Annotated in this window: 58 protein-coding genes (2 of these 58 running past the window's edge); 38 read left to right on the forward strand and 20 right to left on the reverse strand. The window is 52.5% G+C overall.

All coding sequences use genetic code 11. From position 1 onward, the window contains the following. Positions 1-223, reverse strand: the 5' portion of a protein-coding gene (fliN, locus tag L4D19_RS23070; protein WP_428454422.1) for a flagellar motor switch protein FliN. 134 nt of this gene lie to the left of the window's left edge; only the first 223 of its 357 coding nucleotides appear in the window; it begins with the start codon at positions 221-223; its stop codon lies beyond the left edge, outside the window. 11 nt (positions 224-234) lie between these two features. Beyond that, positions 235-1,128, reverse strand: coding sequence for a flagellar motor switch protein FliM (locus L4D19_RS23075; RefSeq protein WP_160656237.1), 894 nt, complete (start codon positions 1,126-1,128; stop codon positions 235-237). Positions 1,129-1,878: 750 nt separating this feature from the next. Between L4D19_RS23075 and L4D19_RS23080 the strand changes: the two genes are divergently transcribed. From L4D19_RS23080 to L4D19_RS23115, 8 genes are read left to right on the forward strand one after another with little or no spacing between them, the layout of a single operon-like run. Further along, entirely contained in the window at positions 1,879-2,874 is a 996-nt protein-coding gene (locus tag L4D19_RS23080; protein ID WP_428454423.1) for an OmpA family protein, read from the forward strand. Then, positions 2,871-4,304 (forward strand): sigma-54-dependent transcriptional regulator, encoded by a 1,434-nt coding sequence (locus L4D19_RS23085; RefSeq protein WP_240153055.1) that lies wholly within the window; start codon positions 2,871-2,873, stop codon positions 4,302-4,304. The genes L4D19_RS23080 and L4D19_RS23085 overlap by 4 nt, the downstream gene beginning before the upstream one ends. Before the next feature lie 23 nt (positions 4,305-4,327). After that, positions 4,328-4,672, forward strand: a complete 345-nt coding sequence (gene fliE / locus L4D19_RS23090) for a flagellar hook-basal body complex protein FliE (RefSeq protein WP_160656240.1) — start codon at positions 4,328-4,330, stop codon at positions 4,670-4,672. Between the two features lie 13 nt (positions 4,673-4,685). Continuing rightward, positions 4,686-6,383, forward strand: coding sequence for a flagellar basal-body MS-ring/collar protein FliF (gene fliF / locus L4D19_RS23095; RefSeq protein ID WP_428454424.1), 1,698 nt, complete (start codon positions 4,686-4,688; stop codon positions 6,381-6,383). Then, the gene (fliG, locus tag L4D19_RS23100) at positions 6,373-7,377 is read left to right on the forward strand and encodes a flagellar motor switch protein FliG (protein WP_160656246.1); all 1,005 of its coding nucleotides are present in this window, start codon (positions 6,373-6,375) and stop codon (positions 7,375-7,377) included. Before fliF ends, fliG begins: the two co-directional genes overlap by 11 nt. Continuing rightward, entirely contained in the window at positions 7,377-8,081 is a 705-nt protein-coding gene (gene fliH / locus L4D19_RS23105) for a flagellar assembly protein FliH (protein ID WP_428454425.1), read from the forward strand. The genes fliG and fliH overlap by 1 nt, the downstream gene beginning before the upstream one ends. Next, a complete protein-coding gene (gene fliI, locus L4D19_RS23110; protein WP_428454426.1) occupies positions 8,074-9,414 on the forward strand; it encodes a flagellar protein export ATPase FliI in 1,341 nt (446 codons plus the stop codon). Before fliH ends, fliI begins: the two co-directional genes overlap by 8 nt. A gap of 3 nt (positions 9,415-9,417) precedes the next feature. Then, complete coding sequence (locus L4D19_RS23115) at positions 9,418-9,849, forward strand: flagellar export protein FliJ (RefSeq protein WP_428454427.1); 432 nt, start codon at positions 9,418-9,420, stop codon at positions 9,847-9,849. 24 nt (positions 9,850-9,873) lie between these two features. Here the strand turns inward: L4D19_RS23115 and flgN are convergent, their stop codons facing one another. The 3 genes from flgN to flgA all read right to left on the reverse strand — a co-directional run bounded on the left by flgN (position 9,874) and on the right by flgA (position 11,424). Beyond that, on the reverse strand, positions 9,874-10,308 hold the full coding sequence (gene flgN / locus L4D19_RS23120) for a flagellar protein FlgN (protein WP_160656256.1): 435 nt from the start codon (positions 10,306-10,308) through the stop codon (positions 9,874-9,876). Next, complete coding sequence (gene flgM / locus L4D19_RS23125) at positions 10,308-10,580, reverse strand: flagellar biosynthesis anti-sigma factor FlgM (protein WP_428454428.1); 273 nt, start codon at positions 10,578-10,580, stop codon at positions 10,308-10,310. The genes flgN and flgM overlap by 1 nt, the downstream gene beginning before the upstream one ends. A gap of 94 nt (positions 10,581-10,674) precedes the next feature. Continuing rightward, positions 10,675-11,424, reverse strand: a complete 750-nt coding sequence (flgA, locus tag L4D19_RS23130) for a flagellar basal body P-ring formation chaperone FlgA (protein WP_428454429.1) — start codon at positions 11,422-11,424, stop codon at positions 10,675-10,677. Positions 11,425-11,557: 133 nt separating this feature from the next. On the opposite strand from flgA, the gene flgB reads away from it, so the two are divergent. From flgB to L4D19_RS23245, 23 genes are all read left to right on the forward strand, one after another. Next, positions 11,558-11,929 carry a flagellar basal body rod protein FlgB gene (gene flgB, locus L4D19_RS23135; RefSeq protein ID WP_160656262.1) on the forward strand — a complete coding sequence of 124 codons (372 nt, stop codon included), beginning with the start codon at positions 11,558-11,560 and terminating at the stop codon, positions 11,927-11,929. Positions 11,930-11,934: 5 nt separating this feature from the next. Next, complete coding sequence (gene flgC / locus L4D19_RS23140; protein WP_160656265.1) at positions 11,935-12,354, forward strand: flagellar basal body rod protein FlgC; 420 nt, start codon at positions 11,935-11,937, stop codon at positions 12,352-12,354. A 9-nt stretch (positions 12,355-12,363) separates the two neighbouring features. Further along, a complete protein-coding gene (locus tag L4D19_RS23145) occupies positions 12,364-13,035 on the forward strand; it encodes a flagellar hook capping FlgD N-terminal domain-containing protein (RefSeq protein ID WP_160656268.1) in 672 nt (223 codons plus the stop codon). A gap of 32 nt (positions 13,036-13,067) precedes the next feature. Next, positions 13,068-14,273, forward strand: coding sequence for a flagellar hook protein FlgE (gene flgE / locus L4D19_RS23150; protein WP_428454430.1), 1,206 nt, complete (start codon positions 13,068-13,070; stop codon positions 14,271-14,273). Between the two features lie 12 nt (positions 14,274-14,285). Next, on the forward strand, positions 14,286-15,020 hold the full coding sequence (locus L4D19_RS23155; protein WP_160656274.1) for a flagellar basal body rod protein FlgF: 735 nt from the start codon (positions 14,286-14,288) through the stop codon (positions 15,018-15,020). A gap of 68 nt (positions 15,021-15,088) precedes the next feature. After that, entirely contained in the window at positions 15,089-15,874 is a 786-nt protein-coding gene (gene flgG / locus L4D19_RS23160; RefSeq protein ID WP_160656277.1) for a flagellar basal-body rod protein FlgG, read from the forward strand. Positions 15,875-15,884: 10 nt separating this feature from the next. After that, entirely contained in the window at positions 15,885-16,544 is a 660-nt protein-coding gene (gene flgH / locus L4D19_RS23165; RefSeq protein ID WP_428454431.1) for a flagellar basal body L-ring protein FlgH, read from the forward strand. A 5-nt stretch (positions 16,545-16,549) separates the two neighbouring features. Further along, positions 16,550-17,653 carry a flagellar basal body P-ring protein FlgI gene (locus L4D19_RS23170; RefSeq protein ID WP_160656283.1) on the forward strand — a complete coding sequence of 368 codons (1,104 nt, stop codon included), beginning with the start codon at positions 16,550-16,552 and terminating at the stop codon, positions 17,651-17,653. After that, a complete protein-coding gene (locus L4D19_RS23175; RefSeq protein WP_428454432.1) occupies positions 17,653-18,156 on the forward strand; it encodes a rod-binding protein in 504 nt (167 codons plus the stop codon). The genes L4D19_RS23170 and L4D19_RS23175 overlap by 1 nt, the downstream gene beginning before the upstream one ends. Then, positions 18,153-19,559, forward strand: coding sequence for a flagellar hook-associated protein FlgK (gene flgK / locus L4D19_RS23180; RefSeq protein ID WP_160656289.1), 1,407 nt, complete (start codon positions 18,153-18,155; stop codon positions 19,557-19,559). The genes L4D19_RS23175 and flgK overlap by 4 nt, the downstream gene beginning before the upstream one ends. Positions 19,560-19,584: 25 nt before the next feature. Continuing rightward, positions 19,585-20,499, forward strand: a complete 915-nt coding sequence (flgL, locus tag L4D19_RS23185) for a flagellar hook-associated protein FlgL (RefSeq protein ID WP_428454433.1) — start codon at positions 19,585-19,587, stop codon at positions 20,497-20,499. A 65-nt stretch (positions 20,500-20,564) separates the two neighbouring features. Next, on the forward strand, positions 20,565-21,650 hold the full coding sequence (locus tag L4D19_RS23190; protein WP_428454434.1) for a hypothetical protein: 1,086 nt from the start codon (positions 20,565-20,567) through the stop codon (positions 21,648-21,650). A gap of 296 nt (positions 21,651-21,946) precedes the next feature. Then, entirely contained in the window at positions 21,947-23,257 is a 1,311-nt protein-coding gene (locus tag L4D19_RS23195; protein ID WP_428454435.1) for a flagellin N-terminal helical domain-containing protein, read from the forward strand. Positions 23,258-23,476: 219 nt separating this feature from the next. Beyond that, complete coding sequence (gene fliD / locus L4D19_RS23200) at positions 23,477-25,027, forward strand: flagellar filament capping protein FliD (RefSeq protein WP_428454436.1); 1,551 nt, start codon at positions 23,477-23,479, stop codon at positions 25,025-25,027. 13 nt (positions 25,028-25,040) lie between these two features. Then, entirely contained in the window at positions 25,041-25,448 is a 408-nt protein-coding gene (gene fliS / locus L4D19_RS23205) for a flagellar export chaperone FliS (RefSeq protein ID WP_160656302.1), read from the forward strand. Beyond that, entirely contained in the window at positions 25,438-25,728 is a 291-nt protein-coding gene (locus tag L4D19_RS23210; protein WP_160656305.1) for a hypothetical protein, read from the forward strand. Before fliS ends, L4D19_RS23210 begins: the two co-directional genes overlap by 11 nt. 8 nt (positions 25,729-25,736) lie before the next feature. Beyond that, on the forward strand, positions 25,737-26,963 hold the full coding sequence (locus tag L4D19_RS23215) for a flagellar hook-length control protein FliK (protein ID WP_428454437.1): 1,227 nt from the start codon (positions 25,737-25,739) through the stop codon (positions 26,961-26,963). 31 nt (positions 26,964-26,994) lie between these two features. Further along, on the forward strand, positions 26,995-27,480 hold the full coding sequence (locus tag L4D19_RS23220; protein WP_428454438.1) for a flagellar basal body-associated FliL family protein: 486 nt from the start codon (positions 26,995-26,997) through the stop codon (positions 27,478-27,480). A gap of 25 nt (positions 27,481-27,505) precedes the next feature. Further along, positions 27,506-28,246, forward strand: a complete 741-nt coding sequence (locus tag L4D19_RS23225; RefSeq protein ID WP_428454439.1) for a FliA/WhiG family RNA polymerase sigma factor — start codon at positions 27,506-27,508, stop codon at positions 28,244-28,246. A 12-nt stretch (positions 28,247-28,258) separates the two neighbouring features. Beyond that, positions 28,259-29,110: a flagellar motor stator protein MotA gene (gene motA, locus L4D19_RS23230; protein ID WP_428454440.1), complete on the forward strand. Its 852-nt coding sequence runs from the start codon at positions 28,259-28,261 to the stop codon at positions 29,108-29,110. A gap of 3 nt (positions 29,111-29,113) precedes the next feature. After that, complete coding sequence (locus L4D19_RS23235; RefSeq protein ID WP_428454441.1) at positions 29,114-30,103, forward strand: flagellar motor protein MotB; 990 nt, start codon at positions 29,114-29,116, stop codon at positions 30,101-30,103. A 120-nt stretch (positions 30,104-30,223) separates the two neighbouring features. Continuing rightward, positions 30,224-31,270, forward strand: a complete 1,047-nt coding sequence (parM, locus tag L4D19_RS23240; RefSeq protein ID WP_160656322.1) for a plasmid segregation protein ParM domain-containing protein — start codon at positions 30,224-30,226, stop codon at positions 31,268-31,270. After that, positions 31,263-32,213, forward strand: a complete 951-nt coding sequence (locus tag L4D19_RS23245) for a hypothetical protein (protein ID WP_428454442.1) — start codon at positions 31,263-31,265, stop codon at positions 32,211-32,213. The genes parM and L4D19_RS23245 overlap by 8 nt, the downstream gene beginning before the upstream one ends. Before the next feature lie 100 nt (positions 32,214-32,313). Here the strand turns inward: L4D19_RS23245 and L4D19_RS23250 are convergent, their stop codons facing one another. The 3 genes from L4D19_RS23250 to L4D19_RS23260 all read right to left on the reverse strand — a co-directional run bounded on the left by L4D19_RS23250 (position 32,314) and on the right by L4D19_RS23260 (position 35,158). Further along, positions 32,314-34,017: a sodium:solute symporter family protein gene (locus tag L4D19_RS23250; protein ID WP_075768209.1), complete on the reverse strand. Its 1,704-nt coding sequence runs from the start codon at positions 34,015-34,017 to the stop codon at positions 32,314-32,316. A gap of 11 nt (positions 34,018-34,028) precedes the next feature. Then, complete coding sequence (locus L4D19_RS23255) at positions 34,029-34,295, reverse strand: DUF4212 domain-containing protein (protein WP_075768208.1); 267 nt, start codon at positions 34,293-34,295, stop codon at positions 34,029-34,031. A 227-nt stretch (positions 34,296-34,522) separates the two neighbouring features. Next, on the reverse strand, positions 34,523-35,158 hold the full coding sequence (locus L4D19_RS23260; RefSeq protein WP_428454443.1) for a response regulator transcription factor: 636 nt from the start codon (positions 35,156-35,158) through the stop codon (positions 34,523-34,525). Between the two features lie 188 nt (positions 35,159-35,346). Here L4D19_RS23260 and L4D19_RS23265 point away from each other — a divergent pair, with 188 nt between their 5' ends. Beyond that, positions 35,347-36,540: a GGDEF domain-containing protein gene (locus L4D19_RS23265; RefSeq protein ID WP_428454444.1), complete on the forward strand. Its 1,194-nt coding sequence runs from the start codon at positions 35,347-35,349 to the stop codon at positions 36,538-36,540. A gap of 46 nt (positions 36,541-36,586) precedes the next feature. Here the strand turns inward: L4D19_RS23265 and L4D19_RS23270 are convergent, their stop codons facing one another. The 4 genes from L4D19_RS23270 to aspA form a co-directional block, all read right to left on the reverse strand. Beyond that, positions 36,587-38,461: a protein-disulfide reductase DsbD gene (locus tag L4D19_RS23270; RefSeq protein WP_428454445.1), complete on the reverse strand. Its 1,875-nt coding sequence runs from the start codon at positions 38,459-38,461 to the stop codon at positions 36,587-36,589. 172 nt (positions 38,462-38,633) lie between these two features. Next, a complete protein-coding gene (locus L4D19_RS23275; protein ID WP_428454446.1) occupies positions 38,634-39,527 on the reverse strand; it encodes a LysR family transcriptional regulator in 894 nt (297 codons plus the stop codon). A gap of 308 nt (positions 39,528-39,835) precedes the next feature. Then, positions 39,836-41,137 (reverse strand): anaerobic C4-dicarboxylate transporter, encoded by a 1,302-nt coding sequence (locus L4D19_RS23280; RefSeq protein ID WP_075768205.1) that lies wholly within the window; start codon positions 41,135-41,137, stop codon positions 39,836-39,838. Positions 41,138-41,247: 110 nt separating this feature from the next. After that, positions 41,248-42,708: an aspartate ammonia-lyase gene (aspA, locus tag L4D19_RS23285; protein ID WP_083652199.1), complete on the reverse strand. Its 1,461-nt coding sequence runs from the start codon at positions 42,706-42,708 to the stop codon at positions 41,248-41,250. A gap of 456 nt (positions 42,709-43,164) precedes the next feature. Here aspA and L4D19_RS23290 point away from each other — a divergent pair, with 456 nt between their 5' ends. After that, a complete protein-coding gene (locus tag L4D19_RS23290; RefSeq protein WP_428454447.1) occupies positions 43,165-43,698 on the forward strand; it encodes an FxsA family protein in 534 nt (177 codons plus the stop codon). 107 nt (positions 43,699-43,805) lie between these two features. On the opposite strand, the gene L4D19_RS23295 is transcribed toward L4D19_RS23290, so the two are convergent. Next, positions 43,806-45,173, reverse strand: a complete 1,368-nt coding sequence (locus tag L4D19_RS23295) for an MATE family efflux transporter (protein WP_428454448.1) — start codon at positions 45,171-45,173, stop codon at positions 43,806-43,808. A gap of 209 nt (positions 45,174-45,382) precedes the next feature. Here L4D19_RS23295 and L4D19_RS23300 point away from each other — a divergent pair, with 209 nt between their 5' ends. Beyond that, positions 45,383-45,673: a co-chaperone GroES gene (locus L4D19_RS23300; RefSeq protein ID WP_075768202.1), complete on the forward strand. Its 291-nt coding sequence runs from the start codon at positions 45,383-45,385 to the stop codon at positions 45,671-45,673. Between the two features lie 41 nt (positions 45,674-45,714). Beyond that, a complete protein-coding gene (gene groL, locus L4D19_RS23305; RefSeq protein ID WP_075768201.1) occupies positions 45,715-47,361 on the forward strand; it encodes a chaperonin GroEL in 1,647 nt (548 codons plus the stop codon). Between the two features lie 724 nt (positions 47,362-48,085). Here the strand turns inward: groL and L4D19_RS23310 are convergent. Continuing rightward, positions 48,086-48,592 (reverse strand): MgtC/SapB family protein, encoded by a 507-nt coding sequence (locus tag L4D19_RS23310; protein WP_428454449.1) that lies wholly within the window; start codon positions 48,590-48,592, stop codon positions 48,086-48,088. A 16-nt stretch (positions 48,593-48,608) separates the two neighbouring features. Beyond that, positions 48,609-49,514 carry a 30S ribosomal protein S6--L-glutamate ligase gene (gene rimK / locus L4D19_RS23315; protein ID WP_428454450.1) on the reverse strand — a complete coding sequence of 302 codons (906 nt, stop codon included), beginning with the start codon at positions 49,512-49,514 and terminating at the stop codon, positions 48,609-48,611. An 81-nt stretch (positions 49,515-49,595) separates the two neighbouring features. Between rimK and L4D19_RS23320 the strand changes: the two genes are divergently transcribed. Next, entirely contained in the window at positions 49,596-49,718 is a 123-nt protein-coding gene (locus tag L4D19_RS23320) for a hypothetical protein (protein ID WP_428454451.1), read from the forward strand. A 216-nt stretch (positions 49,719-49,934) separates the two neighbouring features. Here the strand turns inward: L4D19_RS23320 and alr are convergent, their stop codons facing one another. The 3 genes from alr to epmB all read right to left on the reverse strand — a co-directional run bounded on the left by alr (position 49,935) and on the right by epmB (position 54,060). Beyond that, the gene (gene alr, locus L4D19_RS23325; RefSeq protein WP_428454452.1) at positions 49,935-51,149 is read right to left on the reverse strand and encodes an alanine racemase; all 1,215 of its coding nucleotides are present in this window, start codon (positions 51,147-51,149) and stop codon (positions 49,935-49,937) included. A gap of 40 nt (positions 51,150-51,189) precedes the next feature. Then, the gene (locus L4D19_RS23330; protein ID WP_428454453.1) at positions 51,190-52,806 is read right to left on the reverse strand and encodes a methyl-accepting chemotaxis protein; all 1,617 of its coding nucleotides are present in this window, start codon (positions 52,804-52,806) and stop codon (positions 51,190-51,192) included. A gap of 231 nt (positions 52,807-53,037) precedes the next feature. Next, positions 53,038-54,060 (reverse strand): EF-P beta-lysylation protein EpmB, encoded by a 1,023-nt coding sequence (gene epmB, locus L4D19_RS23335; RefSeq protein WP_428454454.1) that lies wholly within the window; start codon positions 54,058-54,060, stop codon positions 53,038-53,040. Between the two features lie 33 nt (positions 54,061-54,093). Here epmB and efp point away from each other — a divergent pair, with 33 nt between their 5' ends. Together efp and L4D19_RS23345 are read left to right on the forward strand one after the other, a co-directional pair. Further along, entirely contained in the window at positions 54,094-54,660 is a 567-nt protein-coding gene (gene efp / locus L4D19_RS23340; protein WP_075768197.1) for an elongation factor P, read from the forward strand. 176 nt (positions 54,661-54,836) lie between these two features. Beyond that, positions 54,837-56,234: an SPFH domain-containing protein gene (locus L4D19_RS23345; protein WP_428454455.1), complete on the forward strand. Its 1,398-nt coding sequence runs from the start codon at positions 54,837-54,839 to the stop codon at positions 56,232-56,234. A gap of 77 nt (positions 56,235-56,311) precedes the next feature. Here L4D19_RS23345 and frdD read toward each other — a convergent pair whose 3' ends face one another. Further along, positions 56,312-56,674: a fumarate reductase subunit FrdD gene (gene frdD / locus L4D19_RS23350; RefSeq protein ID WP_428454456.1), complete on the reverse strand. Its 363-nt coding sequence runs from the start codon at positions 56,672-56,674 to the stop codon at positions 56,312-56,314. Positions 56,675-56,684: 10 nt separating this feature from the next. Further along, positions 56,685-56,715: the end of a fumarate reductase subunit FrdC gene (gene frdC, locus L4D19_RS23355; protein WP_075768180.1), read on the reverse strand. The gene runs 353 nt beyond the window's last position; 31 of the gene's 384 nt are visible here — the last part of the coding sequence; the start codon falls outside the window, past its right edge; the stop codon is at positions 56,685-56,687.

The following is a 56,715-nucleotide window of genomic DNA, read 5'->3' on the forward strand; positions in this document are numbered from 1 at the left end:
CGCTGAGCTTGTCCAGCTCGATGACGGTGCCGAGTGAAACATTCATCAAATCGCCAACCATCAGTTCGGTACTGGCGACTTCAAGCGTCAGGTTGACCGGGATATTGCGGATAAACGACATATCCTTGGCAGCTGATGCTGTGCCGGGTATCGGATCCTGGCCCAGGCTACCCAAGTCCAGTTCATCAAGGTCAATATTCAGGTCATTGGTTTGTTCAGACATGGTCGTTCCTGTTACTGTTTAATAACATCTTGAACTTGAAGTACAAGACTGGCGTTGTTTTCTGCAATTCGGGCGGTAAATAGCGGCGTTTTGCCTGCTCGGACCGTCACCTCGCCCGGGAGCTCGACAGGGATAACATCGCCCTGTTTCAGATCCATAACATCACCCAGAGACAGGCGACGCTCGCACAGGGTGGTCATCAGACGCATCGGTGCTTGGCACAGCTTGGCCTGAATGCGGGCCTGGAGTTCGGGATCAGTTTCCACATCTGTCGGCTTGCACTGCTGCTCCCGGAGAAAATCCAGACCGGCAAAAGGCAAGGCAATGTCAAACCAGCCCTGATGGCCGCAGACATCGATGGTAAATCGGCACACCTGGTAGAGCTGGTTATTTTGAATTGGGTTGCCGAGACGCAGGGTGTTTTTTTCGGTCAGCTGGCTGTTCCAGCTGGTAATGCTGTGCCAGCCGTTGGCAAACTGTTCCAGTGCCAGGTTGAAAAAACGTTCAACCAGGCGTAACTCGGTATCACTCATGTCACTGTGGCGTCTGACATTGTTGCCGCTACCGCCAAAAAACAGATCGACCATAAAAAACAGCAGATCCCCGTCGATAGAGACGGCACCGTGCAAATCGTGCGGGCTCACGGTGAACTCGCGATACAGGCTGGGTTTCTGTAGTTGCTGTAGGTAATCCTGCAGTTTCAGCGTATCTTGCTGCTCAAAGCGAAATTCAACCGGGTGGCGCAACAGGTGATGGAATGACTGGCGAGCCGAACGTTCGAACTGTTTGCAGACATTATCAATAATGGCTTGCAAGGCACCTATGCGGTGTTCAGGGCTTGCGAGATCAAAAGCACGAACTTCAACCTGGTCAAGTTCTGAGATTATTTTGCTCTTTTTCGTCATAACCTTAGGCAACCAATGGGTTTCATTAAACGTAACAGTACGTTGAATATGCTTATTAAAAAAATAAAGCGTCGCTTGAATATGAAAACACCGTTGTCATTTATCTTAATAAATAATAAACGCTGTTTCTTTATCTTTGATTTTATTTCAAATCAACATTTAACCTTTAGTCGCACTTTAATTAAACGTTGTTTATTAGAATGCTGGAATCAGGGTCACAAGAATAAATATTAATACTTATGCTCGATTATTAAAGCTTATTAACAAAAGGGTAAATATCACCCTTGCTGTATATAATTTAAGCACCAATTGAAAGCATATTTTTGATCTTGTTTTTTTTAGCTCTCAATCGTGTTGTTTTTAATCAATAATCTGTATTTACCTGTTCTATTATTGACTACAATGTTAATTAGCATGTCAATTTCAATCGCGGGAGACTACCGTTTGAGCAATAGGTTTGTCAAACGAATATAACAGTTACCAGCTATGTCAAAAAAACATCGCCATATTTTTTTTGTATTCATTATATTGACAGTTGACATATTATTCTTAATGTTTTCTTATTCACACAAAAAATATATTAAAGTAATTGCTCTTAAGTGTTAAAGTGATTATCAATCTATTGCATTTGGATTTTGCGATTTTATCCATCCCCAGGTGCTTTCGATGGTGTCTTTCTGCCTTTGCGTTATTTCATACGCGCCATTCACCACTTAGCAGCATTTTGTTGCATTAAGTGTAAGTGGTTTAGTGCTTGATTGGGTGTTCGATTTTGCCTTTAAGGTGATGAAATTCCTCTTGAATGAGGAGGTTTTCACCTGTTTGTGTTGTCATATATTTACCGCGGATATGTTATTTCTAGGCTCTTTGATGGTTAGACAAAGCAGTTTTATTCTATTGTTACTATTGGCATCCTTCTCGGTTTATAGCCAGGAAAATGTAAAAGTATCTGCATTGGACAATAGCCGATGGGCTTTCTCAGGTGATAATACTTTGTGCTCAATTGAGCATGAAATAAAAGGCTTTGGAATAGCTAAGTTAATAGCTGAAGCTGGAGAAGAATTGCGCCTTGAGCTTAAGTCTAATGAGATAACAAACCTAACAGTACTGCACTCTGTGTATGAGATCTCTCCGGTCTGGAAATCAAAAAATGCCAAGTTTATTGATTCTCTCGGGGATGCTAATAACTCTAATGCTACAGGTGAAATTATTGTTAATAAAGCCGATGCGATTTTTGAACGTCTGAAAAGTGGCTCTTGGATAAAAGTGATTATTAACACTGGTCGTCAATTAAATGACGAGATTGTTTTATCCAATATTAATTTTGAGGCCCCTGCCGAAGCGTTTGTGGCCTGTCGCAACAGCTTAATACCCGTCAACTATCAGCAGATAAGGAATAATGTCTTTTATTTCGATTCAGGCTCATCGGATGTGTCAAAAAACAGTCATCGGACACTGATGGGGATCGCTGAGTTTGTCAGTGCGACGCAGTCGATTAGCAAGATTCTGGTTGATGGCTACTCAGATAGCCAGGGCCGTACAGGCGTGAAGTTGCGCATGTCCAGAGAGCGAGCAGAAGAGGTGGCTTCTCTGCTCATTGAGTATGGTATCCCTCGCTCTATGCTTCAAATCCGCTCCCACGGTGACCGTTATCCTGTCGAGGATAACGCCGAGGCGGCAGGGCGGCAAAAGAATCGCCGGGTAAGCGTCCGTTTAATTAAGAAATCAGTGGTAGGCCGATCATGAAAAAGAACTGGCAAGTTTTGATGTTCCACCCTTACCACCCTGTCCAGGAACAGGTACTGGTAGAGGGGGAGGCTGTTGGGTATCAGTTGACCCAGACCTCCAGCATGGCTGACTGCCTGCACCTATTGTCGCTACAGCAATGGGACCTGCTGCTGCTACCGACCTGCCTGGTGGACGGCACCGAGGCGGCCGACCTGATGAAGCTGGTTCAGCCGCGATACCAGGGGGCTATCGTGGTGCTCTCGGAGCTGCAGCATGCCGCACAGGTTACACGTGCCCTGCAGCAGGGCGCGACAGACTACTTGTTGATCCCGTTTGGACACATGCATCTTGGACAGCTTGTCCAGCGCCTGGTTCAGCCACAGCAGAAGAAGCTACCGATTGTGGCCGAGTCACACCAGAGCAAGCAGATGTTCCAGCTGGCCCAGCGGGTGGCGCAGACAGATGCCTCCGTGCTGATCAACGGCGAGAGTGGGACCGGCAAAGAGGTATTGGCGCGTTTTATCCATGAATCCTCTCCCCGTTCGGCAGGCCCGTTTGTGGCAATCAACTGCGCCGCGATCCCGGAGACGATGATCGAATCCATTTTGTTTGGTCATACCAAGGGGGCGTTTACCGGTGCGACGTCAGCCCAGCCCGGCAAGCTGGAGGTGGCCAATGGCGGTACCCTGCTGCTGGATGAAATCGGCGAGTTGCCGTTGACGCTGCAGACCAAGCTGCTGCGGGTGTTGCAGGAGCGCGAAGTCGAGCGCCTGGGAAGCCACCAGAAGATTAAGCTCGATATCCGGGTACTGGCAGCCACCAATCGTGATCTTGAACAAGCTGTTGCCGAGGGACGTTTCCGTGCCGATCTCTACTATCGGCTGAATGTGTTTCCTTTGCACTGCGCCACGCTGAAAGAGCGTAAGGATGACATCGTGCCACTGGCTAGCTATCTGATGATGCGTTATATGCCGAATGCCCAGACGACCATTGAATTTACCCCTGAAGCCCAGGATGCCCTGCGCCACTATGATTGGCCAGGCAATGTCCGCGAACTTGAAAACGTGATTCAGCGGGCGCTGGTGATGAGCCGGGGCTGCCTGATCCGGGCTGAAGACTTAATGCTGCCTACTCAGCTGGCAAACAAAGAGTCGGCGTTATCGCCTTCGCCAGAGACATGTTCAGCCTTGGTCAGCCCGCGCAAGCCAAGCGAGAGGCTGTCGAAGCCGAGCTTGCAGAAAAGCCGCAAGCTGGCCGAGTTCGACACCATTATCGAAACGCTGCGCCGCTTTAACGGCCACCGGAGCAAAACGGCCGAAGAGCTGGGTGTCTCGACCCGTGCCCTGCGGTACAAGATTCAGACGATGCGCGAGCAGGGACTGGATATCGACCAGATCCTAACCGGGCAAAATTCAGATTTTACTGTCGCCAATACTAACTATTCCTAACCGACTCTACACGAGAGCCTGACATGCAAGACAAAGTAATGAGCATGGAATTGCCATTGAGCCAGATGAGTGAGGTTCGAGCACAGATGAATGTGCTGGAGACTACTCAGATTGCACCTAACCCATTAACGGCTAACCAAGTGAACTCGGTTAGTTTTACCGAGGTGATCTCCCAGACCCTCAACAATGTTGATCAGCAAGGCAAAGAGGCCTCGGCGCTGATGACGGCAGTGGATACCGGCAAGAGTGACGATCTGGTCGGGGCGATGGTGGCAAGCCAGAAGGCTAGCCTGTCGTTCGCCGCTCTGGTGCAAGTGCGTAACAAGCTCCTGACCGCCTATGACGATGTCATGAAGATGCCTGTGTGATGGGAAAAACTAAGTGAGTGAATTAATTAAACAGAGGCTGGCCAATATGGCCGGCCCTTCTAGTATGGGCCGGGTTTTATCCGGTGCCCGTCTTGTCGCATTGCTTGGGGTGATTGCCGCGTTGGTTACCGTGGTGGTGGTGATTGGCCTCTGGCAGGGTGGCAGTCAGTACCGTCCGTTATATGGCGAGAGTGAACAGTTCGATCGCACGCAGGTGCTGTCGGTGCTTGAGCAGAGCGGGATGGACTTTTATATCGAGCCCCAGCAAGGCAATGTCATGGTAGAGCGCAATAGCTTGGGCAAGGCTCGCCTGGCCCTGGCGGCGGCGGGTGTCGAGGCGCAGCTGCCGACCGGGCTTGAGATCCTGTCGCAGGACTCCAGCCTGGGGACCAGCCAGTTCATCGAGAATGCCCGCTACCGACACGGCCTGGAAGGGGAGCTGGCCCGTAGCATCATGACGCTGGAAGCCGTGAGTAACGTACGGGTGCATTTGGCCATTCCTAAGCAAACCTTGTTTGTCCGCCGTGAGAAGGAGCAGTCATCGGCCTCTGTCGTGTTGTCACTGCGCCCCGGTCAGAATCTGGGTGCCGAGCAGGTGACCGCGATTGTCAATCTGGTGGCAGGCAGTGTACCGGATCTGACTGCAGATCGCGTCAATGTGATTGACCAGCAAGGCAACCTGCTGTCGGCGGCGATCGGCGATCGTGATCAGCACGGCAGAAGCAGTAGCCGCTACCTGGAGTATGTCCAGCAGCTCGAGCGCAGCCACATTGAGCGCGCCTCGCGCATGCTTCGTCCGTTGGTAGGAATGAATAACTTCCAGGTCGAGGTAGCTGCAGACATCAACTTCGACCGTACTGAGGCGACCGAAGAAAGCTATTCGCCTGAGGGAACGGTACGTAATGAATTTAGTACCTATGACCGACGCCTGTCCAAGCCGGCCGAAGGGGTGCCCGGCGCCCTGAGCAACCGCCCGCCGGAAGAAGGCGAGGAAGAGGGAGAGAACAAAGCGGGCAATGAACGCAGCGAGTCTTCGCGCGATTACGCATTGGATCGCACCCTGAAGCATACCCTCTATCAGCAGGGACAGCTCAAGCGCCTGAGTGTTTCTGTGTTGCTTAATGGTCAGCCTGATACCTTCAGTGCCCAGCAGCTGACCGACATCAAACAGATGCTGGCAGATTCCATCGGGATCGACGAGGCACGCGGTGACAAATTTACCGTTCTTGTTTATCCGTTTACCCAAGCTGAAGCTAATTTGCTGGGTGACGAACCGGCCTGGTGGACCCAGCTGGTGTGGCTGGATTACCTCCGCTATATCCTGTCGGCAGTGGTTGCCCTGGTGATCCTGCTGGTGGTGGTTCGCCCTGCGATCCGCCAGCTGGCTGGCGGGACGAAATCGACGGACGTCATGGTGCCGGAGCAGGCACTTTCACCAGTCAATGAAGCGCCGGCTGCAGCTACGCCGGTAGCGTCTGTCGAGGCGCTTGGCACTGAGCCGGAAGCTGTCGCATCGGCCATGACGGTATCGGCTGACAATGCAGGAGCCGGACTCAGCTCTGTGGTGGCAAGCAGCGACTTGCCTGAGCTGCCGAGCCCTGAAACCGGGCTGGAAGCACAGTCTTCTTACTTGCAGATGCTCTCCGAGAAAGAGCCCGAGCGCGTTGCCCATGTCGTTAAACAATGGATCACACCGAAAGATGACAACTGAGAATAACCCTGGCATTGAACAAGCCGCGATTCTGTTGCTGAGTATGGGTGAAGAAGCGGCGGCGAACGTATTGAAACAGCTTGACCGCGAGCAGGTTCGCCAGCTCTCGATTGCGATGGCCGGGATCCCGGCGGTCAAAAAGGATCAGGCAGAAAAAGTCTTTCAGCGTTTTTTTAATGACTTCAAGAGCGAGTCGGGGATATCCGGTGCTTCTCGCAGCTATCTGGAGCGAACCCTGAACAAGGCGCTGGGGCTGTCTTTGTCGCAGCCGTTGCTGGATTCAATCTACGGCGACTCGCTCAAGCACAACCTGCAGCGCCTGCAGTGGCTCGAGCCGGCCAAGCTGGCCGAGCTGATCTCCGGTGAGCACCCGCAGATGCAGGCGGTATTTCTGGCGTACCTGGAGCCTGAGGTGGCTACCCAGCTACTGGCGCGCCTGCCGGCCGAAGGCTTGGATGATCTGCTGTACCGTCTGGCCAACCTGACTGAAATTCACCCTGATATGATTGACGAGGTGCATGTCCTGCTGGAGAAGTTCCTGGCTCAGGTCGGCCAGCAGAACAGTACGTTGGTTGACGGCACCGAGAAAGCCAGCGAAATCATTAACCGCCTGAAAGGCGAGCAGAGCCAGAAAGTGATGACTGGTTTGAAAGCCTTGGATCCGGTACTGGTCGCGACACTGGAAAGCAAGATGTACAACTTCGACATTCTGGTACGCCAGAGTGAAGATACTCTGGAGCGTCTGGTGGAGGAAGTCGATCAGGAGCTGTTGGCGACAGCGCTCAAGGGCTGCGATCAAGTATTGCTGGACAAGATTTTCGCCACCATGCCGAAGCGTGCTGCCCAGTACCTTCGTGAAGCAATGGAAGGCAAGGGCCGCGTTCGTCTAAGTGCAGTGGAAGAAGCGCGCGAGCAGTTGATCGCGACTCTGCGCCAGCTGGCCGATGAGGGTGAAATCGAGCTGCAGCTCTTTAGCGAACCGGTAGTGGAGTGATGATGAAGAAGCAGGCAGTAACCGTTCTTCACCCCCAGCCGGGGCAGTATCGGAACTATCATTTTCCGCCGCTGGTTCAGCCTGAGGAGGACTTGTTCGGTGATGAACCCACGGGTTCGTACCAGGACGAATTTAACAACGGATTTCAGGACGGCCAGCAAAAGGGCCACGAACAGGGTTACCAGGAAGGACTGGCCCAGGGGCAGCAGTTCGGTCAGCAGCAGGGGCTGGAACAAGGCCGTCAGCAGGGGATCCGCGAAGGCGTTGCCCAGGTGCAGCAGCAGATGGGCGGTACTGTGGCCTCGGTTGATCACCTGATGCAGCAGATCCAACAGGTGTTTCACCAGCACGTGCGCCAGCAAAGCGAGATGATTTGCGATCTGGTCCAAAAGGTTGCCCGCCAGGTGATCCGTGCCGAGCTGACACTCAAGCCGAGCCAGATGGTGAACCTGATTGAGGAGACCCTGGCACAGATGCCCGAGCAGAAACCGGAGCTGGTCACCTATCTCAATCCGCAGGACTGCCAGCGGTTGCTGGAACTGGTGCCTGAGCAGGTCAGCGGCTGGAACCTCAAGCCGGATGACTCGCTGGCAATCGGAAGCTGCCGTATTGTGACCAGTGATTCGGAATCGTTCGCCGATAGCGAAGAGCGCCTTGAGGCTTGCATGGAATCAATTCGGGATAGTTTGCTGACCGATGCGTGATTTATTCCAGGAGCTGAATGCGCGTTTATCCTCGGCGGTCGAGCAGGTTCCTGACGTCCCGGTGGCCCGTACCTATGGGCGGCTGACCCGTATGGCCGGGTTGACGCTGGAAGCGGTAGGCTGCCGCCTGAGTACCGGCCAGCGCTGTATGATAGAAACCGATCTCGGCACTCTGGTCGAGGCCGAGGTGGTCGGCTTTGACCGCAACGCATCGGTACTGATGCCGATCCGTCATACAACCGGATTGCGTCCTGGCAGCCGGGTACTACCGCTACAGGGCGATAGCAAAATCAATGTTGGCTATAGCATGCTGGGTCGGGTACTTAACGGACTCGGTGAGCCGTTGGATAGCCGCGGCGCTATTACAGCCGAGCAACGAATTAACCTTCACGGCGACACCATCAACCCGTTGCAGCGCCTGCCGATTTCTACCCAGCTGGATGTCGGCGTCAGGGTCATTAACGGCATGTTGAGTGTGGGCAAGGGACAGCGGATGGGCCTGTTTGCCGGTAGTGGTGTCGGTAAGAGTGTGCTGCTTGGGATGATGACCCGCAATACCACCGCGGAAATTACCGTGGTGGGACTGATTGGCGAACGTGGCCGTGAGGTGCGTGAGTTTATCGAGCACTCGTTGGGCCCCGAAGGCATGAAGAATGCGGTGGTGATCGCCTCGCCGGCGGATGATCCGCCGCTGATGCGTTTGCGGGCCTCGATGCTGTGTCACCGTATTGCTGAGTTTTTTCGCGATCAGGGCCATGATGTCCTGTTACTGATGGACTCGCTAACCCGTTATGCTCAAGCGCAGCGTGAAATCGCGCTGGCTGTGGGCGAGCCTCCGGCGACCAAGGGCTATCCGCCGTCGGTATTTAGCCTGCTGCCGCAGCTGGTCGAGCGTGCCGGTAACGGTGCGACGGAGCACGGGTCGATCACGGCTTTCTACACCGTGTTGTCGGAAGGGGATGATCAGCAGGATCCGATTGCGGATGCCGCGCGTGCCATTCTCGATGGCCATATTGTTCTTAACCGTGAACTGGCCGAGCAGGGACATTACCCGGCGATTGATATCGAGCAGTCAATCAGCCGTGCCATGCCTCAGGTAGTGGCACCGGAGCAGCTGAAAAAAGCCCAGAAGGTGAAGCAGCTTTATGCCCGTTACCGTCAGGTACAGGATTTGATCTCCCTCGGCGGCTATCAGCCGGGACAAGACCAGAATCTGGACATGGCTGTGCATTATTACCCGGAAATTTGTGGTTTTCTTCAGCAGGGGATGCAGGAGCAGGTCCCCCTTGCCGACAGTCAGCAGCAGTTGATGCAGCTGGTGGGAGGACAGTAAAGCGTGCACAAGCGAGTGAAGGTGGTCCAGGGCTGGCGGGATCAGCAGCAGAAGAAATTTGATGAGCTGCAGCAACAGTATGCCGCGCTTAACCAGCAGGCACAGGCTCACCAGCAGCGACTGGAGTTACTGGAGAGTTTGTCCGGACAGTATGCAGTGGCCAGCGGCAGCGAGGCCTCGGCTCTGATGCTCAAGGGCATTGGTCGTTTTCGTCATCAGTTGGATAATCTAACTAACCTGCAGCGTCAGGAGCTGGCGCTGTCGCAGGTGGAACTGCGCAGTATGAATAGCCGTTTGGTCGAGCAGCATTGTCAGGTCAAGATGGGCGATAAGATCATTGATAAGCGGCTGGCCCAGATCCAGCGCAAGCAGGAGCGGCAGGAGCAAAAAGTGATGGACGAGCTGTCGATGAACCGCTTTTTCCACCGTCGCTAGTCAATACGCTCAGCTGCCGAAGAATCAGCAGCCGGGGCTGTAGCAATACTGTTGTTCCGGCTTCAACAGTTTATCAATCATTTGCTTTTGCTGGGCTAACAGGCGGCCGTTGCTGTTGTTGCGGGCCTGGCACTGCAATGTCAGTTCATAGAGTTGTTGCCACAGGGCACTGCCTTGCTGGCGGTACTGGGCAGGCAGGGCTGAAAGCAGACGCTTCATGCCGGTATCATCGGCGCTGACACCCAACGACTCGAGATATTCGCAGCGGCGCTGTGCACGCTCACCGAGTTGCTGCATCAGTTGCTGTAGCTCGGCGTTATGCGTCAGCAATGCCTGGCTGTCACGGTTGACCAGTAATGTTTCCTGTTGCTGAAGTTGTCGTTCCAGCTGTTGGTAGCTCTTTACATCCAGGGCCAGTTCGCTGAGCAGGGCCTTGATCAGTTCGGCTTGGGAGGCCATCAGTCTTGCCCTTGGTAAAAGTCGACCATACTGCCGGCCAGCGAATCCAGGTTGACCGAAACCTTGCCGGCATTCAGCATCGCTTTCATTTGCGCCACTTTGTCCATATCGACATCGCTGGTGGTCTCCATCGCCTGCTTGGCAGATTGCAGTGACTTCATCTCATGGCTGAGTTCGACTTGTGCGACAGGCGCTGTTTTTGCCCCGGCAGTTTTACTGGCAGCCTCTGCGGGTAGAACGACGGGCTGCGAGTGAGATATTTTTCCAATCATAGTCTTCACAAAAAAACAGATGTGCGGTTATTGATCTAAAGCGACCAATCGGCGGAATGCTTAAATAATTTTATTTCGGCTGTTAATAATACCATTAAAAGGTGGTCTGTACCCTTTGTCGCCCGATCACGGTGGCATAAATTTCTTTGCCTGATGACAGGTTCCGAACCCGGATAGATTCTCCCTCAGCGCCTGACTCGAGTGCCATGCCTTTCATTTTTGCCGTCATCCCGCCCATCCGGGCTTCGATAATCACTTCCTCATTGCGCTTGACCAGCTCGGGGGCTTCGACCATTCGCGGGCTGATCACCTTGCCTGCCGGAATTTTACGTCGGCTAGTCAGTCCGGCGACGGCATCGATGCGGCTGAAATAGCCATAGCGCATATGGGCCAGATCACTGCGTTTGAGACTGAGATCTGCACGGGTGATGGTTTGTCGTCGACTGAGAGGCTGTTTGGCAACTACCAGCGGAAGAAAAATAGCCACTTCGGCCCGGACCCTGGCTTTCCAGTAGTTGGGCTGGTGGCATTCGAGGGTGACAGATAACCGGCCGAGAGGTTTTGTCGGCTCGCTCAGGGTTTGTCGCAATGGTTGGTTGCAAGGCGGTAATTTTGCAGGTGGCTGCAGGCTGATCTGATAGTCATCGCTGCCGATGCTGGCGGCGTAGCGCCGGACTTGCTTGTCCAGGTAGCAGGTGATCTCCTTTTGCACCGAGACAGGCTCTGGTGAGGAGGGGGATACATTTTTTGCCTGGCTGCTCGCCGGGACGACACTGCCGAGCAGACAGGCGATTAACACCGTTTCCGCTCGGAAGCGGTACTTCCGCATTTGCTTAAGATGCACGCTGATACAACCGTAAATACCTGAATATATTGATATATAACTATTGGCATGTTTCGTGCTTGTTGCCGTTCTGGTTTGACCATCTTTATGGTGTGCCTCGAGGCACGATTGCGACAATTAATGGCGGCAGATAATGGCAATTAACTTTGAACAAGCACTGGGGGTACACCCTAATACATTGGCGTTTCGAACACAACGCGCAAAGGTATTGGCCAGTAATTTGGCCAACGTTGATACCCCGAACTATAAGGCGCGGGATATCAGTTTCGAAGACGCGATGAGCCAGGTTGCCAACGAGGCCAGGGCGAAACATCTCGCTCGTCGCCGGCCGCAAGATTATGAGTTGCTTTATCGTGCTCCGCAGCAGCCGGCACGGGATGGTAATACGGTCGAGCTGGGGGTTGAGCAGGCACAGTTTGCCGCCAACGCAATGGCTTTTCAGACCAGCACGACTTTTTTGAACATGAAACTCAGCGGCTTGAAAAAAGCCATTAACGGACAGTAACAACTATGGCTTTTTCTACGATTTATGACATTGCCGGCTCCGCAATGACGGCACAGACAGTACGCCTGAATACGGTGGCCAGCAACCTGGCCAACGCCGATGTGGTATCGGGTTCTGAGCAGGGCGGTTACCGCGCCAAGCGGCCGGTATTCTCGACCGTAATGATTGATCTCAACAGCCCGGCGGCTGGTGCCAAGGTGAAAATTGAAGATGTCATTGACAGTGACGAACCGCTGCGTCGCCGCTATGAGCCAAATCATCCGAAGGCCAATAAAGACGGGTATGTGTTTCATTCTACCGTGAATGCCGTGGAAGAGATGGCGGACATGATGGCGGCATCCCGCAGTTTTGAAACCAGTGTGGATGTCATGAGCCGGGCTCGCAGTATGCAGCAGAGTATTTTGCGTCTCGGTAAGACAAGTTAGGAGGCTTAAGTGAGTTTGCCACAAATTACGACCACCAGTCAGTACAGCCCGAAGGCGGCCTCATCTGAGCCTCAGGTGGCCGGTAACGGAATGAACCCGTCCAGTAATGATTTCCTGACCATGATGGTTGCCCAGGTGCAGAACCAGGATCCGCTGAACCCGACCGACGGTACCGAGTACTTGACCCAGCTGGGCATGATGTCGGCGGTCGAGAGTCTGGAAGGGGTCAAGTCAGGCCTGACGAACCTCAATATCGGCATGACTAATGTGGAAATGCTGCAGGCTACCAGCCTGGTCGGCAAGAAAGTGCTGATGGAGGCCAACCAGGAAATTGATATTGCCAAAGGTCAGGTGGTTGAAGGCCGTGTGCAGTTTGATCAGCCGGTCGACAGCGCCAAGGTCATGGTCTACGACGAAGACGGCAAGGTGGTGGATGAAATCAAGCTGGGCCCGCAGGGGACGGGGATGGCGGAATTTCAGATCGATGGTGACGAGCTGGGCACCGGTTCCTATACCTTCGAGGTGCTGGCGGAAAAAGGCGACGATGCCTGGAGCCAGAAAATGATGATTGCTGCCGAGGTGGAGTCGGTCAACATCCCGTCTGACGGTGGAACGATTCTGCTGAGCCTCAAGGGGCTGGGCAAGATGTCTATGTACGATATGCGTGAAATAACGGCATAAGCCGACGAATAAGAAGCAGAGTAGGAAAGGTAATGTCAATTAATATTGGTATGAGTGGCCTGAAGTCCACCACCGAACAAATGAACACTATTAGCCAGAATATTGCCAACGTGGGCACCATTGGCTACAAGTCATCACGTACTGAGTTTCAGGATATCTACGCGCCGGAGTTTGGCGGTGGCCAGATGAACGGCGTTGAGGTGTCGACTACCCGCCAGAGCTTCATGAGCGGCTCGACCACACCAACCGGTCGCAACAGTGACTTGGCGATCAATGGTGAAGGCTTCTTCATGGTCCAGAGCAACGGCCAGCAGATGTTTACCCGAAACGGGGTCATGAATCTGGATGCCGACGGCTATCTGGTAACGGCGGATGGTTACCGTCTGCAGGGGTATGATGCGACCGATACTGGCCAGATCCAGACAGGTAACATGGGTGATTTGACTGTCAGTACTGGTGATATGGCGGCGAAAACAACCTCAAGAATTAATCAGGGCCTGAACCTGGACGCCAATTCTTCCGCTATCGATCCTAAGGCGACGCCGTTTAACCGTGAGGATCCGAAGACATTTACCTCCAGCACCACCACACCAGTTTACGACTCGATTGGCGGTGAGCACGAGATGACCCAGTACTTTGTCAAAACCGGTGACAACGAGTGGCAGGTTCACTATGTACTGGATGATCAGAAGGCCCCGATACAAACCGAGACACTGCGTTTTGATGCCGATGGCAAGTTGGCTCAGCCTGCCGGTGATATCAGCCTGACCTTTACGCCTGGCAACGGTGCCAACCCGCAAACCGTGGCTTTTGATATGGCAGAAGTCAGCCAGTTCGGCAGTGACTTTTCGATTAACAAGAATGCGCAGGATGGTTATGCGCCGGGTAAGCTGGCTGGTTGGTATTTCGAAACTGACGGCACGGTATACGCACGTTATTCCAACGGCCAGACCAAGGCGCAGGGCCAGGTTGTCCTGGCGCGCTTCCCTAATCAGGAAGGTTTGCAGCAGGCTGGCGGTACCCGCTGGACCCAGAGCTTTGCCTCGGGTGCACCATTGACGGATGTTGCCGGAAGCGGCCAGATGGGCGAACTGCGTACGGGTATGTATGAAGGCTCTAACGTTGATCTGACCAATGAGATGGTTGGCCTGATGTCGGCTCAAAGCAACTACCAGGCCAACGCCAAGACAATTCAGGTGGCGCAGGAGATGACCCAGATCCTGTTCCAGAACCTGTAGTAGGAGCCGGTCATGGATAAGCTGTTATTCACCGCCATGTCGGGTGCCAGCAGGATCATGATGGCACAGCAGGTACACGCTAATAACCTGGCCAATGTGAACACGACTGGCTTTCGCGCCGATATCGAACAGGCCGAAAGTATTGCGGTAAAAGGGGAAGGCTACAAAAGCCGTACCCTGGTAGCGGCACGGGCGGGGGGAACGGACTTTTCCAGCGGTGCCTTGCAAAACACGGATAACCCGTTTGATATCGCCATTCGCGGCGAGGGCTTCTTTGCGGTCCAGGCCGGAGAGAACGATGAAGCCTATACCCGCAGCGGAAACTTTCACCTTGATGCCGACGGCGGACTGATGCTGGGCAACCGACCGGTAATGGGAGAAGGCGGCCCGCTGGTGATTCCGCAATATCAGCAGCTGGATGTCGGTACCGACGGCACTATCTCGATAGTGCCGCAGGGCGGTGGCCTGGTACAGGAAGTCGGCAGGTTAAAACTGGTGAAGCCGGATCTCGACAATGTGCGTAAAGGTGAAGACGGCTTGTTCAGGGTGGCCGGGGCCGGAGCGCAGGCTGATATGGACGAGACGGTTTCGGTCGCTTCGGGTTATCTCGAGAGCAGCAATGTCAATGCTATCGACTCGCTGATCAACAACATGTCACTGTCCCGGAACTTTGAGTTCCAGGTCAAGATGATGAAAACCGCCGAAGATCTGGCTACTGCCGGCAACCGCATTATTCGCGGCAGCTAACACTGGCTTATTTGTTTGAGAGCAGCACCTGCTATGCAGGTCTGCCTGTTTTTTAGGAGCAATACAAGATGCATGCAGCACTTTGGGTCAGTAAAACCGGCCTTGCGGCACAAGATACCCAGATGCAGGTTATTTCGAATAACCTGGCCAACGTCAATACGGTCGGTTTCAAGCAGGACCGGGCGGTATTCGAAGATCTGTTTTATCAGATGAAAAAACAGCCGGGTTCAATGGCTGATCAGCAGAATGAAACCCCGGGCGGCTTGCAGCTGGGTAATGGTGTTCGCACCATTGGCACCCAGAAACTGATGAAAACCGGTGCCTACCAAAACACCGAGCAGGCCACTGATCTGGCGATTCTGGGTTCGGGCTTTTTCCAGGTCGAATTGGCGGATGGCAATACCGCGTATACCCGTAATGGTCAGTTCCATCGCAATTCGGAAGGTACGCTGGTAACCGCGTCCGGTTTGCCTTTGATCCCGAATGTCGAGATCCCGGAAAATGCGACCAGTTTCAACGTCGGCTCCGATGGTGTGGTGACAATATCGACAGCAGAGGATCCGCAGGCGCAGGAAATTGGCCAGATCACGCTGGCAAACTTTACCAATCCGGCAGGACTGGAAGCGCTGGGCGGTAACCTGTTCAAGGAATCAGGTGCTTCAGGTGCCCCGATTGAAGGCGTGGGCGGTGAGGACGGTCTGGGCCAGATCAGCCAGTTCAGCCTTGAAGGTTCAAACGTCAACGTGGTGGAGGAAATGGTCAATATGATCACCACTCAACGCGCCTACGAGATGAACGCCAAGGTCGTCTCCAGTGCCGATCAGATGCTGAAATTCGTCAGCCAGTCAATGTGAGTGCTCAGGCATGCTACGCATAATTTATTTGCTCGGTGCTTTATTGCTTTCCGGTTGTGCCCCGGTCTCTTCCGTTGTCGACGTCCAGCCTAAGGAAAACGTGCCGAATATGGAGTTTCCGGAATACAAGGTTGATCCCGATGGCAGCCTGTTCAGTGCCAACTACGGTTTGGCGCTGTTTCAGGATCGCCGTGCTTTTCGCATTGGCGATATCCTGACAGTGGAACTCGACGAGCAGACCCGCTCAAGCAAGAAGGCCGGCACCAGCTTCGGCAAGGACAGCAATGTCGGTATTGGCGTTCCGCTGATTGCCGGAAAGGCACAACCCAAAGGTCAGTTTACCCTCGAGGGCGAGCGGGATTTCAAAGGCTCGTCGTCAAGCTCGCAGCAAAACTCGCTGTCGGGCAGCATCACCGTGATGGTGGCCGACGTGCTGCCTAACGGCGTATTGCGGATCCGGGGAGAGAAGTGGCTCAAGCTTAACCAGGGGGATGAATATATCCGCCTGTCCGGCTTGGTGCGGGTCGATGATATTGACGGCTCCAACCGGGTGTCCTCGCAGCGTCTGGGTGATGCCCGGATCACTTACTCCGGCCGTGGCGCGCTGGCAGATGCCAATGAGGCCGGCTGGCTATCGCGATTCTTTAACAGTTCCTGGTTCCCGATCTGATGCTGATGAAAAAAATTATTGTGGGCCTGCTTGTGCTGGCCATGCCCTGGCTGGTGCAGGCCCGTCCGTTGTTAAGCCTGGTCGATATTCAGGGGGTGCGTGACAACCAGCTGGTCGGCTATGGCCTGGTGGTTGGTCTGAGCGGTACTGGTGATAAAAGCCAGACCAAGTTCACCTCCCAGTCGGTCAAGAACATGCTGAGCCAGTTTGGGGTGCAGTTGCCGGCCAAGGCCGATCCCAAGCTCAAGAACGTCGCCGCAGTGGCAATCCATGCCACGCTGCCGCCGCTGGCCAGCAAGGGGCAGTTGCTGGATGTGACGGTTTCCTCCATTGGTGATGCCAAAAGCCTGCGGGGCGGCACCTTGCTGCTGACACCGCTGAAAGGGCTGGACGGTCAAATCTATGCGGTGGCCCAGGGTAACCTGGTGGTCGGCGGGGTCAAGGCGGAAGGTAACAGCGGCAGCGGGATCACTATCAATATCCCGACCGCCGGGCTGATCCCCAACGGCGGGATCATCGAACGTGAAATCCCGTCCTCGTTTCTGACTGCCACCGATGTGGTACTGAACCTCAAGCAACCGGGCTTTAATACCGCCCGTAATATCGAAAAAGCCATCAATAAGGTCTTTGGGCCGGACGTTGCCGTTGCCCAGAGCCATGCCCGGATCACCGTGCGTGCCCCGCATGATCAGAGCCAGCGGGTGACGTTTCTGGCGATGCTGGAAAACCTCGATGTCGAGCCCGGTCCGCGCAAGGCCAAGGTGGTGTTCAACGCCCGTACCGGCACTATCGTGGTTGGCAAGGATGTCAGGGTACATACTGCAGCCGTGAGCCACGGTAACCTGACGGTGAGTGTGGCGGAAAGCTATAACGTCAGTCAGCCGAATGCCTTTGGCCGCGGCAATACCGCGGTGACGCCGGAATCCGATGTGTCGATTGACCAGGAGCGCGGCAAGGTCTTTATCTGGCCGGAAAGTGAAGACGGTACGTCGCTGCAAACGATTGTCGATGCGGTAAATAGTTTAGGCGCCACGCCGAACGACTTGATGGCGATTCTGATCGCCCTTGACGAAGCTGGTGCATTGGACGGTGAGCTGGTGGTGCTGTAATGAAAATTCTCGACAACGACAATAGTCCGGCTATGTATAACGATCTGACCAGCCTGCAGAACATCAAAGCCAATGGCGACAAGACCGAAGCTCTCAAGCAGGCCGCCGGTCAGTTCGAGGCGGTCTTTCTCCAGAGCGTACTCAAGCATATGCGTCAGGCATCGGACGCGCTGAATGACGAGGAAGATGCCGTATTCAACAGTCGTCAGCAAAAGTTCTATCGCTCGATGCATGACAGCCAGATTGCGATGGAAATGAGTCAGCAGCAGAGTTTGGGCATTGCCGACATGCTGGTGAGGCAGCTTGGCCAGCACGAAGCATTTAAGCCACAGCACCAACTGGTCGCTGTTAATCATCAGGAGCTGAAAAATGCGTCGGTGGCAGCCAGTCCGTTGCTGGGTGAAGCCGAACTTTCGTACAGCAAAGTTCAACGGCCATGGTGGGGCAATTCCGCCCCCTTGTCGCAGCAACTGAATATCTATCTTGATGACGAAGACTTATGAGCATAATTAATATCGGTTTATCCGGCATGAGTGCCGCCAATGCCGGGCTGTCGGTTACAGCACACAATACCGCCAATGCTATGACGCCCGGCTACAGTCGTCAGCGTATTGGCTTTGGCGCCCAGACGAGCGGGATGGGCAGCGGTGCTGGTGTCGGTGTCAGCAGTGTTGAACGAATGGCTGACAACTACCTGAACCAGCAAATATACAAACAGAAAGGCTCCTGGGGTTTTAACGCAATAAGCTCCCAGTACATGGCGAAAACCGAAACCTTGCTCAACAACGACAGCACCAGTATCAATACCGGGCTGGATCGCTTCAATGCCGCACTGAGCGAGGCATCGACCAATCCGCAGGATATCGCCTATCGCCAGACTATCCTCAGTCAGAGCCAGTCGATGGTTCAGCGCTTCAATAACCTGAGTGCCCAGCTGGACAGCCAGGCACAGCAGGTGGGCGGGCAGCTGAATGCTGCTGTCTCTGAGGCCAATGCGCTGGTGGCCAGTATTGCCGAAATGAATGACAGCCTGCGTGACACCGGTGGTAGCGGCCAGCAGATGACCGATCTGCTTGATGCCCGTGACGAGGCCATCCGCCAGTTGTCGTCGCAGATGGATATCAATACCAACTATAACGATGACGGCACGGTCACTATTACCCTGGATCAGGGCCAGCCGCTGGTCAGTGGGTCGCAGGCCAGTACCCTGCGCCAGACGGCGGACGGCGGATTGGAGCTGCAACGTGGTCAGGGGCGTTTTGCCCTGGATGACAACATGGGCGGAACCATCGGCGGACTGCTGAATTACCGTGATGGTGAACTCAAAGAGCTGCAGAAAGAGCTCGATGTCATGGCATACAGCTTTGCGAGCCAGTTTAACGAGGCGCATAGCCAGGGCTATGACCTGAACGGTGATCAGGGCCAGGCGGTGTTTGGCGGTGTCGATCAGATTGATGGCGCGGCAAAGAACCTGACGTTGCTGATTGATGACCCCAAGCAGTTGGCGTTTGCCGCCAAGCCGGGAGAGCCGGGCAACAGCGAGAACCTGCAGCAGCTGATCGATCTGAAAAATGCCCCGGTAGCGATTGATACCAGCACGCTGGATCCCGCCGAGGCAGAGAAATATAAAAGTGCCATTGCGGTGCTTGACGGCAAAAGCATCTACAACAGTTATACCGGTATGACCGGGGACTGGGCGATCAAAACAGCCCAGCTCGAGGCGGATACCAGTGCCGCGAAGTCACTGGTCGAGCAGGCCGAAGGTGAGCGAGCCAGTGTCAGCGGAGTCAACCTCGATGAAGAAGCGGCCAATATCATGACCTATACCCAGATGTATCAGGCCAACGCTCAGGTGATTTCAACAGCGCAGCAGCTGTTTGATGTCACTTTGTCGATGTTTCGCTAACGGCTCATAACGAGAGGAAAATGCCATGCGTCTAAGTACGTCCCAGCTCAACAGCGTCATGCTCACCAGCATGCAGACCTCGACCACCGGGGTTAACAAGTCGTTTATGCAGATGAGCTCCGGCGAGCGAATGCTCAAGCCGTCGGATGATCCGCTCGGCTCGGTTCAGCTGATGATGCTGGATCGCGAGCAGGCGAACATCAATCAGTTCCAGAAAAACATCTCAAACCTGGAAGCGCAGCTGGGGCAGGCCGAATCCCATCTGGATGCGTCGAACAATGCCGTTCTGCGGGCGCAGGAGCTGGTAACCAGCGTTCTCAACGGCAGTAACAGCACCACGGCTGGCCGGGAAGCGATTGCTACCGAACTTGATGCGATTCTGGAGCAGCTGACTGATATTGCCAACAGCAAAAATCCCAATGGGGATTATATTTTTGCCGGTACGCTAACTGATACCCAGCCGGTGGCAAAAGATCCGGCGACAGGTAAGTACGCATTCATGGGCAATCATGACCAGCGGATGGTGCAGGTGGCAGAATCGATGACAATTCCTGCCAATCAGACAGCGGGCGAGATCTTTTTTGCTGGCGGAAGTGATATATTCAACACTCTCGATCAACTGGTGACCGACTTGCGTGACCCGTCTGTGGTGCAAGATGAGCTGAAAACTAGTGTAACCAGTGCCCAGTCGACGATAGACGACACCATGGGCAGTATCAACCAGGTGTGGACCGAAGTCGGCGGGCAGCGCAATGCCATGACGATGGTCGACGGTTCTCATCAGGACAACAAATTGCTGAATGACAAGTTGATCGGCGAAGTGAAGGATCTGGACTACAGTGAAGCGATTCTGGAAATGAATACCCAGATGGCGGCGCTGCAGGCAACCCAGATGACCTACAGCAAGATACAGAACTTATCCCTGTTTAAATTGATGTAATCGGGGCAGCCCGAAGGGGCCGGTAGCAGAGTATCGGCCCTGTCAGATTGAAATACGAGGCCACATTGGTTAATCAAATTACCTCCAGCCACAATACCCTGCGTAGTAGTGACAGTACCCAGCCTGACCGTATCGCGAAACAGCAGCCTGTTGTCGCAGTGGCAAAGGTGAGTGAGAAACAACCGAAACAGCAGCAACAGTATTCGAGTTTAGGCGGCAAAAATCGCAGCCTGCTGGTGCAGACCAGCGAGGCACATCGACAAGCGGCCCAGGCGCAGAGTGCCCAGAAGGCGCTGAAGGAAGCGAGTGATTTGCTGACCCAGCTGCGCCAGATGGCACGCCGATCGCTCAATGTGCAGGAAAACAAAAAAGACCAGTTGCAGCAGTCACTGCACCAGTTGAAGAACAAGCTGGTTAAGCTGACTCGTGAAGCCAAGTACGAGGGCGAATCGGTGCTGCACCACGACCTGATGCCACGGCTCAGTGATCAGCCGCAGCAGGAAGGTTTTTCGATGAAAGGCCTGCGCCTGAATACCCTGCGTCAGCAAGATGAAATTTTACGCTTTCAGTTTGACTCCGGGATGCCGAACTCGGTACGGGCACGTATTGATAACGACGAGTCGACAGCTGAAATTGCCGAGAAGCTGAATCAGGCGTTTGCGCCGCGCAACATTCAGGTTGATGTCGACAAGTACGGTGACTTGGCCTTCTCGGTGCCGAAAGAGCAGTGGCCGTCTATCAAGAAAGGGATCTGGATGTCGGGTGGCGGTCAGATCCTGCCTGCAGGTAATCCGGTCAAAGCCAAGCTGGAGTCGCATGACAAGCAGGCCGTGGAACCGCAGGAGCTGGAGTTCGGCAAGCCCCAGTCGACCCGCAAGGCCCTGGCTGATATCGAGCGGATGATGCAGAAGATCCAGCAGGCACTGAGCCAGATGAATAAGGTTCAGCGTCAGGTAAGCATGGATCTCGAGCAGCTGATCACGACCAATATGATGAAGTCCGGTGTGATCAATGCTGACGGTGTGATAGAGGCAAGCTGGCTGGAAGCGCCCGACAATGTGTCGCTGCAACTGATAGATAACGCGGTACCGACATTATTGGCGCAGGCCAATGCCTCGCGACATAACGTCGTGGCGCTACTCGAGCCGTAAGCGACTTTCTACATTTTGAAAGTTATACATAAGCAAGATAAAAGCGAGCACCTGCTCGCTTTTTTATTGCGTGTTGTTTAATGGCCTCTTGTACAGGCATTGGGAGCGGTATCACGTCGCTCGTTTTTTTTAAAAAAATACCCAAAAAGGATTTAAGCATTTCACAGGGCAGGTCGCATTAAAAAAGTAACACGACAAGAAGCACTGTCATTCGAGCCTCGACCCAAGCATTTCAACGCTGGTTTTGACATCCGTTTTGACATAGCTCGTTTAATACTGAACTGAGGAATATTCCCATGGCAATGAGCCTTAACACCAACTTCGCATCAATGAATGCACAGCGCAACATGATGGGCACCCAGAACTCTCTGAACACATCACTGAACCGCCTGTCTACCGGTCTTCGTATCAACAGCGCAAAAGATGATGCTGCTGGCCTGCAGATCGCTAACCGCATGGACTCTCAGATCAACGGTCTGGGTGTGGCTCAGCGCAATGCCAACGACGGTATTTCTATGTCTCAGACGGCTGAAGGTTCTCTGCAAGAGTTCACTAACATCCTACAGCGTCAGCGTGACCTGGCGGTTCAGTCTAAAAACGGCACCAACTCTGACTCTGACCGTAAAGCACTGGATAAAGAGTTCCAGGCACTGAGCAAAGAGCTGGAGCGTATCGTTGATACTACGACGTTCGGTAAGGGCGAGAAGCTGTTTGATAAGCTGAGCATGGGCGTTGAGTTCCAGGTGGGTGCTGAAGCTAGCTCAGCAGGTAATGTTGCATCTGCAACACAAGCTGGTGCTGAAGGTATGGTTAATGCTGCGCTTAAATCAGCAGGCCTAAACCTAGATATCACAGATACTAGCGATAAAGCTGAACTAGCTAACATCAAAGATGACCTAAAAGCTATTTCAGATGCTGCTGTTAAGGCACAGGGCGGTACTCCAGCGGCAACAGATGATATTGAACTAAAGTCAAACCTATTTGGTGCTGCTACAACTGATTTCGCTAAAGTAAACAGTACACTACAATCAATGGGTATTGAGGGTATTACATTCGAAGCTGGTGGTACGAAGGGTATCAAACTAGACGCTAGTAATGCGACTACTTCAGGTGCTGGCGATGCTAATCAACTATCTGATGTGCTTACTGCAGCGGAAGCTATCGTAGCTGCCCCTATTACTCCAACAGGTAATGACCTGACTACACTTGATAACGCAATGACAGCAATGGGTAACAAGTACAACCTTGAAGATCCAAACGTTATTACGGTTAAGGTAGACAGCGCATCTCTAAGCACTTCAACGCTGGGCGACATCACTGATGCTGCAAACTCAAGCAAGGCGATGGACGCTATCGATGCAATGATCGACAACGTCGGTTCTATCCGTGCTGACCTGGGTGCAACGCAGAACCGCTTCCAGTCAACTATCAACAACCTGGGCAACATCAAAGAGAACATGTCTGTGGCGAAAGGCCGCATCATGGATGCCGATATCGCGGCAGAATCTGCCAACATGACCAAGCAGAACACTATGATGCAGGCAGGTATCACAGTGCTTTCTCAGGCAAACCAGATGCCAAGCATGGTTTCTCAGCTACTACGTTAATTGTTGTAGTTCTCCCTATTGCAGGCGGCTATTTTATGTCGCTTTATTATTCAGAGCGGAAGTTTTACTTCCGCTTTCTTTTTATCTGGCCCTTTAAAATCACCATTTTAAAGATGGTATGGATTTTGCTAATAGTGCTGCTTCGGAGCGCTGGTGATGACAACAGGTCATTCCGGTTGGCCGGCTCGAGGTACAGGCACTCTTGGCGGAGAATAGAATATGTTAATGACAGGATTAGGCTCGGGTATCGATTATGAAAGTATGATCGGTGCTATTGTCGCTGCCGAACGTGCCCCGAAAGATAACCAACTCAACCGCCAGGAAGGCATGAACAGTGCCGAGATGGATGCGCTGAAGGAAATTCAGAACACCATTAACAGCTTCCGTGACAAAGTTGAGGATCTGAACTCCAGCAGCGATCTTGAAAAGCTCAAGTCGACTCTCAGCAATGATGATGTGTTGTCGGCAACGGTTGACAGCAATGCGGTTGCCGGTGAATACAGTTTTGAGGTGACCCAACTGGCCAAGGCTCAGCGTGATCAGCTGTTCAAGGTATCGGATGGTAGTACCTTTACCAAGGGCAGCATCAGTTTTGGTTCGGTCAACATTGATATCACCACCTTGCAGACGGACTTGATCAGCAAGGAAAACGACAAGAAGCAGGCGCATCAAGATGATACCTACAAAGAGATTGCCGACAAGCATGGCCTGGATGTTACGGCAGACAAGGCCGCAATCGAAGATATTCTGACCAACTCGGCTAATCCGGATTTCGATCAGAGCCGGTTAGATAGCTACAACACCCGGCAGCAGGCCTTCGATGACGAAGTAACCCGACTGACTAACGACGGGGTGACGATTGAGGAGCTGCAGTCGGCGATTAATAATCATGCAGACAACGACGGCGTAAAAGCCACCCTGGTGCGCTCCGGCGACGGGATCAGCATGGTGCTTAACGGTAAGAGTACCGGTCAGGCGAACGCCATCGGTGCCATTAACGTCACGCTTGATGCGGCCGATATCAAGGGTAATACGGTTGATATTACCCAGCCAGATAATGGCAAGAAAAACCTGCAGGCCGCCGAAGATGCCATCGTCAAGTACGGTTCGATGGAGCTGACCTCAGCAACCAACAAAATGGAAAACGTGATCGACGGTATCAGCCTGAACCTGAAAGATACCGGGTCGGTCAATGTGACGGTCGAGCGTGACGAGGCGGCGGTTAACAAGAACATCAAGGCCTTCGTCGATGCTTACAATTCGGTGATCGAGACGGTAAATACCTACACCAAATCGAGTGAGGATTCTGCCGCGGCGCTGTCAGGCGACTCGGCCACCCGTAGCATGATCAGCCGGATGCGCGGAGTGATCGGTGACGAATATACGGCATCGACCTACCAGACGCTATCGCAGCTGGGGATCACCACCACCCGCGAAGGCACGCTGGAAATCGACCAGAAGAAGCTCGACAAGGCACTGGAAGATGACTTCGAGGCGGTCTCGACCCTATTTCTAGGTGATGACATCCAAACCGGCATGATGGATGAAATGCTGGTGATCCTGGATGACTACCACAAAAACGGTGGTGTCTATGACCGTCGTATCGACCAGCTGGAATACAGCAATAAGCAGATCACCGAAGATCGCGAGAAGCTGGACGAGCGAATGGAAGCCAAGACTATCTACCTGCGTAACTACTACGCCAAGATGGATAGCCAAATTGCCCAAATGAACCAAACCCAGAGCATGCTGGTTAGCATGTTGATGTAATTTAGAGCGAAGAATGATGAATAACGAAGGTCTAGGTGCTTACCAACATTCACAGAACCATGCCCAGGCGGCGTCGGCCAGCCCGCACCGTCTGATCCAGATGTTGCTGGAAGGGTTGCTGGAAAATCTGGGCCGTGCCCGTGGTTTTATGGAGCGCGACCAGATTGCCGACAAAGGCATGATGATCTCCAAGTGTCTCGATATTTTGAACGGTCTTAGCACCGTACTGGATGAGGAAAAAGGCGGCGAGGTGACGCAGGAGCTATTTCGTCTCTACGACTACTGCGGTCGCCGTTTGTTCGAGGCCAACATCAACAATGATGTGGAAGCCATTGACGAGGTGAGCCGCTTGATTAGCGACATCCTTGAAGGCTGGGTGGTCCTCAAACCTAATCGTGTGCAGGTCGCCAGTGAAGCTTGAGTTGCAGTTGCAGAGGCTGCACGACAAGTTCGAGCAGGCGCTCGCGGCTGGGGACTGGGATGAGTTGGCCGTGCTGGACGCTAAGTTGCAACAGGCGATTCCGCGTATCAGGCAACAAGTATTGACGGTTGCCGGTAAGCAGCAACTTGAACGGTTAAATACGCTGTATAGCACCATGATCGCTCAAGGCGAGCGAGAAAAGGCACGTACCCAGCAGCAACTAAAGCAGCAGGAGAGCAACCGTGAAGGTATGCACGCCTATATGCAAAATAATCAATAAAGGGTGACATGCAAGTATCAGCCAATGTGGCCGTAAAAACGGCTTCCCAAACATCATCCACAGACTCACGAAAGGTTCAGCCAAACAGCACCGGAGACAGTGAGCCGATGAGCTTTGCTGAGTTCGAACAACGGCTGGATAAATCGGCGGGGACGAAGGATGAGAGCAAAGCCTCTGATGATTCATCTGAAGAGTCGGCACAGCCGTTATCGGCGGATGCGCAGACTCAGAGACAACAGGATAAACCCGCTGAAGCGACAGCCATGAATCAGGCCCAGCAGGGAGCCCAGAATAGCTCGTCTGCGGCGGTAGCGAACAATCAGGCTGGAAATGTAACTGGCACGGCAACGGCGCCTCAGTTCCTTGCCGCTCAGAATCAGGCCCTTCAGTCTCAGATGGCACCTGCCGGTGAGATAGGAGCCGGCGTGGTGTCTGGACGAGAAGCCGGGCCGCAAGCCAACCCGCTTTTGGCGCAGTTGGCCGGACAGAATGCAGGGCAAAGCGTCGCACAAACTGTCCAGCAAAAGATGGTGCCACACACAGGTCAGGCGGCGCAGCAGGCTTCTGCCAGTCCTGAGTTGCTTGAACAAATGCAGCACCTTCTTAAGCAGCAAAAACCGAATACCGGTGACGCCCTGTCGCTGGCTAAAGGGATGACGATGCCGCTTGACGGTGCCTTGAATGACAAGCTGACAGCTGGCGTGATACCGATGTCGGTGCAGAGTGCACATAGCAGCCTTGTGGCCAGCGGTAGCAATCTGAGCGCGCCTGCTTCAGGTTCGCCTGCCAGTGCTGCGCAACAGTTGTATGCCGGGGTTGATGTTACCCAGCCAGAATGGGGACGTGACTTGGTTGAGCAACTGCGATCGCGCATGCAACTGAGCAAAACGGATCAGATCCAGCATGCCCATGTCAGGCTTGACCCGCCTGAGTTGGGGCGGCTGGAAGTTAACCTTCGTCTGGATGGCGACAAAGTCTCGGTACACTTTACCGCAGCCCATCCACAGCTTCGCGAAGCGTTGGCAGCCAATGCTGACAAGTTGCGTTTTGATTTTGACGGTAGCCAGATGCAGTTGGCGGACGTTTCCGTTTCCAGCGGTTTGTACCAGCAGTCACACCAGCACTCGGGTACGGACGATGAGCCGGGCATTATGGCTAACCAGGGTGTGATTCAGTCCGAAGAGACATCGACGGCGGCTCCTGGGTTGGATGGCCGCTACGAGGCCATGGTTTGACGGCGTGGTTTGAAATAAGTAAGAAATTGATATGACTGATGAAGTAAAAGAAACAAAGAGCAAGCTTCCGCTGATCATTGCCGCTGTTGTATTGGTTGTTGCCCTCGCCGGAGGCGGCGGCTGGTGGTACTTCCAGCAACAGGCGAAACAGCAGGCTGTGGCCGAAGTGGCTCAGAATGTCCCTGCGGCAGCGTTGGTGAAGAAGCCGGTGTTTCTGCCTCTGAAAAAGTTTGTAGTCAGCGTACCCGGTGACGACCGTTTGCACTATCTGTTGATGGAGCTCTCACTGATGAGCTACAGCCAGGAACAGCTCGACACGGTAGGGGAATACATGCCAGTTGTTCGCAATGCGGTGATTACTCTGTTGAGCGAGCAGCACTACAACGAGCTGGCTCAGCCGGGCGTGATGAAACCACTGCAGGAGGCATTGCGTGAGTCTATTCAGACTGTCATGAATGACATGGCGAGCAGTAAGGGGATCGACCAGGTACTGATCACCAAGATGGTGATCCAGTAAGGAGTCTGATGTGCACGGTGCAGCAATGTCTTATGAATCTCAGGGGCTTCATGCCTACCAGCAGAGTCGTCAGCTGGGTCAGAAATCGCGGGAACAACGCCTGATCAAACAGTTCGCCGGTCTTGTTAAGCGTGTAGTGAGGCATCTGGCGGGGCAGGTGACGACGGTGATGTCATCGGAAGATATGGAGCAGGTTGGCCTGGTGGCGCTGCTCGATGTTATTCGCCGCTACCCGGATGAAGATGATGCCGCATTGGAACGTCTGGCGGTGCAACGTGTTCGCGGTGCCATTCTTGATGAGCTGCGCCGGATGGATTGGCGTTCCCGCCGCTCTCGCCAGAACGGCCATGAACTTCGGGATGTAGAGCGTCAGCTCAGCCGTGAGCTGGGACGGGTGCCAACCGATCAGGAACTGGCCGCTGAAATGGGTTTGGAGCTGGCGGATATTCAACAGCGCCGGCTTGATACCCAGGCCGAGAATCTCGGTAGCCTGGAAGGGTTGCAGGAGGATGGCGAACAGTTTTTCGGCCTGAGTTTCCAGTGTCACAGTTACGAGCGAGCACGGCTCAAACAGGCTATGGCCAAGGCGCTGTCGCGACTGCCAGAGCGGGAGCAGATCATGCTGAGTTTTTACTACGAGCATGAAATGAACCTGAAAGAAATCGCTCTGGTCTTTGAGCTGACCGAAGCACGAGTTAGCCAGATCCACAAAAAGGCGCTGAAAAGCCTGAACAGTATGTTGACTGACTGGCGTGAGTCAGTTTAACGGAGTAACAAGATGCAAATTATTATCGGTTTTGTCATTGCCTTCGGGTGTATTGTCTACGGTTACACCCATGCCTCCGGGCGTTTGCTAGCGCTTTGGCAACCTGCGGAATTTATTATCATTCTAGGAGCGGGTTTGGGCGCAATGGTGATTTCCAACCCAACCTATGTTCTGAAGAATACCCTAACCCGTCTTAAGATGGCGTTCGGCAAGGGATACGGGGCCGATTTCTATAAATCGACCCTGGAGCTGATGTTTGAGCTGCTGGAAACCATCCGCAAGGACGGGATCAAAAAGCTCGACGACCATATCGAGAACCCAGAGAGCAGTGCGATTTTCAACAAGTACCCGGAGGTGGCCAAGTCCAATGTCCTGGTGAGCTTTATTACTGACAATCTGCGCATGATGGCCATGGGCAAGATGAATCATCACGATTTGGAAGCGGTGCTGGAGCTTGAGCTGCACACATTGGAAGAAGACCTGATGCGCCCCTCGAAAGCGCTGGGCAAAGTCGGTGAGGCGATGCCGGGTTTCGGTATCGTTGCTGCGGTTTTGGGAATTGTGGTCACGATGCAGAGTATTGGTGGCGATCTGGCCCTGATTGGGGTGAAAGTTGCCGCGGCGCTGGTGGGGACCTTCTTCGGTATCTTGATGTGTTATGCGGTATTTGAACCGCTGGCTGCCACCGTTGGCAACCAGGTGAAGAAAGAGATGATGGCGCTGCATATGATCTCGGCCATTCTGGTGGCTCAGGTTCAGGGTAAGCCGACGTTGCTGGCGCTGGATGCCGGACGTAAGGTGTTGCACAGCGAGTATAAGCCGACCTTTGCGGATATGGAAAACTGGATGACAGGGCAGTCGTAAACCATGAGCAAAGACCACCATATTATTGTTGTAAAGAAAAAAGCCCGCGGTCATCACGACGAGCATCATGGCGGCGCCTGGAAAGTGGCGTTTGCTGATTTTGCGGTCGCGATGATGGCTTTTTTCATGGTGCTATGGCTGATGGGGATCACCACCCAGGAAGAGCGGATAGAAATTGAAAAGCGCCTTCAGACAGCGACCGTATTCGACAATATTTTCGAGATCACCAACAGCCCGTTTCCGATTGACTTTGACGGCAACATGTCGCCATTCGAGAAGCCAATGAGTGAGGTGACACCAGGGACGGAGCGTTTCGGTAAGTCGATGTTTGCACCATCATCGGACAACGAGCAGCAAGGCGGCCGGGATCGCAAGCTGAACTCGGCACTGGCAGGCAAGAACTTGTCAATCCCTGAACTAAAGGTGCTGGCAAAGGCGCTGGAGATCATTGCCGAAGAGCTGTCGGCATCAAACAATATCGTGCTGGAAATTGTGCCGCAGGGGCTGCGAATCCTGATCCAGGACGATGATGATCACTTCATGTTTGAGCGTGGCAGCATTCAGATCACGCCGTTTTTTGAAGACATGCTATTTAATATCGCGCCGGTACTGGGACAGATCCAGAACCGACTGGTGATCAGTGGTCACACTGACAGTACCCAGTTCCAGCGCAGAGATTACAGCAACTGGGACCTGTCAGGCGCGCGAGCCCTGAAGGCCCGTGAAGTGCTGGTGGATTCCGGCTTGCCTGCCGACAATGTGCTGCAGGTTGCCGCGATGGCTGAACGGATGCCGGTATACGAAAAGGATACCCGAAGCGGGAAAAACCGCCGGATTGAAATGATGGTCCTTACCAGTGAAGCCGATGAGCAGTTGGCCCTGCTGTTTGGTAAGGGGCTGCCACATGGTAATGAAGGCAAGGCTGTAAATAAGGCACGAGATTATGCCGAGGCGAATCGCCCGGTCTCGCGTCTGGAGATGCTGACGAACTAATTGTTTGTCAGTGAGTTATTTGATTTTGTTTTAGTTGACTGAACCAGGCCAGTATTGACGAGGGTAGCTTTCAATACCAGGCCGGTTACTAAATATTAATAGTTATTGTGAGTGAAAGTTATGACGGTATCTGCGTTTAAAATTGCGGTTGATGATGGTTCAACAAATGTGAAGGTAAGCTGGATTGAGAACAATCAGCTAAAGACCATCGTATCACCAAACTCTTTCCGTAAAGATTGGAAGAGTGCTGCACTACGACGCGATAAGAAGGTTTATAACTACACTATCGGTACCACCAAGTACACCTACGATGCGACATCAGACAAGGCGCTGGAAACCACGCATGTTGACTATCAGTATGATGATCTGAACCTGTTGGCGGTTCACCATGCGTTGTTGCAGACCGGCCTGAAACCTTGCCCGGTTATTCTGGTGGTTACGCTGCCAATTACCGAGTTCTATAACTCTGAAGACTGCCAGCGCAACGAAGACAAAATTGCCAAGAAACGTCAGAACCTGATGCGCGAGATCAGCCTGAACAAGGGTGAGCTGTTCGAGGTGGTGGATGTTGAGGTGATGCCGGAGAGCCTGCCAGCCGTGATGTCGACGCTGATCAACTCCAACTGCAACGAATTCACCCGTTCGCTGGTGGTTGACTGTGGTGGTACGACGCTGGATATGGGCATTGTGGTCGGTGAGTTTGATGATGTATCGGCTATCTACGGTAACAACGAAATTGGTGTGTCGATGGTAACTGATGCGGCACGCAAGGCGCTGGCTTCTGCCGACAGTGACTCAAGCTACCTGGTGGCCAACGAGCTGATCAAGCGTCGTAATGATCTGGAGTTTGTCAAAGATGTGGTGAACGATGAATCCAAGCTCGATAGCATCTTAGATAAAATCGATATTAAGATTGAAGAGCTGGGCAACGCGGTAGCTTATGAGGCGAAGAAATTTGCCAAGAACCCGAACCGCGTTTACCTGGTTGGCGGCGGCGCACCGCTGGTTTACCCGGCAATCATGTCCGCGTATGAAACGCTGGGCGATCGCGTGGTGCTGATCAAAGATGCCCAGTCTGCACTGGCACGCGAGCTGTGCCTGTACAATACCGAAGAAGAAGATATTCACATCGAACGTGAGACCCTCATCGAGGTAGAAGATGAGTAGTAAGCTAAAGCGGGTTAACTACTCGATTTATCTAAATCCGGTTAACTCCCTGTCCGACCGCTATGCGGTCGGCATTATGCAGAAGTGGGTCAACGAGCGTAAGGATATGCTCGATAATCCCGATGATGGTCTCAATCTGCATAACAGCCTGCACATGCACAAAAACATCTACCTGTCGGGGATGTTTCTGCATTTGCTGAGCCCGACACTCAGTGCCGGGCTGGCCAATTCGCTGGGCGATGACTCCATTAAAATGGCGACGCTGAAGCAGCAGTTTGATGCCTGCGGCCTGGTGATTCCGATGGCGCCGGCCCAGGAGCCGGGGATCTCCCGCGAGGATCTGGACAGCCTGAGAGCGGCTGTTGATATGACGCCGCTGCTGGGTGAAATCCAGTCCCTGCGTGGCGAGCTGCAGCAAGCGAGTGAGTACCAGCGTCAGGCCAGCGAGGCGCATCAGCATCAGTTGCTTCAGGCCGCCGAACGTGAACAGGCCCTGTTACAGGGGCAGCACAATACCCAACAGGAACTGGTCGAAACCCGACAGACGTTGATGAGCCTGTGCTCGGAGCTGGCCGAGTCGGTGGCGGCGAATACGGCTCCGGCTGACGAGGCTGTTGCTACTGAGCCTGCCGCTTCCGAAGCTGCTGCCCCAGAAGTTGCTACCCCAGCAGCGGCGGACCCTGAGGTAACAACACCTGATGATGCAGTGGTTACAGCTGATTTCTCCGAGTTGCAGCAGGCACTGACGGAAGAGATCCGCGCCAATAACCACAAGCGTGAGATTGCGGAGCTCAAAGCCTTGATCAAGGCGCAAAGCCAACTGATCAAAACCCTGTCTCTAACAGGAGAACCGGATCAGGCGAAAGCCCAGCCGGAAGAAGAGGCCGACCTGACAACGACCATTGCCAGTATGCAGAAGGTCAAGAAAAAAGGGCTGTGGTAGCCCCTTGGTAAGCAATAGCAATAACAGCGAATCAAGACGAATAAAAAACGGAGCATCACGCTCCGTTTTTGTTCTCTAGCCACTGACTCTTCAGGCAGTATTAGTGATCGTGTGCGGCACCGGCTCCTTTCGGATAACGGATAGACTCAACCATATCCTGTACTTCTGTCGGTACTTCGGCAGTGAACTTGTTCACAACAATCGAGACAACGAAGTTCAGACACATACCCAGCGTACCGATACCTTCCGGGCTGATACCGAAGAACCAGTTGTCAGGCGTATTTGCCGCCGGGTTGATGAACTTGAAGTAGATGATGTAAGACGCGGTAAAGGCAATACCGGCCAACATACCTGCAATCGCACCTTCCTTGTTCATCTTCTTGTAGAAGATACCCAGGATAATGGCAGGGAAGAAGGACGCAGCCGCCAGTCCGAAGGCGAAGGCTACCACCTGTGCCACAAAGCCCGGTGGGTTGATACCCAGATAACCGGCACCGACAATGGCGACAGCAGCACCCACCCTTGCGGCGAGCAGTTCCTGTTTGTCGGTCATATTCGGCTTGAAGCCTTTCTTCAGCAAGTCATGGGAAATCGAGGTCGAGATAACCAGTAGCAGACCGGCGGCTGTCGATAGTGCGGCAGCCAGGCCACCTGCTGCCAGAAGGGCAACTACCCAGTTAGGCAGGTTAGCTAGCTCAGGACTTGCCAGTACGATGATGTCGCGGTTGATCTTCATCTCGTTGCGGTCATCGCCCGAGTAGAACATCTTGCCATCGCCGTTTTTATCTTCCCAGTTAACCAGGCCAGTTTTTTCCCAGTTCTTAACCCAGCCCGGTGCTTCTGCAGCAGCCACACCCTGCATATCCGGACCATTGATAGTTTCAATCATGTTGACGCGGGCAAATGCGGCAACAGCCGGTGCTGTGGTGTATAGCAGAGAGATGAACAGTAGCGCCCAGCCAGCTGAAATACGGGCATCCTTAACACGCGGTACGGTGAAGAAACGGATGATAACGTGTGGCAGACCAGCGGTACCTACCATTAGTGCGGCACAGATAAAGAATACGTCAACCATACTCTTTGAGCCGTCGGTGTAGGCAGTAAAGCCTAATTCTGTGGTCAGCCCGTCAAGTTTATCCAGTACATAGGTTTCCGAACCTGTTAGCGTCGAGCCCATACCGATTTGTGGTAGCGGGTTGCCTGTCATCATGATGGAGGTGAAGATTGCCGGTACCAGGAAGGCGAAAATCAACACGCAGAACTGGGCAACCTGGGTGTAGGTGATCCCTTTCATGCCGCCCAATACCGCGTAGAAGAACACGATACCCATACCGATGATGATACCCATGTTGATATCAACTTCCAGGAAGCGGGCAAATACCACGCCAACCCCACGCATCTGGCCTGCAACATAGGTAAAAGAAACGAAGATGGCACAAAAGACAGCTACCATACGTGCAGTTTTGGAGTAATAACGCTCACCAATGAAGTCTGGCACCGTGAACTGGCCGAACTTACGCAGGTAAGGTGCCAGACAGAGGGCAAGCAGTACATAACCACCGGTCCAACCCATCAGGTATACCCCGCCGTCATAACCGACAAAAGAGATGATACCGGCCATAGAGATGAAGGAGGCTGCCGACATCCAGTCAGCGGCGGTGGCCATACCGTTGGCGACCGGGTGAACGCCGCCGCCGGCAACGTAAAACTCACTGGTTGAGCCGGCGCGGGCCCAGATTGCGATGCCGATATACAGCGCAAAGGTGATACCTACTAAAATAAACGTCCAGGTTTGGATATCCATGCTTAAACCTCTTAGTCTTCTTGTACGTTGAACTTACGATCGAGCGCATTCATACGCACTACGTAGACAAAAATCAGGGCAACAAAGGTGTATATGGAACCTTGCTGCGAGAACCAGAATCCGAGCTTGAAGCCGCCAAGCTGAATACTGTTGAGGGCATCGACAAACAAAATGCCTGCACCGTAAGATACGAGGAACCAGATGGCTAGGAGGGAGCCCATCGTTGCGAGGTTCTCTTTCCAGTAGGCCTGGGCCTGCTCCTTGGATTCAAACGCCATTGTCATCTCCTTTCACGTCGTCATAAATCACGTTAATAAAATGTTACGTAATGACAATAGCAACGAATAGGTAAGGAAACAGTGCAACTTTAGTCGAGACAGAAATGACAAAATCGCCGAAAATGCGGCGATTTTGTGACCAGTGCAGAAAAATGCGGATGTTACGAAAATGTTGAGTTAGCCAAAGGTCTAACTGTCATATTGAAAAAAACAGACCGGATAAGACCCTACTGGGTCAGATCCATCTGTTGCAGCAGAATAACGGCCTGAGTTCGGTTTTTGACTCCGAGCTTGCGGAAGATGGCCGTCATATGGGCCTTGATGGTGGCTTCGGAAACATTGAGATCATAGGCAATCTGCTTGTTGAGCAGGCCGTCAGAGAGCATGCACAATACCTTGTATTGCTGCGGTGTCAGGGTGGCTATGCGCTCGGCCAGTTCGTTGACTTCCTCGTTTTCTTCCCCCAGTCCTTCCGGGAAGTAGGGGTCGCCTTCCAGCACCTGGTTCAGGGCTCCTATCAGGGCCCGCATGTCACTGGATTTCGGAATAAAACCAAATGCGCCGTGGCTACGGACCTGGCGGATAACATTGGTTTCCTCGCTGGCGGAGATCACCACCACGGGAAGATCCGGGTATTGGTTGCGGAGCTGGATCAGCCCCGACATGCCGTTGGCACCGGGCATTTTCAAGTCCAGCAGCAACAGGTCTACGTCCGGCTCTTTTTCAAGTAGGGAGAGCAGGGTATCAAGGGAATCGGCTTCCAGCAGATTGGCCCCGCTTATGGCCATATGCACTGACTGAAACAGAGCATTGCGAAATAGCGGGTGGTCATCGGCAATAACAATAGTGTACTGAGCGTCCATGGCAGTCGTGTCTGATTGTTTTTAATTACGCTATCACTGCTTATAGCGTAGATCAATTTGTTAACACTCAAGATCTGAACTGGATCGGCTCTTATGCGATATGTTGAGCAATGACAGATCGCTTATTAAGGTATTGGTCAAATTGGTCGCTTTATTTCAATGGGATAGCGTTAATTTGGAAATAGGGAATGATCCGACACATCGAGACATGGACGACAGGGCGAGACTACTTTGAACAGCAACAATTCAAGCGTCAGGCACAGGGCTGGAAACTGATCATTGTAACCTCCGGGCTGCTGTTGGGCCTGGTATTTATCGAGCTGTTCTGGCTAGAGCCAACGGTAACAAGTCAGGTGAAGTCGGTATTTAGCGGCGTCCTGGCCTTACTGGGAGGGGCGGCCTTTGTGTTGTGGCTGGTGGTGCAGGTGATGCCGATCAAGGTGAAATGGCAGATAGCCTCGTTGGCACTGGCCGGGTTGCTGGGAAGCTGCTGGGCGGTCTTGTTTCCGCTATTGATCCATTACTCCCACTTCTCCACTCTCTATGTCTACAGTGATCTGTTTATCTTCCTCTCGGTGGTGGCGTTTTTTAGCTACCCGCCGGCTATGTATTTGGCCATTGGCCCTGTACTGGGCTCGTTCTTGTTCTCTGGGGTGTATTTAGAGCTCAACCACGAGGCACTTACTGTTCTGAGTGTTATCAGCCGGCTGGCGATAGTCATCGTTGTTCGCGAATGTCTCTATCACTGGTTTCATTCCTCGGTTTTTCATGAATTTGAAGAGCAGCGCCTGCGTCAGGAGCTTGCCACGGTATCACTGGTCGATCCGATCACCGGGCTGCAAAACAGCCGGCATTTTGAGTTGATGCTGGAGCGGGAGATCATGGCGTCGCGTCGTCACCACAGCGAACTGACGCTGTTGATTGTGAGTGTAGAGCCACTGCGGCTCTATACCATGACATGCGGGCATCAGGCTTATGAAGTGCTGCTAAAGCGTATTGCCAAGGGACTGCGCCGCGGCGTATACCGGCCCCGGGATTTCATTGCCCGGGTTGGCAGCGATGAGTTTGCCGTCTTGTTGCCCGATACGGATACGGAGGGATCAGAAATTGTGGCGGAGCGGATACAGAGACATATTCACCGTTGTTGTGACAATCTGGTCAAAGCGGATCTTGAGCAGCCTGTCTGCGTGAAGACCTCGGTTATCGAATGGACCCCGGGCTGGAATGTCAGGCAGGTTTTCAAGCACATGCATGATGCTATCAATGTACTGCGCGACGATGACAAACCTGAGGATATAGATGATTCGGATGATGCAGAAAAGGGGCACGAACCGGTTGATATCATTGCCCGCTATGAGCCACTAAGCCGGTTCGGAAAATAAAAAAGAGCACCCAGGGGTGCTCTTTTTTGTCGTGGGTGCCACGGATTTAGTTGAGAAGTTTGTGGTTGTCCAGATGGCTGAGAAACGGTGAGGCTTCCATAAAGCCTGTCAGGCGTGCATTGCTGATGCGGTTGCCCTTGGCATCCCAGAAATCCAGTGTGGGCAGGCCGAGTACATCCATCTCTTTTAACAACTCGATATCAGCCGGTGAGCTGTTGGTGACGTCAGCTTGCAGCAGGATAAATTGCTGCAGCTTGGGCGCTACGGCCGGATCATGGAACGTGTATTTCTCAAACTCCTTGCAGGCGACACACCAGTCGGCATAGAAATCCAGCATCACCGGTTTACCCTGGGCCTTGGCTTCGGCCAGCGCCAGATTCAGATCGTCAACGGTACTGACACGCTCAAATTCAACGGTGACCGGCTCTTGGCTGACTGACGGTGTGTTGCCTCCGGTTAGTGACTGGTACAGCGGCTGGGCAGAAGCGAACAGGCCGACAATGGCAATCACTGCCAGGGTACTGCTGCGCCACGATACCGCCAGGGTGTTTTTGACATGATACAGCCAGCCGAATGCGGCCAGTCCCAGTAATGACCACAGGTAAGGAACCAGGTTATGCGGCAGGATCCGCTCTAGCAGGAAGACAGGGACGGCCAGCAGTACAAAGCCGAAGAAGACTTTGACATGGTTCATCCAGTTGCCGGCCTTAGGCAGTAGTTTGTTGCCGAACATCGCCGCCAGGATCAGCGGGATCCCCATGCCGATTGCCAGTGCATATAGGGCGATGGCCCCGGTTAGCAAGTCACCGCTCTGGGCGACATAAATCAGGGCGCCTGACAGCGGGGCGGTGGTGCACGGAGAGCAAACCAAGCCGGAAATCGCTCCCATCGCAAATACGCCCCCGGTATTGCCGCCGTGCTGTTTGTTGCTCTGGTTGCTGAGCCAGGTCTGGACACTGCTTGGCAGTTGCAGGGTATAGGCCCCAAACATCGACAGGGCCAGCAGGACAAACATGATACTCAGCCCGATCAGGACATAAGGGTGCTGCAGCGCGGCCTGAAATTGCATACCGGCCGAGGCGACCACCAGACCAAGCAGGGTATAGGTCAGTGCCATGCCCTGGACATAGGTAAATGACAGACGGAAGGTTCGCCCATGGCTGAGCTGGCCGTTCCCCAGCACAATCCCGGTCAGGATCGGATACATCGGCAGTACGCACGGGGTAAAGGCCAGACCGATACCCAGAGCCAGGAACACCAGCGGCGTCCACCATTGCTCGGCCAAATCGCTGGCCAGCCTGTCCTGCTCAGAGGCCGGTGCCGGGATGTTGCGAGTTATGTTAGTGCTTACTTGCGCGGTATCATCTGTCGTACTGGTGCGGTTTGCTACCTTGCTGTCTGCCCCTGTGTCAGCGGGGGGCATCGGGGCGGCCCCGGCGGTTACTGCCGATAACGGAACCTGACGGATTTCCGGCGGATAGCAAAATCCGGCCTTGGCGCAGCCCTGGTAGCGAACGGTCAGTACTGAGTCATTGGAGGCTTTCAGCACCGGTACGCTGACAGTCAGCGGCTCGGTATAAATAAAGACATCCCCGAAGAACTCGTCTCGGTACGGCTGACCGGCGGGAATCTCGACGGTGCCAAGCTCGGCATTGTCGGAGGTGACCGACAGCTGATGCTGGTACAGGTAATAGCCGGGCTTGACTTGCCAGTCGAGGTATACCACCTCGCCTTGCTGGCTGAAGTTGAAAGGAAAGGCCTCGTCGACCGTCACAAACTTGTTGGTACTGCTGGCTGAAAAGCCCGGTAGGGAAAATTCGGCCCGGACGGGCAGGCTGGCGACACTGGCCAGTAGCGTTCCCGCCAGCGCGACAAGCGCAAGATAACGGGAGAATCCGCAATAGTGTTTTAGTTTCATCATTCAGATCAGACTCGTCTGCAGGGGTTTATACCCAAACTCACTGTGAATACTGCATGTTGAGGTAGTTTGGGTTTTTACTATACCCTCTCAGACCGTGTTATTCAGTGTTTGGTTTCATCTACTGCAAAAACAATGGCTTTTAAAATGATGAAAGCGAAAAGATGGTAAGCGGTTACTTACCTAAAGCGTCACGCATAAAATCGGTAAAGCTGCGTACATGCGCAGGCACATACCCCAGTCGCTGATAGAGCATATAAATCGGGCGCGGTGGCGAGTACCAGTTATCCATCATGGTTGCCAGCAAGCCCTGCCCGCAGGCATCGGCCACGACATAGTTCGGCAGACAGGCGATACCCAGCCCGTCAATGGCGGCTTGTTTGATGCTGTTGAGATCCGCGATGGCCATTCTTACCGGCGAGTTTATCCAATAAGTTTCTGTATCGGCGGCACCGTTTCTGTCGGTAAGTGCCCACTCAAATTCTGGTACGCTGGCCAGGCGGGCGTGCTGATTTAAATCCTGCGGATGTGTCGGGGTTCCCTGGCTAGTCAGGTAATGGGGGGAGGCGACCAGGATCCGCTGTGACTCGCCGATTTTGGCCGCGGCGAAACTGGAGTCCGGCTGCTGACCGACCCGAAAGACGACATCATATTGCTCCGGGCTGTAGTCGTGATGCTGGTTTGACAGGTGGGTCAGCGACAACGTGATGTCCGGGTAGCGGGCCAGAAACTGGTTAAAGAGCGGCATCAGCCGGTAGGTGAGCAGGCCGACAGGTGCCGAGATCCTAAGTGCCCCGCGAGGATTGGCGTGGCTGCTGTCGTGCAGCTCGTTGGTGGTGGTTTCGAGCTCGTCAATCAGCGGCTGGCAGCGCTCAACGTAGCTCTGCCCCAACGGCGTCAGGGATACGTTGCGGCTGTCACGGATCACCAGCTGGCTACCCAGGGTGTCTTCCAGCCGTTGTAACCGTCTGCTAAGGGTGGCCGGGGGAATATCTAGCGCACTGGCTGCAGCTCTGAAACTTCCTTGTTGAGCAATTGCAATCAGAGTGCGCAGGTCGTCTAACTTCATACCATTTTTGCATCGCTGCATAACGCTTTTACCTCTATCGCCTGGCTCGCTCAATCACTACTATTGTCTGGCAGGCTTTCCTGTCTTAAGCCTGATCTGTAGCAAATTGAGACATGGTTCCGGGTAGATCGTCGGGATTGACGATATAGCCGGGATGAACCAATACGCCGGAATCCGTATTGGTTCGCTGTCTTCGCCTCGGGATGAGGCGGAGACAACAAATCCTTCATTTTATCTTTCTTATTAATCCGATAAAAAGAAAAGGCCACCCGAAGGCAGCCTTTGTCATTTATCTTCAGTCGATGCTGTTACAGGAAGATACCGCCAACAGCAAAGCCCAGCGCGACAGATGTCGTGATTGTTACCACACCCGGAATAAAGAACGGGTGGTTGAATACCAGGTTACCGATACGGGTTGAACCGGTGTCATCCATCTCAACGGCGGCAAGCAGGGTTGGGTAAGTAGGCAGTACGAACAGCGCACTTACTGCTGCGAATGAAGCGATAGCCGTTAGCGGTGCGACACCGATAGCCAGTGCGGCAGGCATTAGTGCAGTAGTCGTTGCCCCCTGAGAGTAAAGCAGCATAGAAGCAAAGAACAGGGTTACGGCTAGCATCCAAGGGTACTGCTCCAGGATTTCACCCGCCAGTTCTTTGATTTCCGTGATATGGCCAGAAACAAACGTATCACCCAGCCATGCCACACCCAGTACGCACACACAAGCACTCATACCAGACTTGAACGTTGCTGCATTGGCAATCTTAGAGGCATCAATCTTGGTGATAGTGACGATAGCCATAGCTGCTGTCAGCATGAATACCATGATAGCGTCGTTACGACCAAGTGCAGGGTCTTCAATCAGACCAACAGCATTGGAAATCATGGTTGCGTAGGCAACAACAGCGACGATAGCGGCAATAAAGATGTAAGTTGCAGGCTTCGCTGTCGGCAGGATTTCGCGCTTGGTCGCGCCCTGGATTTTGATCAGGCCCTTCGCCAGACGGTCTTTATAGATAGCATCGTCTTTTAGCTCGCAGCCCAGGAAGTTAGAAACAAACGCACCGGCCATACAAGCGACGAACGTTGTCGGGATACAAACGGCCAGTAGCGTTAGGTAGCCTACTCCCAGCGGTTCAAGAATGCCTGAGAAGAAAACAACCGCTGCAGAGATAGGCGATGCGGTGATTGCAATTTGTGAAGCCACAACTGCAATAGAAAGCGGGCGAGAAGGACGGACGCCTTGCTCTTTGGCAACTTCAGCAATAACCGGCAGGGTAGAGAACGCGGTATGACCGGTACCTGCTAGCAATGTCATGAAGTAAGTGACCATCGGCGCATAGAAAGTGATGCGCTTAGGATTTTTTCGAAGAAATTTTTCAGCAAGATCAACCAGCCAGTCCATACCACCGGCAACCTGCATAGCGGCAATGGCAGTAATTACTGACATGATGATCAGGATAACGTCTACAGGAATATTACCTGCATCGACACCCAAAAGAAGAGAAAGTACCAATACGCCGGCACCGCCAGCAAAACCAATACCAATACCGCCGATACGTGCGCCTAAATAGATAAACGCAAGAACGACAAAGAGTTCTACACCAATCATGAGATTGTCCTGTCTTTAAAGTTAAAAAATATAAAAGGGGGAATCTGTAGCAAAAAAATGGCGGACTCTCATCCTGACAATCCGCCGGGTTTTATCGCGTTTGCGTTTTATTAGTTGTAACGCTTCGCTTTATATTCTGGGTGCATCAGGTTTTGAACTGAGAAGATGTCATCTAGCTGAGCTTCAGTCAGCAGACCACGCTCTAGGACAACATCACGGACGCTCTTGCCTGTTTCAGCACAGATCTTACCGACGATGTCACCTTCGTGGTGGCCGATGAACGGGTTCAGGTACGTTACGATACCGATAGAGTTGAACACGAAGCTTTCACATACTTCTTTGTTCACTGTGATACCGTCGATACACTTGTCGCGTAGGTTGATAGAGGCATTTTTCAGCAGGTCGATAGACTCGAACAGTGCCTGGCCGATCACTGGCTCCATTACGTTCAGCTGAAGCTGACCGGCTTCCGCTGCGAAAGTAATGGTGGTGTCGTTACCGATCACTTTGAAGCAAACCTGGTTAACGACTTCTGGGATCACCGGGTTAACTTTCGCTGGCATGATAGAAGAACCTGCCTGCATTTCAGGAAGGTTTAGCTCGTTAAGACCTGAACGAGGACCTGAAGACAGCAGACGCAGGTCGTTACAGATCTTAGATAGCTTAACGGCTGTACGCTTAAGCGCGCCGTGAACCATAACATATGCGCCACAGTCAGACGTTGCTTCAATCAAGTCTTCTGCTGGTGTGCATGGCAGACCAGTGACTTCAGCCAGACGCTGAACGGCGAGTTCCTGGTAGCCTGTTGCTGCGTTCAGACCGGTACCGATTGCCGTTGCACCCAGGTTAACTTCCAGTAGAAGCTGGGCGGTGTGGCGAAGGTTTTTAATTTCTTCTTTGATCAGTACGCCGAATGCGTGGAACTCCTGACCGACAGTCATTGGGACTGCGTCTTGCAGCTGGGTACGGCCCATTTTTAGTACGTCAGCGAATTCTTTGTCTTTCGCGTCGAACGCACCTTTCAGGTACTCCAGTGCTTCAACCATGTTCATGATGCTGTTGTATACAGCGACACGGAAGCCTGTTGGGTAGGCACAGTTAGTTGACTGGCTCTTGTTGACGTGGTCGTTAGGGTTAACGATGTCATACTCACCTTTTTCTTTGCCCATTAGCTCAAGAGCAAGGTTTGCAATTACTTCGTTGGCGTTCATGTTAACTGAAGTACCGGCACCGCCCTGGTAGACGTCAGACGGGAACTGATCCATGCACTTTCCTGTTTCAAGGATCTCGTCACACGCTTTAACGATGTACTCGCCAACATCAGAAGGGATAACACCCAGCTCTTTGTTCGCCATTGCAGCGGCTTTCTTGGTGAAAACCATGCCGCGAACAAACTCTGGTACGTCAGAAATAGTCGTTTTGGAAATGTTGAAGTTTTCAACAGCACGAAGAGTGTGAATACCCCAGTATGCGTCAGCTGGGACGTGGCGATCGCCAAGAAGATCTTCTTCGATGCGGGTTGCAACGTTTAGAGTTGCTTCATTTTTTTCTAGATCAATCATCTGAGACATAGTGTAGCCTTAGTGGAATCTGCTAATGAAATTCAATTATTGAGCCAATTCTGAATGATTAGAATCCGTTCCGCAGAGATTTTGGCTAGATGATCGTACCTGACACCTATTGTCTGAAGCCGATAATACTCCCCTTTAGTGGTAAAAACATAATCCAGATCACTTTTTTAATCTGGCTGAAAACATTTGCACAAAAACACGATCTACATCACATTTAGTGTTAACGGCTCGCCGGTTGTTTATGTCGATTAATGAGCAAATATGACAAAATGTGAAGGTTCTGTTTTGCGTAGTCAGCGTGGGTTCAGGCTGCGTTTTTTGGTACACTCCAGAGGTTGAAAAAGGGCAATTTGTTCCTGATATTATAAGATAGAGCCTGGGGTGATGACTCCGGATGATTTCATCCGTTTCGCGTATACCCGTTTATCACAGACCGCAACCGCAAAGAGGTGAGTCGTGTTTCCTGTTTTACTATTTCTGTTTATTGTTGTTCCGATTATTGAGATCGCCCTGTTTGTTCAGCTAGGGGGATTTCTGGGCCTATGGCCAACGATTACACTGGTGTTGGTAACGGCGGTTGTCGGGGCATCGCTCGTACGGAGCCAGGGGATAGCTACCCTTATGTCGGTACAAAGCCGCCTGCAGCAAGGCGAGTTGCCTGCTCAACAAATTGTCGAAGGGGTGATGCTGGCTGTTGCCGGGGTACTGTTGCTGACACCGGGCTTTATGACTGATGCACTGGGGATGCTGGTATTGCTTCCGGCACCGCGTGCAATGCTGGCCAAGCAGCTGATGAGTCGGGTGAAGGTCCAGAACATGGGCTCGGGCTTTAGTGCCGGTTTCGGTGGCGGTCAGGGCTTCAGCGGCCAGGGACCGTTTGATCACCGTTCGGATTCATTCAATCAGCGTCCGTCCGACGGCGATGTGTTCGATGGTGAGTATGAGCGTAAAGATGAAGACAAGGACAACAATGATCGCCGGTTGCCTTAAATAGACACGGCAAGTATTGTGCAACAACGTGAATGTAGAAAGGCAGCCGAATGGCTGCCTTTTTGTTAATACTGTTCATATTTTTTGTCGGCCCAAAGGTGTGATCTTTAGCTTGGATTGGCCAGACTGCTGTACATGTGCCGCCGCATTTTGACCGCGTAAAGGTATGCTCCGATACCGCTCAGCAAGTTGGCGATGGCAATGCCGACAAATAATCCTTCGGTTCCGTTCATCCAGCTGCCCAGCCATGCTGCCGGCAGCAAGAAGGCAAACAGCCGCAGCAGGTTCCACACCAGGGCATGGACGGACTTGTGCATAGCGTTGAGAGCGCTGATGAGCAGCATGCACACGGCCTGCATGCCGTAGCTGATCGGAACCACAATCAAGTAGTGCCAGAGTTGCTCCTGAACGGCACTGTCCTGACTGAACAATGCCGATAACGGCCAGCTGAGCGGCACCATCATGATGAATATCAGCAGCTGGAACAAAATGGCAAAGCGCATCGCGGTAAACATTGCCTTGAAGGCACGCTGCGGGTTGTTGGCGCCTAGGTTCTGGGCCATGAACGGCATTAGTGCCGAGCCCAGCGCCATCATCACGAGCACCAGCAGGGATTCGATTCGCATCGCGGCACCGTAGGCGGCCACCGAGGTAGTGCCCTGATAGGCAAGCAGCGACATCAATATGGCTCCGGAAAGGGGAGTCAGGGCATTGGACAGGGCCGCCGGGGTGCCGACCTGCATGATTTGTTGCCAGTCCCTGCCGAGCAACCTCAGCTGCGGCATCGCCAGCAGTTTTTCTCTCTTGATTAAAATATAGAGGGAGCAGATCAGGGCGAAGGCCCAGCTGATCCCGCTGGCTATCGCCGCACCTCTTACGCCCAGTTCGGGAAACGGACCATAGCCAAAGATCAGTAAAGGATCGAGTACACCGTTGATCACCCCGGCCAGCATCATGATCTTGGCCGGTGTCTTGGCGTCGCCGGTGGCCCGGATGGCACTGTTGCCCGCCATCGGTATGACCAGCAACGGAATGGCCAGATACCAGATATCCATATATTGCTTGATGATTGGCAATAGCTCCGGTGATGCACCGATGAGCGAAAATAAGGGTTCGAGGGTCAGCAGGCCTATACTGGATGCTGTGATCATCAAAAGTACGGCCAACAACAGGCCGTGGCTGGCGAACCGGGCGGCAGTGTGATTGTCGCCGCTGCCCAGCAGGCGTCCTACCCGGGTTGAGATCCCGACACTGACGCCCATGGTGATACAGTTGAGGGCAAAGGTGACCGGAAAGGTAAAGCTGACCGCGGCCAGTGCCTCGGTGCCCAGCAGCGAGATAAAGAAGGTGTCGACCAGGTTAAACAGCAAGATCGCAACCATCCCGAATACCATCGGAACGGTTAACCGGCGCAGGACGATAGGAATGGGCGCTGATAAAAGCCCATGTTTGTCTGCTTTTCTTTCTGTTGCCATAGCTGTCTCATTATCGGGATGCCCGCCTACCCTAAAGCAAAGAGTGTGATCGGGCAAAAAGTCTGTGAGAATTTTTCTAAAAAAATAGCGTCGGGGGCTTGGGATCCAGAAAAACGTCCCAACATGTTTAGTTATCAGAAAAAGTTAGTGTGAAACCATGCTAGCTTTATTAATCGTATGGATATTACCAAAATCAGGAGAGACGACCGATGAACATTCGTCCTTTACATGACCGAGTTATCGTTGAGCGCCAAGAAGTTGAATCAAAATCTGCCGGCGGCATCGTTCTAACTGGTTCTGCAGCTGAAAAATCTACTCGCGGTACAGTACTGGCAGTAGGCAAAGGCCGCATCCTAGAAAACGGCACGGTACAGCCGCTGGACGTTAAAGTTGGTGATACTGTGATCTTTGCTGAAGGCTACGGCACGAAGTCTGAGAAGATCGACGGTAAAGAAGTCCTGATCATGTCTGAAAATGACATCATGGCAATCGTTGAATAATCCGATCACTACGAATAAAGAATTAAGAAAGGAAGAAAGACATGGCTGCTAAAGACGTTAAATTTGGTAACGATGCACGAGTTAAAATGCTGGAAGGTGTTAACGTTCTAGCTGACGCAGTAAAAGTAACACTGGGTCCTAAGGGTCGTAACGTTGTTCTGGACAAATCTTTCGGTGCACCAACTATCACTAAAGATGGTGTTTCTGTTGCGCGTGAAATCGAGCTGGAAGACAAGTTCCAGAACATGGGCGCACAGATGGTTAAAGAAGTTGCTTCTCAAGCCAACGACGCGGCGGGTGACGGTACGACGACAGCGACTGTACTTGCACAGTCTATCGTTAACGAAGGCCTTAAGGCAGTTGCTGCGGGCATGAACCCGATGGATCTTAAGCGCGGTATCGACAAAGCCGTTATTGCTGCTGTTGAAGAGCTAAAGACACTGTCTGTGCCATGTGCTGATACCAAGGCGATTGCTCAGGTAGGTACTATCTCTGCAAACTCTGACGAGACTGTCGGTAACATCATCGCAGAAGCAATGGATAAAGTAGGCCGTGATGGTGTTATCACGGTTGAAGAAGGTCAGGCTCTTCACGATGAGCTAGACGTTGTTGAAGGTATGCAGTTCGACCGCGGTTACCTGTCTCCTTACTTCATCAACAACCAGGAAGCGGGTTCAGTTGATCTGGAAAACCCATTCATCCTGCTTGTTGACAAGAAAGTCTCTAACATCCGTGAACTACTGCCGACTCTGGAAGCGGTAGCGAAAGCGTCTCGTCCACTGCTTATCATTGCAGAAGACGTAGAAGGCGAAGCTCTGGCGACGCTGGTTGTGAACAACATGCGCGGTATCGTGAAAGTAGCTGCTGTTAAGGCACCTGGTTTCGGTGACCGTCGTAAAGCAATGCTGCAAGATATTGCGGTACTGACAGCGGGTACAGTGATTTCTGAGGAAATCGGTCTGGAGCTTGAGAAAGTTCAGCTTGAAGACCTGGGTCAGGCGAAGCGTGTAACAATCACTAAAGAAAACACCACTATCATCGATGGTATGGGTGAAGAAGCGATGATTGAGGGCCGTGTTGCTCAAATTCGTCAGCAGATTGAAGAAGCAACGTCAGATTACGACAAAGAAAAACTTCAGGAGCGTGTTGCTAAGCTAGCAGGCGGTGTTGCGGTAATTAAAGTTGGCGCAGCCACTGAAGTTGAGATGAAAGAGAAGAAAGACCGTGTTGAAGATGCCCTACACGCCACGCGTGCAGCGGTAGAAGAAGGCGTGGTTGCTGGTGGTGGTGTTGCACTTATCCGTGCTGCTTCAAAAGTTGTAGGCCTTGAAGGCGCAAACGAAGAGCAGAACGTAGGTATCCGTGTTGCACTACGCGCTATGGAGTCTCCAATTCGTCAAATCACCAAGAATGCCGGTGACGAAGAGTCTGTGGTTGCTAACAACGTACGTGCTGGTGAAGGTAACTACGGTTACAACGCGGCAACAGGCGAGTACGGCGACATGATCGAAATGGGTATCCTGGACCCAACAAAAGTAACGCGTTCTGCACTGCAGTTTGCGGCTTCTGTTGCTGGCCTGATGATCACTACCGAAGCGATGGTTACTGACCTACCACAAGATTCTGCTCCTGCAATGCCTGACATGGGCGGCATGGGTGGCATGGGTGGTATGGGCGGCATGATGTAATTGCCGTAATCGCTCATCTCTTTGCAGCATTGGAACAATGCTGCTTTGAGCTGAACCATTACTCCCTTCTGCACTAGCAGATTGATTGAAAGCTGGAGCTCTGTCTCCAGCTTTTTTGTGCCTGTCGTATATTGCAAAGAGGCGGCAGCTTTTTGGGGCAAAATGCTTTCGTACCGACTATCCTCCTTGACGGCTAAGGCTACTTTCTTTCCTCGAATAGTTCATCCGTAAATTTCCTTAAAAAGCTGTACGCTTATTATTATTGTTTTAAAACAATAGTTTATCGTTAATATTGGAGTCTCTGGCTCATGGTGTTACTTTTGTTCTGCTTTTTGCTGAACAAAGCTCTATTTGCTGATCATGTTCGACAATATGAGAAGGGAAAAGCCATAAAAAGGCTGTGCAGGGTTCTCTGGAGAAAAAGCAGGAAAAGCTGCACGCTATTTTTACTGTTTAAATTCAGCTATTTACGAACTTAGTTGGGGTTGTTAGATCTAGGTGACTCATTGGCTCACATAAAAGCTGTTTTTGAGGTAAAAAGCTGTACGCGTGCTCGGCGTTTGCTGCACTTTTATAGTAGTAAGCTTTAAAGTATAAAAGCCAAAAAAGCTGAACAAATTAATTTTCAATAAAAACAATTACTTAAACATTGTGTGGTTGTCTTTGTTTTAAAGTCTATTTTTGCTCAGCTTTAAGTTGTACTTTCCTGGAAAAGGTGTACTGATTATCCCTCGGGTTGCTGCTGAGGCGGATTGCGCTTCATCAGTTTACGCTGACGACGGTCAGACCAATGGGCGTGAACCCCCTTGCGCAGAAAGCGCAGGCTATTTTCCAGCTTGTCGACGCCGAGCAGTACCGCAATCATGACACCCGTCATAATCACCGCGCTCTGACCATAGCCCAGCCCGATGGTGACGCCCAGCGCGGCCAGCATCCAGACCACAGCCGCTGATGTCACGCCGTGTATTTGGCCGTCACGGTTCATCATCACACCGGCACCGAGAAAGCCGATACCGGTGATCACCTGGGCCATGACGCGGGCAATGTCGGCATTGCTGGCAGACAGTGTTCGCCCGAGCGTGATAAAGCAGTAAGTGCCGACAATAATTAAGGTCGATGTACGGATCCCCACCGGCTTGCCTCGTAGCTGGCGCTCCAAACCGATCAGTGCGCCGCAGATCCCGCATTTCACTAGCGCAGGCCACGCAAAGGGGGCAATGTCAGGCCACATTGCATTTTCTCCTGGTTTATTGAAACGGTAGCCGGCGGCGTCCTTTTTTGGCGGCATGCTTTTCGATGTATTCGACAATCAGGCCGGCAATGTCTTTGCCTGTCGCGCTTTCGATCCCTTCCAACCCTGGTGAGGAGTTGACTTCCATCACCAGTGGTCCGCGTTTTGAGCGCAGCAGGTCAACACCGGCGACATTGAGCCCCATCGCCTTGGCGGCAGCAACGGCCGTCTTACGCTCTTCCGGGCTGATCCGGATGATAGCGGCACTGCCGCCACGGTGCAGGTTCGAACGAAACTCTCCGTCGGCAGCCTGGCGTTTCATTGCTGCAATCACCTTGTCGCCAATCACAAAGCAGCGAATATCGGCACCGCCGGCCTCCTCGATAAACTCCTGCACCATGATATTGGCTTTTAGGCCCATAAAGGCTTCAATCACGCTCTCGGCCGCTTTTTGGGTTTCTGCCAGTACGACGCCAATTCCTTGGGTACCCTCAAGCAGCTTGATCACCAACGGCGCACCACCGACCATTTTGATTAGATCGGGCACATCGTCGGGCTTGCTGGCAAACCCGGTGATAGGCATGCCGACGCCTTTGCGACTTAACAGCTGCAGTGAGCGCAGCTTGTCGCGAGAACGAGAAATCGCAATGGACTGATTGACCGAAAATACATCCATCATTTCAAACTGACGCAGTACCGAGCAGCCATAGAACGTAATGTCTGAACCAATACGGGGAATGATGGCATCAAAGCCGGTTAAATCATTACCCTCGAAGTGAATCGACGGCTGTACCGAGTTGATATTCATATAACAACGCAGTGCATTGATGATTACTGCCTCGTGGCCACGCTCTTCGCAGGCTAGGCGCAGGCGACGGGTGGAATACAGGTTTTCGTTCTGGGATAAAATGCCAATTTTCATTGCGTTACTCGTTATCAATAGTCAGAAAGGCTCAGCAAGACAAGTTTGGCTGCCTTCTATCCTGCTGAATGGAGCGCGACTATGCGCCCGAAATGGCTGAAAAGCGAGCGAAATGGCGATGATATTTTTTTATCGTCTGAACAAGGGAATTTGCTTGAACCCGGTGATTTCGAAGGAAGCATTTGGCTTGCGGCAGCCTTTTAGAGGCATGTTGAGTTTGTCAGGAAAAAAGCCAGAAAAGCTGTACGTAAATAAGCCCATAAAAATCAGACGTTTAACTTAATGTTTTGCATTTGTCTTGTGGCGAGGTGAAAGGTGCATCAATTAGCTGTTTTAGACGGGCAAAGCTGTACGTGTGAAATATCGCTATCAAGAAAAAGGCCAGCATGACGCTGGCCTTGAATGTCGATGAGGTCGTCCTTAGCGGTAGATACGTGGGTTGGTTGCTCCCCAAACCGTATAGTGCTCCGGTAGAATGCGACCGCTTTTCTCTTCGGTTTCTTCGCCAGTGATGTGCTCTGCGCCCTGGTGGCCAAAAATAACCACTTCGTCATTGGCCTGTACATCGATGATGTCGGTGACATCGACCATCGTGGTATTCATCGACGCCATTCCCATCACTTTCGCGCGCTGGCCGTTGATCAGTACGTCTGCCTTGTTACTTAAAGAGCGGGCAAAGCCATCAGAGTAACCGATAGGCAGGTTAGCCAGAACAGAGTCGCGCTCTAACACTTTTGTACTGCCGTAGCCGATGGTGCTGCCTGCCGGGAAGTGGTGAAGCGATGCGACGCGAGTTTTGAAAGAGACGATACGCTGATACGGTGCCGTCGCCGGGTAATCACCGTAAAGCATGCCGCCCGGGCGAACCATATCAAGGTGAGCTTCTGGCAAGTTCAGGGTAATGTACGAGTTGGCAACGTGAAGGGTAATGTCTTCACGCTTAAGCCCGGCACTGTCCATCAACCACTGGGTTTCTACCTTGAAGCGATCGACCTTGCGCTTGATTTCCTCAAGGCCTTCGTTCGGGAAGTGGGTCATCATACCGACAATTTCCAGGTTCGGGTTGCCGGCGATCTCGACTCCTTCTACCTGCCCCTCATAAGTTGTCAGATCCAGGCCGTTACGACCCATGCCTGAGGTATTCAATGCTAGGTGAACAGGAATGGTGGTGCCGTGGGCTCGGGCAATATCGATGATTTGGTCGGCTTGTGCCTTGGTGCCGATTAACTCTTCCATCTGGTATTCCAGCCCGACCTCGATCTCGTTCTTGCTTGCTGCACGCACGCGCATGATTTTGCCGGTATAGCCATGCTTACGTACGACGCGAGCTTCTTCGTTGCTGGTGATCCCCACGCACGGTACCTGATTGGCAATGATGCTCGGCACCAGGCCTGCGATGCCATTGCCGTACGCGTCGGCTTTCATGATGGCGCAGATTTTTGTCTCGGCGTTGAGTTGATTCTGGAGTAACTGAATGTTGCCTGAGAAAGCCTGGGTATCGATTTCCAGCCATGCATTGCTTGATTGAATGCGCTCTTCGCGTTCGCTGTTGTCAAAATCAACCAGCAGAGGGGCGGCTTCAACGGCAGTGTGGCCCGTTAGGGCAAGAGCAAGGAGGCTAAGCTTCAGTTTCAAAATGTATTTCCTATTATTTACGGTTAAAAAGGCTGTTAAGTTATAGGGTGAACAGCTGCACCACTTTGCGCAGTTCAGTCGCCCGGCGTTTGAGCTCCTCGACCCCTTGCTGGGCTTCTTGGGTCGAGAGTCGGTTCTCATCAGCGCTGCTGCTGAGTGCGGCGACATTGGATGACAGGTGCTCGGCGGCGAAAGCCTGTTCCTTGACGGATTCGGTGATTTCTTCCATTCCTTCGGTGACCGACGTAATTTCAGTACGGAATCCGTTGAGGGATTCATTGGCCTGATCGGCATGCTGTACGCAGTTGTCGACCTGTCCGACGGCAGATTGCATGGTGTCGGTGGCCCCGCTGGTGTCACTCTGGATGGTATTGATCATGGAGCCGATCTCTACCGTGGCCTTGGCTGTGCGCTCTGACAGCTGGCGAACCTCATCGGCGACGACGGCAAACCCGCGTCCCTGCTCGCCGGCCCGGGCAGCCTCGATGGCGGCATTGAGTGCCAGCAAATTGGTCTGATCGGCGATATCTTTGATCACCTCGACAATGGAGTTAATGTCATTGGCACGGCCATCAAGCTGGTGAAGCTTTTCGGCAACGGTATTCGTTTCGAGTTGGACACTCTGCATGCCTGTCACGGCATGGTTGATGGCCCCGACAGTGTCCTGGGTATGTTGCTCGAAATGGGTCATCTTTTGATTGGCGAGAGTGACCACTTCCGAGATGCTCTGAGAGCTGGTTGCCAGCTCTTCGATGGCGGTTGCACTGTTGCCGACATTCTCGGCCTGTTCGACGGAGCGTTCGGTAACGGCTTGGATCAGAGTGTCGAGCTGGGTGCTAACGGCTGCAACGCTGTCTGTGGACTGGTTGATTTCCAGCAGGCGCTCACGCAAGGCGATCATAAAAGTGTTGAATGACTGCGACATGGTGCCGACTTCGTCTTTGCTGGTTACCGGTACTTGCTGGGTTAGGTTCCAGTCTCCATTGGCAATGTTGAGCAGTACGGCATTGAGGGCATTAATCGGCGCGACAAGACGATTGGCAAAAAGACGGGCGACAATCAGAGCCAGAGCCATAACGATCACTGCAGTGATACAGACCAGCTTAAGTTCACCTTCAATCATGGCATCGACTTCACTCAGGGAGACATCGACACCGATGACATAGGTGTCGCCTGCCTGTGTGCGAAACGGAACGAAAATCGAGCGGTACCTGCCGTATTCACCTTGGTATTCTTCGAATTGAACTTGCTGGGTGGCAAAGGCCTTGTGCAGCATTTTCGGCACGATCTTGTATTCTTCCAGGTACCAGTTTTGGTAGCGACCTGAGCGTGCCTCGTCATCGGTTTGGTTGATATAGGTGTAATACACCCGACCGTTTTTCATTACGGTCGAGTAGGCCCAATCCAAATCTGAGGCCTGGGTAAAGCTGGTCAGGTTGCGGGAAATGTCGTCGTAATTGCTGCCGGCTTTGTCCAGGTGATCATGTCGCCCGTCACCGATTATTTTATTGGTGGCATGGGCTGCCGTTGTCAGCTCTGTATTCAGGCTGCTAATGGTTCTGTTTTGCAAAGCCTGGTAGGAAAAAGTGGATAGCACCAGGATGATGATGAGTGAGAGAGCTGCAAAACATGCCGATAATTTAGTTTTAAGGTTCATTTTGTTAGTTGCTTCTTATCATGTGATATTCGTTCCATAATTGTGTTGCATGGACAATATGCGACATATCACTCAAAGCACTTAAGTAGACGGGCGTCGTTCGCTGTTTTTTTCTACGTTTTGCTGAGAGAAGGGGCGGAGATAAGAGGTGGGTAGATAGGGAGATGCTGAAAATGGGTTTGCGCTACTAATCGTGCAAACCCATCGAGTTAGGTGGGACTAACAGGGAGATTACTCGAGGTGAAGATCAAGCGGGGTTTTGCTGTTTCTTCCCCCAATTTCTCGGGTCAGGCGGGGAACCAGATAGCCCGAAACATTCTCCAGGAGCCCCGCGATGAGTCTGCGCGCCTGCTCGTCATCGACCATGAAGTGCGCTGCTCCCTGTACCTTGTCCAGTACATGGAGGTAGTAGGGCAGGATACCGGCACCAAACAGAGCCTCGCTCAGTTGCGAGAGGGCTCCGACCGAATCATTCACCCCTCTTAGCAGAACACCTTGGTTGAGTAGCGTGACATTGGCCTGCTTGAGTTTGGTCATCGCCTGGCGAAATTCGTCATTGATTTCGTTGGCATGGTTGATGTGAGTCACCAGAACAGTCTGCAATCGGCTTTGCTTAAGCAGCATGCACAGTTGTCCGTTAATACGTGCCGGAAGTACCACGGGCAGGCGAGAGTGGATCCGAAGACGTTTGATATGCGGGATCCGGTCGATCCTTTCGATCAGCCACTGCAGCTCATGATCCTTGGCCATCAGAGGATCACCGCCGGAAAGAATGACCTCGTTGACCTCGGGCTGGGTTGCAATATAGTCGAGTGCGGTCTGCCAGTGGCGCTTGCTGCCCTTGTTGTCCTCGTAGGGGAAATGACGGCGGAAGCAGTAGCGGCAGTTGACCGCGCAGCCTCCTTTTACAATCATCAACACCCTGTTCTTGTATTTGTGCAGTAGGCCGGGAATGGCATTGTCCTGCTCTTCCAGCGGATCGAGGGAATAACCGCTATGTACCTCGAACTCTTCTTCGAGCGGGAGTACTTGCCGCAGTAACGGGTCGTAGGGGTTGCCAACTTCCATTCTTTCGACAAAGCTCATAGGAACACGGAGCGCAAATAATTTCCGGGCAGCGAGGCCTGATTCCCAGGGAGTCGGATCAATTTCCAGGGTTTTGAGCAGCAGAAAGGGATCGGATATCGCATTCGCTAGATCATTGAGCCAGTTTTGCTCAACAGTTGATGCGTTTCGGGTTATTATATGCGGCATTAAATACAACTCGAAGATGTTAAGAGGATAGAAATGGCGTCTTTCAGCACCAATGAATTCCGCGGCGGAATGAAAATTATGCTAGATAATGAACCATGTGTCATTATCGAAAACGAATTTGTTAAGCCTGGTAAAGGCCAGGCGTTCAACCGCGTTAAGATCCGTAAGCTACTTTCAGGCAAGGTGCTTGAAAAGACTTTCAAGTCTGGTGAGTCGGTTGAAGCTGCAGACGTAATCGATATCGATCTTGATTACCTGTACAACGATGGTGAATTCTACCACTTCATGAATAACGAAACATTCGAGCAGCTTGCTGCAGATGTTAAAGCTGTTGGTGATAATGCGAAGTGGCTGGTAGAGAACAATACTTGTACGCTGACGCTGTGGAACGGTAACCCAATCACTGTGACTCCACCTAACTTTGTTGAGCTGGAAGTGGTTGAAACTGATCCAGGTCTGAAAGGCGATACTCAGGGTACAGGTGGTAAGCCTGCAACACTAACTACAGGTGCTGTAGTACGTGTACCACTGTTCATTCAGATTGGCGAAGTAGTCAAAGTTGATACGCGTAGCGCTGAATACGTAGGCCGTGTGAAGTAATCACTGCCTACTGTTGAAAAAAGGTCGCCTCGGCGGCCTTTTTTGTTGCCTGTAACTTAAGCAAAATCAGTAATATTAGTTTGTTGGCATTGTCTTTATGAAGCTGGTTGTATTTGTTGTTAGAATCGTTTCTATTTATTGATTCACAACAACAATATAGCTAGGTAAACGAAGAAATGGATTTTAAGCCGCAAGCAAGCACAACATTAAAGAAGAAAATATCATTGCCAGTCGTGGGGGGAGTTCTCGGCGTATCAGCACTGATTGGTCTCGTTAACAGCTCCGTTCTAATGACTGATGCCGGTTATACCTACGTGCATCAGAACAACGTGACGGGTGAGCTGGACGTGTTTAACGAGCCGGGGATTCACTTCCGGATGCCATTCTTGTCTAAGATCACTAAATATGATCAGGTGATTACCGTCTCTTATGGTAATACGACGGGTGAAGACTTCTACCAGCGCCTGCCTCCGATCCAGGTACGCTTTGCCGATACCTATATTGGCAATATTCCCGTAACTTTCCGTTTCAAGCTGTCGCTTGACCCTGAATCGGTGAAAAAAATGCACCGAGAGTTTCGCAACAACAGCAATTTGATTGATGCCTTGCTGGTTAAAAATGCCCGCAATGTTACAGTGATCACCGCAACCCAATACACCGGGGAAGAGTTTTTCCAGGGCGGGCTTAACCAGTTCAAGTCTAAGCTGGGGGATCAGCTTCGTGACGGTATTTACATGACAGAGCGTCGCCAGGTCGAGGTCGAGCAGATTGACTTGGCACCGGTTGGGGTCAATCAGTCCAACTCTAATCAGCTGCAGCGTACCCAGCAGCTGGTTTGGAAGACAGTACCGGTATTGGATGCGCAGGGTAACCCCGAGCGCCAGAACAACCCGCTACAACAATACGGTATTGCCGTTACCCAGGTGACAATCGGTGATCCGAAGCCGGAAGACCAATTGAACAAGCTGCTAATGGATAAGAAGCGTCTGGTTGCCGATCGTATTCGTGCCATCCAGGAGCAGGAAACCTCAAAGGCGCAGGCCGAAACCGAACAGTTGCGCAAAGAAATCCAGCGTACCCGTGAGGTACAGGATGCCCAGCGTAACAAAGAGCTGGCGATTATTGCCCAGCAAAAAGAAGTCGAAGTTGCCCGCCAGATAGCGGAACGGGAAATTGTCGAGGTCGAGAAAAAGAAACGCCTGGCTGAGGTAGACAAAGAGAAAGAGTTGGCGATCGCTCAGGCAAACCTCGAAATCCAAAAGGCCAATGCGCTTTCTGCAGAGTATGAAGCGAAGGCGATTTTGGCCAAGGGTCGTGCGGAAGCGGAGATCCTGAAAGCGAAATATGATGCCTACGGTGCGAACCGTGATGTGTATCTGGCCGAGCTGAACCGCGATGTCTCGACGGCGCTGTACCAGAACCTGAAGAACTACCAGGTGCAGATGCCTAATAACTATTTTGGCGGCAGTGAAGGCGGAAAGCTAACCACCAACCTTGATGTGATCACAGGTTTCGGGGCGTTAGGTATTTTAGAGCAGAGCCAGAAAATGGCCGAGTCGAACCCGAAGAAATAATGCTGGCTCAAGAGCATGAATAAAAAAAGCACCGCTCGTGCGGTGCTTTTTTGTAACGGTCATTTCTTGTCTTGAGATTAGATCATGAAGACAAAGATAACCGCCAGTGCAGATACCAGGAAGGCAGAAGCGTAACACGCTACCTTACCCGCCACGCCTGTGTGGAATTTCAGGTCGTGCATACCGTGGTGCAGACGGTGCATCGCGTGCCACATTGGAAGTGCCAGTGTCGCAATCGTGAATAGTGCACCGATGATGCTGGTCACGAAGCCTGATACGCGCTCGTAGCTCATTGCTTCGGCATCAAGCATGCCCAGTGGAACCATGATACCCAGTACCAGTACAGTCACAGGTGTCAGCATTGCAAACCAAGTACCGCCAGCACCGAACAGACCCCACCATACTGGCTCGTCAGAACGTTTAGGATTTAGATTAACCACGTGGTTCTCCTTAAACTAGTACTAGAACGAACAGTGAGATT

This window comes from Photobacterium kasasachensis (assembly GCF_050336885.1).
GTDB lineage: Bacteria > Pseudomonadota > Gammaproteobacteria > Enterobacterales > Vibrionaceae > Photobacterium > Photobacterium kasasachensis.

What these genes read in the sequence shown, in the direction of transcription:
- L4D19_RS23280 (WP_075768205.1), bottom strand. Translation starts at nt 41,137, where the DNA reads ATGATTGGTGTAGAACTCTTTGTCGTTCTTGCGTTTATCTATTTAGGC.
- L4D19_RS23250 (WP_075768209.1), bottom strand. Translation starts at nt 34,017, where the DNA reads ATGGATATCCAAACCTGGACGTTTATTTTAGTAGGTATCACCTTTGCG.
- L4D19_RS23085 (WP_240153055.1), top strand. Translation starts at nt 2,871, where the DNA reads ATGAAAAAGAACTGGCAAGTTTTGATGTTCCACCCTTACCACCCTGTC.
- L4D19_RS23275 (WP_428454446.1), bottom strand. Translation starts at nt 39,527, where the DNA reads ATGAAGTTAGACGACCTGCGCACTCTGATTGCAATTGCTCAACAAGGA.
- L4D19_RS23225 (WP_428454439.1), top strand. Translation starts at nt 27,506, where the DNA reads ATGTCTTATGAATCTCAGGGGCTTCATGCCTACCAGCAGAGTCGTCAG.
- L4D19_RS23220 (WP_428454438.1), top strand. Translation starts at nt 26,995, where the DNA reads ATGACTGATGAAGTAAAAGAAACAAAGAGCAAGCTTCCGCTGATCATT.
- L4D19_RS23255 (WP_075768208.1), bottom strand. Translation starts at nt 34,295, where the DNA reads ATGGCGTTTGAATCCAAGGAGCAGGCCCAGGCCTACTGGAAAGAGAAC.
- fliS (WP_160656302.1), top strand. Translation starts at nt 25,041, where the DNA reads ATGATGAATAACGAAGGTCTAGGTGCTTACCAACATTCACAGAACCAT.
- groL (WP_075768201.1), top strand. Translation starts at nt 45,715, where the DNA reads ATGGCTGCTAAAGACGTTAAATTTGGTAACGATGCACGAGTTAAAATG.
- L4D19_RS23075 (WP_160656237.1), bottom strand. Translation starts at nt 1,128, where the DNA reads ATGACGAAAAAGAGCAAAATAATCTCAGAACTTGACCAGGTTGAAGTT.
- flgM (WP_428454428.1), bottom strand. Translation starts at nt 10,580, where the DNA reads ATGATTGGAAAAATATCTCACTCGCAGCCCGTCGTTCTACCCGCAGAG.
- L4D19_RS23300 (WP_075768202.1), top strand. Translation starts at nt 45,383, where the DNA reads ATGAACATTCGTCCTTTACATGACCGAGTTATCGTTGAGCGCCAAGAA.
- flgN (WP_160656256.1), bottom strand. Translation starts at nt 10,308, where the DNA reads ATGGCCTCCCAAGCCGAACTGATCAAGGCCCTGCTCAGCGAACTGGCC.
- fliD (WP_428454436.1), top strand. Translation starts at nt 23,477, where the DNA reads ATGTTAATGACAGGATTAGGCTCGGGTATCGATTATGAAAGTATGATC.
- flgC (WP_160656265.1), top strand. Translation starts at nt 11,935, where the DNA reads ATGGCTTTTTCTACGATTTATGACATTGCCGGCTCCGCAATGACGGCA.
- L4D19_RS23235 (WP_428454441.1), top strand. Translation starts at nt 29,114, where the DNA reads ATGAGCAAAGACCACCATATTATTGTTGTAAAGAAAAAAGCCCGCGGT.
- flgH (WP_428454431.1), top strand. Translation starts at nt 15,885, where the DNA reads ATGCTACGCATAATTTATTTGCTCGGTGCTTTATTGCTTTCCGGTTGT.
- L4D19_RS23155 (WP_160656274.1), top strand. Translation starts at nt 14,286, where the DNA reads ATGGATAAGCTGTTATTCACCGCCATGTCGGGTGCCAGCAGGATCATG.
- aspA (WP_083652199.1), bottom strand. Translation starts at nt 42,708, where the DNA reads ATGTCTCAGATGATTGATCTAGAAAAAAATGAAGCAACTCTAAACGTT.
- L4D19_RS23195 (WP_428454435.1), top strand. Translation starts at nt 21,947, where the DNA reads ATGGCAATGAGCCTTAACACCAACTTCGCATCAATGAATGCACAGCGC.
- parM (WP_160656322.1), top strand. Translation starts at nt 30,224, where the DNA reads ATGACGGTATCTGCGTTTAAAATTGCGGTTGATGATGGTTCAACAAAT.
- L4D19_RS23295 (WP_428454448.1), bottom strand. Translation starts at nt 45,173, where the DNA reads ATGGCAACAGAAAGAAAAGCAGACAAACATGGGCTTTTATCAGCGCCC.
- flgG (WP_160656277.1), top strand. Translation starts at nt 15,089, where the DNA reads ATGCATGCAGCACTTTGGGTCAGTAAAACCGGCCTTGCGGCACAAGAT.
- L4D19_RS23320 (WP_428454451.1), top strand. Translation starts at nt 49,596, where the DNA reads ATGCGCCCGAAATGGCTGAAAAGCGAGCGAAATGGCGATGATATTTTT.
- fliE (WP_160656240.1), top strand. Translation starts at nt 4,328, where the DNA reads ATGCAAGACAAAGTAATGAGCATGGAATTGCCATTGAGCCAGATGAGT.
- L4D19_RS23170 (WP_160656283.1), top strand. Translation starts at nt 16,550, where the DNA reads ATGAAAAAAATTATTGTGGGCCTGCTTGTGCTGGCCATGCCCTGGCTG.
- L4D19_RS23270 (WP_428454445.1), bottom strand. Translation starts at nt 38,461, where the DNA reads ATGATGAAACTAAAACACTATTGCGGATTCTCCCGTTATCTTGCGCTT.
- L4D19_RS23215 (WP_428454437.1), top strand. Translation starts at nt 25,737, where the DNA reads ATGCAAGTATCAGCCAATGTGGCCGTAAAAACGGCTTCCCAAACATCA.
- L4D19_RS23260 (WP_428454443.1), bottom strand. Translation starts at nt 35,158, where the DNA reads ATGGACGCTCAGTACACTATTGTTATTGCCGATGACCACCCGCTATTT.
- flgE (WP_428454430.1), top strand. Translation starts at nt 13,068, where the DNA reads ATGTCAATTAATATTGGTATGAGTGGCCTGAAGTCCACCACCGAACAA.
- L4D19_RS23345 (WP_428454455.1), top strand. Translation starts at nt 54,837, where the DNA reads ATGGATTTTAAGCCGCAAGCAAGCACAACATTAAAGAAGAAAATATCA.
- L4D19_RS23245 (WP_428454442.1), top strand. Translation starts at nt 31,263, where the DNA reads ATGAGTAGTAAGCTAAAGCGGGTTAACTACTCGATTTATCTAAATCCG.
- flgL (WP_428454433.1), top strand. Translation starts at nt 19,585, where the DNA reads ATGCGTCTAAGTACGTCCCAGCTCAACAGCGTCATGCTCACCAGCATG.
- fliH (WP_428454425.1), top strand. Translation starts at nt 7,377, where the DNA reads ATGATGAAGAAGCAGGCAGTAACCGTTCTTCACCCCCAGCCGGGGCAG.
- flgK (WP_160656289.1), top strand. Translation starts at nt 18,153, where the DNA reads ATGAGCATAATTAATATCGGTTTATCCGGCATGAGTGCCGCCAATGCC.
- epmB (WP_428454454.1), bottom strand. Translation starts at nt 54,060, where the DNA reads ATGCCGCATATAATAACCCGAAACGCATCAACTGTTGAGCAAAACTGG.
- fliG (WP_160656246.1), top strand. Translation starts at nt 6,373, where the DNA reads ATGACAACTGAGAATAACCCTGGCATTGAACAAGCCGCGATTCTGTTG.
- L4D19_RS23330 (WP_428454453.1), bottom strand. Translation starts at nt 52,806, where the DNA reads ATGAACCTTAAAACTAAATTATCGGCATGTTTTGCAGCTCTCTCACTC.
- flgB (WP_160656262.1), top strand. Translation starts at nt 11,558, where the DNA reads ATGGCAATTAACTTTGAACAAGCACTGGGGGTACACCCTAATACATTG.
- L4D19_RS23175 (WP_428454432.1), top strand. Translation starts at nt 17,653, where the DNA reads ATGAAAATTCTCGACAACGACAATAGTCCGGCTATGTATAACGATCTG.
- efp (WP_075768197.1), top strand. Translation starts at nt 54,094, where the DNA reads ATGGCGTCTTTCAGCACCAATGAATTCCGCGGCGGAATGAAAATTATG.
- rimK (WP_428454450.1), bottom strand. Translation starts at nt 49,514, where the DNA reads ATGAAAATTGGCATTTTATCCCAGAACGAAAACCTGTATTCCACCCGT.
- fliI (WP_428454426.1), top strand. Translation starts at nt 8,074, where the DNA reads ATGCGTGATTTATTCCAGGAGCTGAATGCGCGTTTATCCTCGGCGGTC.
- motA (WP_428454440.1), top strand. Translation starts at nt 28,259, where the DNA reads ATGCAAATTATTATCGGTTTTGTCATTGCCTTCGGGTGTATTGTCTAC.
- L4D19_RS23265 (WP_428454444.1), top strand. Translation starts at nt 35,347, where the DNA reads ATGATCCGACACATCGAGACATGGACGACAGGGCGAGACTACTTTGAA.
- L4D19_RS23310 (WP_428454449.1), bottom strand. Translation starts at nt 48,592, where the DNA reads ATGTGGCCTGACATTGCCCCCTTTGCGTGGCCTGCGCTAGTGAAATGC.